Source organism: Niallia laureatilytica, assembly GCF_046613985.1.
Taxonomy (GTDB): Bacteria; Bacillota; Bacilli; order Bacillales; family Cytobacillaceae; genus Niallia.
On the sequence record NZ_JBKKHP010000020.1, the window covers coordinates 1 to 45,801 of the forward strand.

40 protein-coding genes, 1 tRNA gene and 2 riboswitches are annotated in these 45,801 nt (G+C 39.1%); of the genes, 6 read left to right on the forward strand and 35 right to left on the reverse strand.

From position 1 onward, the window contains the following. Positions 1-222: 222 nt before the first annotated feature. The 9 genes from ptsG to ACLIJJ_RS25460 form a co-directional block, all read right to left on the reverse strand. Positions 223-2,286 (reverse strand): glucose-specific PTS transporter subunit IIBC, encoded by a 2,064-nt coding sequence (gene ptsG, locus ACLIJJ_RS25420; protein WP_411411876.1) that lies wholly within the window; start codon positions 2,284-2,286, stop codon positions 223-225. 191 nt (positions 2,287-2,477) lie between these two features. Then, complete coding sequence (glcT, locus tag ACLIJJ_RS25425) at positions 2,478-3,320, reverse strand: glucose PTS transporter transcription antiterminator GlcT (protein WP_233318965.1); 843 nt, start codon at positions 3,318-3,320, stop codon at positions 2,478-2,480. A 119-nt stretch (positions 3,321-3,439) separates the two neighbouring features. Continuing rightward, on the reverse strand, positions 3,440-4,768 hold the full coding sequence (locus ACLIJJ_RS25430; RefSeq protein WP_233318967.1) for an NCS2 family permease: 1,329 nt from the start codon (positions 4,766-4,768) through the stop codon (positions 3,440-3,442). A 131-nt stretch (positions 4,769-4,899) separates the two neighbouring features. Further along, positions 4,900-5,002: riboswitch (purine riboswitch) on the reverse strand. A 180-nt stretch (positions 5,003-5,182) separates the two neighbouring features. Next, on the reverse strand, positions 5,183-6,733 hold the full coding sequence (gene guaA, locus ACLIJJ_RS25435; protein WP_233318968.1) for a glutamine-hydrolyzing GMP synthase: 1,551 nt from the start codon (positions 6,731-6,733) through the stop codon (positions 5,183-5,185). Positions 6,734-6,965: 232 nt separating this feature from the next. Next, positions 6,966-7,067, reverse strand: a riboswitch (purine riboswitch). A gap of 217 nt (positions 7,068-7,284) precedes the next feature. Further along, a complete protein-coding gene (locus ACLIJJ_RS25440) occupies positions 7,285-9,516 on the reverse strand; it encodes a transglutaminaseTgpA domain-containing protein (RefSeq protein ID WP_411411877.1) in 2,232 nt (743 codons plus the stop codon). After that, positions 9,513-10,721: a DUF58 domain-containing protein gene (locus ACLIJJ_RS25445; protein ID WP_411411885.1), complete on the reverse strand. Its 1,209-nt coding sequence runs from the start codon at positions 10,719-10,721 to the stop codon at positions 9,513-9,515. Before ACLIJJ_RS25445 ends, ACLIJJ_RS25440 begins: the two co-directional genes overlap by 4 nt. Continuing rightward, positions 10,721-11,680, reverse strand: a complete 960-nt coding sequence (locus tag ACLIJJ_RS25450) for an AAA family ATPase (RefSeq protein ID WP_233318972.1) — start codon at positions 11,678-11,680, stop codon at positions 10,721-10,723. The genes ACLIJJ_RS25445 and ACLIJJ_RS25450 overlap by 1 nt, the downstream gene beginning before the upstream one ends. A gap of 76 nt (positions 11,681-11,756) precedes the next feature. Next, on the reverse strand, positions 11,757-13,184 hold the full coding sequence (locus tag ACLIJJ_RS25455) for a TerD family protein (RefSeq protein WP_233318974.1): 1,428 nt from the start codon (positions 13,182-13,184) through the stop codon (positions 11,757-11,759). 201 nt (positions 13,185-13,385) lie between these two features. Continuing rightward, positions 13,386-15,290, reverse strand: a complete 1,905-nt coding sequence (locus tag ACLIJJ_RS25460) for a putative bifunctional diguanylate cyclase/phosphodiesterase (protein ID WP_237940609.1) — start codon at positions 15,288-15,290, stop codon at positions 13,386-13,388. Positions 15,291-15,550: 260 nt separating this feature from the next. Here ACLIJJ_RS25460 and ACLIJJ_RS25465 point away from each other — a divergent pair, with 260 nt between their 5' ends. Both ACLIJJ_RS25465 and ACLIJJ_RS25470 read left to right on the forward strand, forming a co-directional pair. Then, complete coding sequence (locus ACLIJJ_RS25465; RefSeq protein WP_233318978.1) at positions 15,551-15,730, forward strand: hypothetical protein; 180 nt, start codon at positions 15,551-15,553, stop codon at positions 15,728-15,730. Between the two features lie 109 nt (positions 15,731-15,839). Next, complete coding sequence (locus ACLIJJ_RS25470; protein ID WP_233318980.1) at positions 15,840-16,679, forward strand: manganese catalase; 840 nt, start codon at positions 15,840-15,842, stop codon at positions 16,677-16,679. A gap of 42 nt (positions 16,680-16,721) precedes the next feature. Here the strand turns inward: ACLIJJ_RS25470 and ACLIJJ_RS25475 are convergent, their stop codons facing one another. From ACLIJJ_RS25475 to ACLIJJ_RS25505, 7 genes are all read right to left on the reverse strand, one after another. Further along, positions 16,722-17,570 carry an STAS domain-containing protein gene (locus ACLIJJ_RS25475; protein ID WP_233318981.1) on the reverse strand — a complete coding sequence of 283 codons (849 nt, stop codon included), beginning with the start codon at positions 17,568-17,570 and terminating at the stop codon, positions 16,722-16,724. 139 nt (positions 17,571-17,709) lie between these two features. Continuing rightward, a complete protein-coding gene (locus ACLIJJ_RS25480; RefSeq protein WP_233318983.1) occupies positions 17,710-17,868 on the reverse strand; it encodes a hypothetical protein in 159 nt (52 codons plus the stop codon). Between the two features lie 39 nt (positions 17,869-17,907). Next, complete coding sequence (locus ACLIJJ_RS25485) at positions 17,908-18,906, reverse strand: 5-oxoprolinase subunit C family protein (protein ID WP_233318985.1); 999 nt, start codon at positions 18,904-18,906, stop codon at positions 17,908-17,910. Continuing rightward, entirely contained in the window at positions 18,903-19,658 is a 756-nt protein-coding gene (gene pxpB, locus ACLIJJ_RS25490) for a 5-oxoprolinase subunit PxpB (RefSeq protein ID WP_251648023.1), read from the reverse strand. The genes ACLIJJ_RS25485 and pxpB overlap by 4 nt, the downstream gene beginning before the upstream one ends. Before the next feature lie 175 nt (positions 19,659-19,833). Then, a complete protein-coding gene (pcp, locus tag ACLIJJ_RS25495) occupies positions 19,834-20,481 on the reverse strand; it encodes a pyroglutamyl-peptidase I (protein WP_237940603.1) in 648 nt (215 codons plus the stop codon). A 35-nt stretch (positions 20,482-20,516) separates the two neighbouring features. Beyond that, the gene (locus ACLIJJ_RS25500; protein ID WP_233318991.1) at positions 20,517-21,479 is read right to left on the reverse strand and encodes a DUF979 domain-containing protein; all 963 of its coding nucleotides are present in this window, start codon (positions 21,477-21,479) and stop codon (positions 20,517-20,519) included. Then, the gene (locus ACLIJJ_RS25505) at positions 21,479-22,198 is read right to left on the reverse strand and encodes a DUF969 domain-containing protein (RefSeq protein WP_233318994.1); all 720 of its coding nucleotides are present in this window, start codon (positions 22,196-22,198) and stop codon (positions 21,479-21,481) included. Before ACLIJJ_RS25505 ends, ACLIJJ_RS25500 begins: the two co-directional genes overlap by 1 nt. A 309-nt stretch (positions 22,199-22,507) precedes the next feature. Between ACLIJJ_RS25505 and pxpA the strand changes: the two genes are divergently transcribed. Next, positions 22,508-23,269, forward strand: coding sequence for a 5-oxoprolinase subunit PxpA (gene pxpA / locus ACLIJJ_RS25510; RefSeq protein WP_237940601.1), 762 nt, complete (start codon positions 22,508-22,510; stop codon positions 23,267-23,269). 45 nt (positions 23,270-23,314) lie between these two features. Here the strand turns inward: pxpA and ACLIJJ_RS25515 are convergent, their stop codons facing one another. The 12 genes from ACLIJJ_RS25515 to groES form a co-directional block, all read right to left on the reverse strand. Further along, positions 23,315-24,070, reverse strand: a complete 756-nt coding sequence (locus tag ACLIJJ_RS25515) for an IclR family transcriptional regulator (RefSeq protein ID WP_233318998.1) — start codon at positions 24,068-24,070, stop codon at positions 23,315-23,317. 150 nt (positions 24,071-24,220) lie between these two features. Continuing rightward, complete coding sequence (locus tag ACLIJJ_RS25520) at positions 24,221-26,707, reverse strand: FtsX-like permease family protein (RefSeq protein WP_237940599.1); 2,487 nt, start codon at positions 26,705-26,707, stop codon at positions 24,221-24,223. Then, positions 26,704-27,462, reverse strand: coding sequence for an ABC transporter ATP-binding protein (locus ACLIJJ_RS25525; protein ID WP_411411878.1), 759 nt, complete (start codon positions 27,460-27,462; stop codon positions 26,704-26,706). The genes ACLIJJ_RS25520 and ACLIJJ_RS25525 overlap by 4 nt, the downstream gene beginning before the upstream one ends. 184 nt (positions 27,463-27,646) lie before the next feature. Beyond that, entirely contained in the window at positions 27,647-28,183 is a 537-nt protein-coding gene (locus tag ACLIJJ_RS25530; protein WP_237940596.1) for a hypothetical protein, read from the reverse strand. A 75-nt stretch (positions 28,184-28,258) separates the two neighbouring features. Then, entirely contained in the window at positions 28,259-29,659 is a 1,401-nt protein-coding gene (locus ACLIJJ_RS25535) for a sensor histidine kinase (protein WP_411411879.1), read from the reverse strand. After that, positions 29,656-30,333, reverse strand: a complete 678-nt coding sequence (locus tag ACLIJJ_RS25540; protein ID WP_411411880.1) for a response regulator transcription factor — start codon at positions 30,331-30,333, stop codon at positions 29,656-29,658. The genes ACLIJJ_RS25535 and ACLIJJ_RS25540 overlap by 4 nt, the downstream gene beginning before the upstream one ends. Before the next feature lie 174 nt (positions 30,334-30,507). Then, on the reverse strand, positions 30,508-32,214 hold the full coding sequence (locus ACLIJJ_RS25545) for an NAD-dependent malic enzyme (RefSeq protein WP_411411881.1): 1,707 nt from the start codon (positions 32,212-32,214) through the stop codon (positions 30,508-30,510). Between the two features lie 42 nt (positions 32,215-32,256). After that, positions 32,257-33,225, reverse strand: coding sequence for a 2-keto-3-deoxygluconate permease (locus ACLIJJ_RS25550; protein ID WP_233319013.1), 969 nt, complete (start codon positions 33,223-33,225; stop codon positions 32,257-32,259). Between the two features lie 193 nt (positions 33,226-33,418). Next, positions 33,419-34,126, reverse strand: a complete 708-nt coding sequence (locus ACLIJJ_RS25555; protein ID WP_233319015.1) for a response regulator — start codon at positions 34,124-34,126, stop codon at positions 33,419-33,421. After that, a complete protein-coding gene (dcuS, locus tag ACLIJJ_RS25560) occupies positions 34,123-35,724 on the reverse strand; it encodes a DcuS/MalK family sensor histidine kinase (protein WP_411411882.1) in 1,602 nt (533 codons plus the stop codon). Before dcuS ends, ACLIJJ_RS25555 begins: the two co-directional genes overlap by 4 nt. Before the next feature lie 317 nt (positions 35,725-36,041). Beyond that, a complete protein-coding gene (gene groL / locus ACLIJJ_RS25565) occupies positions 36,042-37,673 on the reverse strand; it encodes a chaperonin GroEL (protein ID WP_233319021.1) in 1,632 nt (543 codons plus the stop codon). A gap of 52 nt (positions 37,674-37,725) precedes the next feature. After that, the gene (groES, locus tag ACLIJJ_RS25570; RefSeq protein WP_127742660.1) at positions 37,726-38,010 is read right to left on the reverse strand and encodes a co-chaperone GroES; all 285 of its coding nucleotides are present in this window, start codon (positions 38,008-38,010) and stop codon (positions 37,726-37,728) included. A gap of 382 nt (positions 38,011-38,392) precedes the next feature. Here groES and ACLIJJ_RS25575 point away from each other — a divergent pair, with 382 nt between their 5' ends. Together ACLIJJ_RS25575 and ACLIJJ_RS25580 are read left to right on the forward strand one after the other, a co-directional pair. Beyond that, positions 38,393-39,121: a CPBP family intramembrane glutamic endopeptidase gene (locus ACLIJJ_RS25575; RefSeq protein WP_411411883.1), complete on the forward strand. Its 729-nt coding sequence runs from the start codon at positions 38,393-38,395 to the stop codon at positions 39,119-39,121. After that, a complete protein-coding gene (locus ACLIJJ_RS25580; RefSeq protein WP_233319025.1) occupies positions 39,118-39,333 on the forward strand; it encodes a YdiK family protein in 216 nt (71 codons plus the stop codon). The genes ACLIJJ_RS25575 and ACLIJJ_RS25580 overlap by 4 nt, the downstream gene beginning before the upstream one ends. Before the next feature lie 62 nt (positions 39,334-39,395). On the opposite strand, the gene ACLIJJ_RS25585 is transcribed toward ACLIJJ_RS25580, so the two are convergent. After that, positions 39,396-40,058: a redox-sensing transcriptional repressor Rex gene (locus tag ACLIJJ_RS25585; RefSeq protein ID WP_233319027.1), complete on the reverse strand. Its 663-nt coding sequence runs from the start codon at positions 40,056-40,058 to the stop codon at positions 39,396-39,398. A gap of 50 nt (positions 40,059-40,108) precedes the next feature. After that, positions 40,109-40,600 (reverse strand): cyclic pyranopterin monophosphate synthase MoaC, encoded by a 492-nt coding sequence (moaC, locus tag ACLIJJ_RS25590; protein WP_233319030.1) that lies wholly within the window; start codon positions 40,598-40,600, stop codon positions 40,109-40,111. A gap of 146 nt (positions 40,601-40,746) precedes the next feature. Between moaC and ACLIJJ_RS25595 the strand changes: the two genes are divergently transcribed. Then, positions 40,747-42,672 carry an ABC-F family ATP-binding cassette domain-containing protein gene (locus tag ACLIJJ_RS25595; RefSeq protein WP_411411884.1) on the forward strand — a complete coding sequence of 642 codons (1,926 nt, stop codon included), beginning with the start codon at positions 40,747-40,749 and terminating at the stop codon, positions 42,670-42,672. Between the two features lie 211 nt (positions 42,673-42,883). On the opposite strand, the gene tsaD is transcribed toward ACLIJJ_RS25595, so the two are convergent. From tsaD to ACLIJJ_RS25620, 5 genes are all read right to left on the reverse strand, one after another. Then, positions 42,884-43,903 carry a tRNA (adenosine(37)-N6)-threonylcarbamoyltransferase complex transferase subunit TsaD gene (tsaD, locus tag ACLIJJ_RS25600; RefSeq protein WP_237940588.1) on the reverse strand — a complete coding sequence of 340 codons (1,020 nt, stop codon included), beginning with the start codon at positions 43,901-43,903 and terminating at the stop codon, positions 42,884-42,886. After that, on the reverse strand, positions 43,903-44,349 hold the full coding sequence (gene rimI, locus ACLIJJ_RS25605; RefSeq protein WP_233319037.1) for a ribosomal protein S18-alanine N-acetyltransferase: 447 nt from the start codon (positions 44,347-44,349) through the stop codon (positions 43,903-43,905). The genes tsaD and rimI overlap by 1 nt, the downstream gene beginning before the upstream one ends. A 20-nt stretch (positions 44,350-44,369) precedes the next feature. Beyond that, positions 44,370-45,068, reverse strand: a complete 699-nt coding sequence (gene tsaB / locus ACLIJJ_RS25610) for a tRNA (adenosine(37)-N6)-threonylcarbamoyltransferase complex dimerization subunit type 1 TsaB (protein WP_237940586.1) — start codon at positions 45,066-45,068, stop codon at positions 44,370-44,372. Then, complete coding sequence (gene tsaE, locus ACLIJJ_RS25615; RefSeq protein WP_233319042.1) at positions 45,065-45,520, reverse strand: tRNA (adenosine(37)-N6)-threonylcarbamoyltransferase complex ATPase subunit type 1 TsaE; 456 nt, start codon at positions 45,518-45,520, stop codon at positions 45,065-45,067. Before tsaE ends, tsaB begins: the two co-directional genes overlap by 4 nt. Positions 45,521-45,661: 141 nt before the next feature. Next, positions 45,662-45,735 (reverse strand) — tRNA-Met (locus tag ACLIJJ_RS25620). Positions 45,736-45,801: the final 66 nt, after the last annotated feature.

A 45,801-nucleotide genomic window follows, 5' to 3' on the forward strand; every position in this document is an offset into this window, starting at 1 on the left:
AAATCACTGTTAGAAGTGACTTTTTAAATAATACCAGCATTTTTCTTCAAAGTCAACAGCTTATTTTTTTACAAGATGTTCCTCAAAGACGCTGTTTTCATATAATATCACCATCTAACCCAATAGTCAACATAACTTTTTAAAAAAATCATTCATAAAACACTTTCTTCTATTATATATATAAAAAAGAACCCAGCAATAACAGCCGGGTTCTCAAAAAGTTTATTTCACGATAGAAATAATATCTTCTTCATTCACATCAACATCGCCTGGTTTATTAATCTGTACAGATTCACCTTCAGCTAAATTAGTGAAGATAATTGGCGTTGTTGTTGATGTTGCATTTTCTTTAATGAAGTCCAGGTCTACTTTCAATAGAGGCTGACCTTTTTTAACTTCGTCATTTTCCCCTACTAGAGTTTCGAATCCTTCCCCTTTCAGTTTCACTGTATCGATACCGAAGTGGATTAAGATTTCACGGCCTGAATCTGCCATAATACCAATTGCGTGTTTTGTCGGGAACAAGTTTACAATTTTCCCGTCAACAGGAGATACAACAGTACCTTCAGATGGAATGATTGCAAAGCCATCACCCATCATTTTACCAGCGAACACTGGATCTGGAACTTCTGTAATTGGCACCAACTGACCTTTAATTGGTGATACAAGTGAATCGTCACCGTCAACATCACCTTTAAGAGCATTTGGATTTACCTCTTCAATTTGCTGCTTCACTTCTTTATCCATTGAAGCATTTGCAGCTGGACGCGGTCTTTTACCGCTCATAATATCTCTCATTTGACCTTTAATTGTTTCAGAACGAGGACCGAATATTGCTTGAATGTTATTGCCGACTTCAAGTACCCCAGCAGCACCAAGCTTTTTCAAACGATCTTTATCAACATCTTTAATGTCATTAACTGACACACGAAGTCTTGTGATACATGCATCAAGGTGAGCGATATTTTCTTGTCCACCCATTGCTTCTAGTACTTCATATGGAAGGTCGCTAGTAGTGCCGCCTGCAGTTTCTTCTTCTTCAGTTTCATCTTCACGTCCTGGAGTTTTCAAGTTAAACTTGCGGATTGCGAAACGGAAACCAAAGTAATAAATAACAGCGAACACTAAACCAACCGGAATGATAATCCAAGCATTTGTTTGTGGGTTAATTAATCCAAATAGAATATAGTCAATTAAACCACCAGAGAAAGTCATACCAACCTTAACATCCAACAGTTGCATTGTCATAAATGATAGACCTGCAAATACTGCATGGATACCGAATAGAACTGGTGCTACGAATAAGAATGAGAATTCTAAAGGCTCAGTAATACCTGTTAAGAAAGAAGTTAATGCAGCAGAAGCCATCAAACCACCAACAACTGCTTTTCTTTCTGGACGTGCCTCATGATAAATAGCAAGAGCTGCAGCTGGCAATCCGAACATCATGAACGGGAATTTACCTGTCATGAATGTACCAGCAGTCAAGTTTTGTACACCATCTTTAATTTCAGCCATGAAGATACGTTGGTCACCACGTACTACATCACCAGCAGCAGTAGTGTATTGTCCAAACTCATACCAGAATGGAGAGTAGAAGATATGGTGCAATCCGAATGGAATCAATGAACGTTCAATGATACCAAAAATCAATGCTGAAATAGTCAAGTTTGCATTAACCATGTTTTGAGAGAATGCATTTAGACCAGTTTGGATTGGAGGCCAGATTAATACCATTAACAAACCTAAGATAACAGCACTTCCTGCCGTAATAATCGGCACAAAACGCTTTCCAGCAAAGAACCCTAAATATGATGGCAATTCTATTTCATAGAACTTGTTATAAAGCATAGAAGCAAGTATACCTACGATGATACCGCCGAACACCCCTGTTTGAAGCGTTGGAATACCAAGTACGTTAGCAATATCGATACCGTTAACAGATTCAGCTGTATAGCCTTTAACAGTACCCATTGTTACGTTCATAATTAAGTAACCAATAATTGCAGCAAGACCAGCAACACCCTCACCGCCAGATAAACCTACTGCAACACCAACTGCAAACAACAGCGGCAAGTTGCTGAATACGATATTACCCGCGTTTTCCATTACGGACGCTACCATCGATACTCCACTATTATCTAAGAATGGAGCAAGATCTAGCAATGCTTCATTGTGAAGCGCATTACCTAGCGCAAGCAAAATACCAGCAGCTGGCAATAATGCAACCGGAAGCATAAGTGCTTTTCCGACTTTTTGCAAAACACCGAAAATCTTTTTAAACATTCGTTTTTCCTCCTACTTTATTAAAAAAATTCTTCTAGCCCATAAAGCGTTATCAAAAGGCAAAACAAAAAGGCATGAGTAAAAAGTAACTGAAAAAAGCTGTTCAGGGATATATTGCCCTAAATAACTCCGTTCAATCATCTTTTTCACTCATGCCTGATCGAATCAGTAACACGTTTATAAGATAATAACTATTTAACCTTTTTTTGAAGTCGCTGAAGATGCATTGTTAAATACACAGCTTCCGCATCAAATACAGGTTTCTTTAATGATTGTTGCATCACTTTAATGAGCTTCCATGAGAGATTATAGCACAGCGGATATTCATCTTTCAATAGAGAAGTTATTTTTTCTGGCTCATCCACTTTTTCCCCATTATGAACTCTTTCAATCGTAAAACGAAGATGACGCACTAGTCTCATATAATCAATGCTGTCTTTATCAATTTCGATTTCCAGCTGTTCTTCAATTAAATTGACAAGATGTGTCACTAATTGAGAATGCTGGTTAACCTCAGAAAGATTTCTATTCATCATTGCGCTGTGGATATGAAGAGCGATGAAACCGATTTCACCTACAGGCAAATTAATTTTTGTCTGTTCACTAATTAGCTTTACTACATCCTCAGCAATCTTATATTCAAAAGGATATAGAGCCTTCGTTTCGATCAAAAAGGGATTATTTAGCACAAGCCCATTTGATAATCTCGAAGCTGCAAACATGATGTGATCTGTTAACGCAACATGAATATGCTCATTGAGCATCGCATTTGTTTTGCTTTTAATAAGCTCTATAGAAGAAATAATAACATCTAGCAAATCGTTGTCTACTTGAGGAAGGAGTTTCAGGTAGTTTATCTGTTCTTTTTCATTGCGAAGAACAAAAAGTTTCTCAACTACATCCGCGTCAATAGAGTCACCATTCTTTCTGTTAAACCCTATTCCTTTTCCAATTAGCACAACTTCTCCATATGAAGGATGCTCACCAATAAGCACATTATTATTAAGCGCTTTTTTCACTAGTAAATTTGGCATGATTTTTTCCTCACTTCGACAGACTTCTAGGTAATTTAATGTTATTAAAGTCGAACTTGTAAGTCAACGAAAAAATAACAAAAGGCTGCTAAAAATAGCAGCCTTTAAAATCTTATTCCTTATTGAAGGAAAACAAAGTATAGTGCAAAGATGGCAAAGAAAATATACATGATTGGATTGATTTCTTTTCTGCGGCCGCTTAACAGCATTGTAATCGGGTAGAAAATGAATCCAACAGCAATACCTGTTGCAATACTGTATGTTAAAGGCATTGACACGATTACCAAGAAAGAAGGCACTGCAATTTCAAACTTAGTCCAATCAATTTTCCCTAGAGACGATACCATCAATATTCCGACAACAACTAGCGCCGGTGTAGTAACAGCAGATGTAACTACTTCCAATAGCGGGAAGAAGAACAGGGAAAGCAAGAAAAATCCTGCTGTTACAACTGATGCAAAACCTGAGCGAGCTCCTGCTGCAACACCAGCAGATGATTCAACGAAAGAAGTCGTTGTTGAAGTTCCGAAGATAGAACCTACCATTGAAGCAATAGAATCTGCAAACAATGCTTTACCTGCTCTTGGCAATTTATTGTCTTTCATTAATCCTGCTTGGTTCGCTACAGCAACCAATGTTCCAGCATTATCAAAGAAATCTACGAATAAGAATGTAAGAATAACAACAAGCATGCTTTGTGTATAGAATGCTCCGTCTCCGAAAGCGGAGAACAATTTACCGAAAGTCGGCTCTATACTTGGCACTGCTGATACAACACCTGATGGCGTATTAATAACACCAAAAATCATTCCGACCACAGCTGTAATTATCATTCCGTAGAATACGCCGCCATGAATTTTTTTAACCATTAAAATGATTGTTACGAAAATCCCGAAGATTGCCAGCAGTGTGCTAGGCTTTGACAAATCACCGATATGAACTAATGTTGCAGGATTGTCGACGATGATTTCAGCATTTTGCAAGCCGATGAATGTAATGAATAAACCTATTCCCGCTCCAACTGCAAGCTTTAACTCAACTGGTATTGCATTTATTAATTTTTCACGAAGACCGGTAATCGTCAACAGCAGGAAGAAGAAACTTGAAATAAATACTGCTGCCAAAGCGTATTCCCATGGCTCACCTTGTGTTAAAACAACTGTATATGCAAAAAACGCATTTAAACCCAAACCTGGTGCAAGTGCAATTGGATAATTAGCAAACAATCCCATGATAAGAGATCCAACTGCTGCAGCTAATGCCGTTGCCACAAACACTGCACCGTAATCCATACGAAGCGCATCCGGCAAGTCTGCTACATCGCCTAGTGTTAATGTAAATGGGTTAACCGCCAATATATATGCCATTGCTAGGAACGTTGTAAAACCACCAACAAACTCTTTACGGTAATTCGTTCCCAGTTCCTCAAATTTGAAAAACTTTTTCATTCTTTTTTTCCCCTTTCATGTTCCAATTCAATAAGAACAAAAAAACACTCCATTATCGTAGGAGCGTTGACTAGGGTTTGTGAAATATAGCAGGGATTAGATAATAAAGAATAAAAGTTCTAATACGTATCCCTTTATATACACAACCTCGTAGTCAAGCTATTTACGGTAGCTCGGTAGAAACTTTTGGGCCATATCCCCCATAATTATACGAGTATTTCTTTAGTTGCAAATTTAGTTTATCAGCATGTTTTCTTTTCGTCAATACGAAAAACGAACATTAAGAGGATATTTTTTTGTAAACGTTCGCTTACTTTTTACCTCTTAATGTTCGTGTTTGGATATTTCTATTAGATTAATTTGGAAATTATTATACCAAATTACCTAAGGGACCGTTCCCTTAGGCAACCTTTATTATTCCCACTCAATAGTAGCAGGTGGCTTACTTGTAATATCATAAACGACGCGGTTAACATGATCCACTTCGTTAACAATTCTTGTTGAAATAACTTCAAGCACTTCCCATGGAATACGTGCCCAGTCAGATGTCATACCATCGATAGATGTAACTGCACGGATTCCGATTGTGTAATCGTATGTGCGCGCATCACCCATTACACCAACACTGCGGATGTCAGGCAGAACTGTGAAGTATTGCCAGATATCACGGTCTAAGCCTGCTTTTTTAATTTCTTCACGCAGGATGTAGTCAGACTCACGAACGATTTCCAGCTTATCTTCGCTGATTGCGCCCAATACACGGATACCAAGACCCGGTCCTGGGAATGGTTGTCTCCAAACGATTTCATCAGCTATTCCTAGCTCTGTACCTAATGCTCTTACTTCATCCTTGAACAATGTATTTAATGGCTCGATTAGTTCGAACTGCATATCTTCTGGCAGTCCGCCAACATTATGGTGGGACTTAATCGTTTGTGCAGTTGCTGTACCACTTTCGATAATATCTGTGTAAAGCGTTCCTTGTGCAAGGAAGTCAATTCCTTCAAGCTTGCTTGCTTCATCATCAAATACGTAGATGAACTCGTTACCGATAATTTTACGTTTTTTCTCTGGATCGCTGACACCTTCCAATTTAGACATGAAACGTTCTTTAGCATCCACTTTGATTACGTTCATATGGAAGCCTTCTGTGAAAGTCTTCATAACACTTTCTGCTTCGCCTTTACGCAATAGACCATGGTCAACGAAGATACATGTCAACTGATCGCCGATTGCTTTATGGATAAGAACAGCAACAACAGAGGAGTCTACCCCGCCGCTAAGTGCGCAAAGAACTTTTCTGTCTCCAACTGTTTGACGGATTTTCTCCATTTCGATTTCAATGAAGTTTTCCATTGACCAGTCGCCTTTACATCCACATACACCGAAAACAAAGTTTTTCAACAGTTCATTTCCGTATACGGAATGGCGCACTTCAGGATGGAATTGAACAGCATAAAGACCTTTTTCCTCGTTGCTCATAGAAGCAATTGGGCAAGAAGGATTAATTGCGTCTACTGTAAATCCTTCAGGCTGCTCGACTACAAGATCTCCGTGGCTCATCCACACGATTTGCTCACTTGGCAGATCAGAGAAAAGCTTTGTGCTGTTTTCGATTTTGATTTCAGCTTTTCCATATTCACGGTGCTTCGCTTTTTCAACTTTACCGCCGAAATGCTTTGTCATCAGCTGCATGCCGTAGCAAATACCGAAGATTGGCAGCCCTAAATCAAAGATTCGCTCGTCACAGCCGAATGCATTCTCATCATAAACACTATTAGGTCCGCCAGAGAAGATAATCCCCGCTGGATTTAGCGCTTTGATTTCTTCTGCTGTAATTGTATGTGGGTGAAGCTCACTATAAACGCCAAATTCCCTAATTCTTCTTGTGATTAATTGATTGTACTGACTGCCGAAATCAAGAACGACAATCATTTGTTGGTCTTGAATGCTTGTTTTCCCCATGTTATTCACCTCATTAATCTATTAAAAAGCTCATTGTTACTATTTTTTCACATTTTTGCTTATTCATGCTATAAAACGAAAAGCCATAGCAAAAAACATTGAAAAAGACTATTTTATAGCAGCAAAAAAGGTATTTCTTCATATAAAAAAGACTAGAATTCGGCCTCAAATAAAAACGAAGGCAGAATTCTAGTCTTTTACTATTACAATGGTTTACACACACCATATAAAAATAAGACCCATCTGCCTTCATAGTCGGATCCTTTAAGGTGACCCGGTAGAGACTCTCGAACCATATCATCGAGGATATATGAAGGAAATTTATTAGTTTAGAACATTGTAACAACATGTCGAATTGCTGGTCAAGGTGTTGTTGTTTTGATTAAATTTTCACACAATTCACCAAGTCATTCTATTCATACTTTTGTAGTTTGCTTTCATTTAATAACTTCCTCTATTTGGCAGATCCTTTTATCATTCTAATCTGATAAATGCTATAAAAAAAGGAATCCAACACCCCAATAAAAATGTGTTGAATTCCTTTCAACAGGTCAAGCTGCTGTCTTTCTAATCAGCCTTTCCCACATTTCCTTCCATTCCGTCCAATTATTGTCCTGACTATTCCCTTTATACAAGAGCTCCTCATATTTGGCAGTCAAAACAGCCATTTCATTCGTTTTTAAAACATGGTCAATGTATTTGGCATATTCCCGCAATGTCATGTTGTCTTGTTTGCCCCAACCTGAGAGCTTGAGCATTTTGAGCAAGGTTAAATAGGCTTTTTCAAAGTCATTGCCTTTTTTCCCGCGCTTGTATTTCCATATATAAAATATAGGCAGCCACTTATGTCTCTTCCAGAACAGTATCCAGCTCATGGCTATGATTAGAACAGCTCCGCCAACCAGCCACTGCCATCTTTCAGCAGCAAAGTTTGCAATTGTATTCCACCACTTTCCGAATGATTTCTCTTCAGACTGATCTGATGCTACTGTCTCTTCTTCTGGTACTTGTTGCTCTTCCCGCTGCTGTTGTGCTTCCTGCTCGGTTTGTTCATTTTCTTCTGTGTTTGTGTCCGCTTCGTTTCGAACATCATTCACATACGTATTTTCATTGGAGAATCCTTGTGTCGGTTCAAAGGTTACCCAGCCAGCTCCAGGAAAATATGCTTCTACCCAGGAATGAGCATTGTTATTGGTTACTTCATATTGGCTTCTATTGTTTTCCTGTTTGATGAGTTCACCTTCAGTAAATCCTTTAACCCATCTTGCAGGAATGCCGAGAGATCGCAGCATCACAACCATTGAAGTTGAATAATTATCACAATAACCTATTTTTGTTTCAAAAAGAAACTGATCGACATAATCTTCATCATCTGCTGGTATGGCCACATCGCTTTGGCTGTATACAAAACCATTTCCGGAAAAGTAGTTTTCAATTGCTCTTGCCTTTGCAAAAACATTATCCTCATCCTTCGTGATTTCAGCTGCTAAATCAAGGACTCTCTGCGGCAAATTTTGCGGTAGCTGCGTATATCTTGCTGCTATCTCCGGATTTTCTCTTAAATAGCCGCTCATGTCAGCACTCGTCAATGTACTTAAACTGTATTCAGGCTTTTCATAACTCACACTATAGGAATCTGTTGGAAAATCGAAGGAAATCCGTTCACTTCCTGTTTCTACAATCATCGTCGTATCCATACTTGAAGCTGCTTCTGTCACTCCTAAAGGATATAAGAGATAATCAAAAGGCTGTGCAAAGTTAACCGTACTTTCCTGTGCTTCTGTCTTTACACTGTCGCCTTCCTCAAAAGATACGAACGGGATATCACCAGCTCCTTCTAATCTCTGAAAGTCTTGTCCATTCATTGTGACTGCTTCTTCCGATTGAACCCAGCCCTTACCTGTATACGTATCCTTCGTCTCTACCTTCCAATAATGAGAGGATTCAACTTCAGTCTGAAACATTAATGTATCATCCGGCTCAAAGTCTCCGCCAAGCCTCGAATCATCCACACTGTAGCCTACTCGATGGGGTCCGTTGCCATTACCTTCGCCTTCACCACCATTGTCACCAATTGTCTGGATAAACGGCACAGGATCTGGCCAGATTGGATTTGCTTTCGGCGCTGCATATGCTATTGCCGCACTAGCAAAAACAAAGAAAAGCAATGGAGCCATCCACTTTAATGCTAAGAATCTTCGGTCAGTTATATTTTCCTTATCCTTCATCCGATAGAAGGTCAGCATGCCCATTGCTGTAAAGCCTATGATAGTTGTCCTTATGATGGCTATTGATGCATCATATGGAGTAAATGTATCAAGAACCGTTATATAAACCATCGTTAATAGAAAGAAGGTAAATATTCTTCTGCGTTTAATCAGCCAGTAATCAATCAGATATGACATTAACCAAAGCAAAATAAAGAAAAGCAGACTTTTGAACATATTGGTTAATTCAGGCCAATTCGTATCAAATAAAATCGCAAAATTATCCATTACTTCTGTTGTAAAGGCACCAATCCAGTTGAATGTAAAAAAGGAATTTCCATAGTACAAATATTGTAAAACAAATAGGATATAGCCAATTTTAATAATACCGCTTAAAGTAGGATGAAAACGCAGATAGGCCATAACAAGTGAGAGAAGCAAAAACAGGATAAACACGACAACATTTCCTGTATTAGTTAGTTGCTCCATCGGCCGCAGCCATTCCCATATAAGAAAAAAACCTAGCACATACAGCAAAAAATTAGAAATAGCCGTATGAATTCCTATAGATCTCAACTAGTTGCCACCTCCAAAAATGCATCCTTGAATCTTCCCTTAGACACAGGTATAACCATAATTCCCCTCGAAGAAGCCGCAGCTTTTAAGCTTCTTTCTTCCTGAGTCAAGCTCTCATTTGCCTCCTTCACAAGAAAAACAGCTACCTGATAGCGTTTATTAGCGAGATAGCTAGTCTTTTCAACAAGCTGCTTCGTCAAGTTTGTTGTAGTGATTAACAAGGTGGCTTGTTGCTGCAATAAGGACATTTCATTATCAAGCACATTTGCCAAGGAAAGCGGAGATGCATCCTCACACTTAGCTAGGTGATGGAATAGAAGAATGCGCTGGCCTTCCCCGCCTCTTATCGGAAAGGTTGTCCGCTCCTTTTCGACCGTAAGCAAACCTGCTTGTGCGCCTTTACGAATAATCCCTCTAATTAAAGAAGCAGTAAACGAAACAAGCGTCTCGAATTTTTCGCTTTTTTCACAGTCAAGTACAACTAAAATGTCATGTGACTGTTTCTGTTCGAATTCCTTTGTCATAAAAGAATCCCTTTTAGCACTCGCCTTCCAGTTAATCCACGAAAATCTGTCACCAGTCTGATATTCTCGAATACCGACTGCCATCGTTGTATCACGTTGGACCCGTTCCTTCGATACTGTCGCCCCTTGATCATAATGTGTCATAAACGGTTTGTAGGAAAGCTCCTCATATACTGGATAAACAATAATCTGGTCTGGCAAAGCAAGCTTTAATTCCTTTTCCATTAAGCCAAGCGGATCACCTGTTTTAACAGCTACCTCTGTAAACAGATGCTCTCCTCTTGGTACGGCATCTATATGATAAGAAAGAACAATTCGCCTTTTAAAACCAGGAAAGACTAATACTTTTCCTGAAGCCTGCTCTTTCAAGCTGGTGCTGAACACATCCTCTACCACCAAGTAAAAAAGGGGAAACACGGACGATCTTGTCAGCTCCAACTCCACTGTCATTTTCTCCATCGCAGTGTATTCATGCTTCGTAATTTTCCTTACTGCTTTCCAAGCCTTTAACGGATACATAGCAAGCAAAGCTCCGTATATGGCAAATGGCAAAAAGCTGTAAAACAAAAACCAGCTGACAAACCCACCTTGAAACATTGCATACGCAAAAGCTGCACCTGCCAACAGAAACAAAACAAGTAACTTCCAGATGCGAAGCAATCTTCTAAGTATCCTGTTCATCACGTACCTAGCCTTCTGACAGGAACTTGAACAGCTGCCAGAATCTCGCCCATTATATCCTCTGCAGAGATACCGTCAAACTTAGCCTCTGACTTTAAGATAATTCTATGGGAAAATACAGCCTTGGCAAGATATTGAACATCATCAGGAATAACATAATCTCTGCCTTGAACAAATGCATAACTTTGAACAGCTCTCATCAAGGCAATTGATCCACGGGGACTGACACCTAAATAAACATTGCGATGTGCTCTCGATTCTGTTGCAAGATCGACAATGTACTTCTTAATCGTAGCATCAACATAAACCTTCTTCACTTCTGCCTGCAGCATAAGCAGCTCTTCTAATGAAACAACACTTTCCAATTCTTCAATAGGAGCTGACGTTTGGACTCTTGTCAGTACCTCCATCTCCTCTTCATGTGTTGGATAACCCATTTTCATCTTCAAAAGAAATCTGTCCAGCTGAGCCTCTGGCAAAGGATATGTCCCTTCATATTCAATCGGGTTTTGAGTGGCCATAACAAAAAAGGGCTTATTCAGCTTATGTGTCACACCATCTATGGTGACACTGCTTTCTTCCATTGCCTCTAATAATGCGGATTGGGTTTTAGGGGAAGTTCTGTTAATCTCATCTGCGAGAATTATATTGCCAAGTATTGGTCCAGGAAGAAACTGAAACTCCATTTCCTTTGGATTATAGATAGACACACCAGTTACGTCAGATGGAAGCAAGTCTGGAGTAAATTGAATTCTGCGGAAATTTGCGCCGACCGATTTAGCCAATGAACGAACCATCATTGTCTTTCCTACGCCTGGAACATCTTCGAGGAGCACATGACCTTGTGCCAACAGAGCAATCAAACTTAGCTCTGCCACTTCCCGCTTGCCAATCATTACCTTCTCTATATTTTCAATTATTCTGTTCACTTTGCCATTAGCTTCTTGTGTGATTGTCATGCTTCTCCTCCTATATAAAAGTACCTGTAAAAATTGCCGCGGAAACAAGCCATCCTTCTGCCTTTATCTATTTTTGTTAAGAAAGAAATTCATTCGGATTAAGCCCAAGCTCCTGACAGATTTCTGCAACTGTTTGCTTTTCTCTTTGGTCGAAGTTTCCGTCTGCATAACCGATAGATATACAATACCGTGCCACAAGCCGCGCAACCTCCGGCTTGGAACGAACTTTCCCAATAGCTCTAAAAGCTTCAGCCCGCCCAATTATTTGGTCATATTCCATTCTTCTTACAAAATGATTAAATTGCTGCTGCACTTTGTTTGTATCAAATACTCGCAGTTCTTCACTCTGATGGATAAACTCTATCATCTTCCGTTCTTCGGCAGGGTCCAGCCTGCCATCTGCCATGCTGACAAGGGCACAGGAGGCAACAACAGCATCAAGAACATCCGGACTTTTAAAGCGCATGAACAGCTCCTTTGCTCTCTGCTTTTGCTGTCTTCCCCACTCCGCATAATCTGTACTAGAAGGTGACCAGGTGTTTCTGCAGCTGTTGCATGTAAATTTCAATTGATTTTTGCCAATAAATCCGCCTAATAGGCCGATTGGGCCAAGAATTAAGCCGCCGATAGCTGCTTTCCCCAATCCGAAGCCCTTCTCTCCTGTTCTTACATTTGTGCTGTTACACCTCGGGCAAGCAATATGGTCACCGCCATACCCTGTTTGGCTTTGGCCAAAGCCTTGCTGCTGATTGCCGCCATGAAAAGGTGCTTGTCCATAGGATGGCTGATTGACAGGAGGATATGTTCCAGCACTGCTAGATGGGTATGTATTTGCATAGGTGTTCGAGTTCTCGTAGTATGGCTGGTTTTGCACAGGTGGAGCAAAGCTATGCGGCTGGGCATTAAAGCTATTTTGCGGTGCTGGTTCGTCATCGACCGTTACACCAAAGTTCCTGCATAAAGCACCAAGTCCTCCTTGGAAGCCGCTTCCGATTGCATTGAACTTCCACTCTCCGTTATGGCGATAAAGCTCCGCAGCCACAATTGCTGTTTCCACGGTGTAATCTCTGCCAAGATTAAAGCGAATTAACTCTGTTTGGTTTCCTTCATTAAACACACGAACATATGCATTAGATATATGGCCAAAATTCTGCCCTTTTTCATATGCATTATGTATGGTAATAGAAAAGGCAATTCGCTGAATGGACGGAGGTACCCTGTTTAAGTCAATTCTTATTTGTTCGTCGTCAAGATGCCCTGCTCCTGTCCTGTTATCTCCGCTGTACATAACAGAGCCGCCCGCTCCGCTCGGATTATTGTAAAAAATAAAATCTTGGTCGCTGAGAACCTTGCTGTTGCCCCCAAGTAAAAATGCGGAAGCATCAAGATCATAATCAGCACCTGTATGATTGATATCCCATCCTAACCCTACTATTACAGTGCTCAAACCTGGATAGGTTTTCGTTAAGTCCACCTTCTGTCCTTTGCTAAGCATTACGCCCATTACTATTCCTCCTTAGCAACTAATTCACCCTTGTGTCCAGTGCCATTGTATTATTTTTATTGTACATGAGTTCGTTATTATTTGGAATTTTCTAACCTGCCTATATACGTACAAAAATAACAAAAAGTTCCCTTTTTCCGTATCCATTCGCGAGAAAAGCAACTGATTCCTTCTTTCCAAAAACAAAAGGCTCCAACTTTGTCAGAGCCTTTCTTGTATGGAAGCAGCAATCGGCCGCCTCTTTAAGTATTCTTCCATTTCTACTGCTGTAATTGGTTTACTGAATAAGTAGCCTTGCATCTCTCTGCAATTTAAATCTCGGAGAAGCCTGCATTGCTCCACCGTCTCCACACCTTCTGCCGTTACATGCATGGAAAGCTTATGCGCCATCGATATAATCAACGCAACAATATCCTGTTCCTTCTGCAGATCTCTAATAAAGGATTGATCAATTTTCAATCGGTCAATCGGCATTTTTCTTAGTACACTCAAGGAGGAATATCCTGTGCCAAAATCATCAATAGCAATTGTAAGTCCATTCCTCTTCAGCAATTTCAGTTTGTCTATCGCCTCATCAAGATAATTAGTGAGCACACTTTCGGTAATCTCTAACTGGATATGGCTTGGTTTTACTCCTGCTTCCGAAATTGGCTCAAGAATGTTGTCTACAAAATCAGCCTGCTGAAATAATAAAGGTGATATATTGATGCAAATGGTCAGGCTGATTCCTTGTTCATTCCAGTATTTTAATTGTCTGCAAGCTTTATTAATGACCCAATTGCTTATAGCACCTATTGTCCCCATTTCCTCTGCAACAGGAATAAAGCGACTAGGAGATATTAGACCAGACACAGGATGATTCCAGCGCAGCAATGCTTCCACTCCAATTACCTTATTTAAGAACACATCAATTTTCGGCTGATACACAAGAAAGAAATGATTATCCATATCTTCTGTTGCTTTTCTAAGTTCATGCTGGAGGTGAAGCCGCTCAACCATAAACACCTTCATGCTTTTTGTAAACAACTGTGAATTATTACGCCCCTTTTCTTTCGCAAAATACATCGCAATATCCGCATTCTTTTCGAGAGTTTCTAACTCTTTTCCATGATCGGGAAAAATAGATATACCAATGCTTAATGTAATATAGAACTTCTGATTTTCAATATGAAGCGGCTCGTTAAAAAGGGAAATTAAATCTTTGGCAATCCTTTCCGCTTCCTTAGCAGACTGAAGTCCCGGAAGCATAACAGTAAACTCGTCTCCTCCATATCGAGAAACAAGTCCGCTTTTCGGGATACAACCAACAATTCTATCTGCGAGCTCCTTTAACACCTTGTCCCCCATATCGTGCCCAATGCTGTCATTGATACCTTTAAAATGATCTAAATCTATAAATAAAAGCGCAAGCTTCTCATTTGTTGTTCTTGCTTTATTCATTGCCTCATTCATTGAATTGCTAAGCATGCGGCGGTTGGCTAGGTTTGTTAATGGATCGTAGAATGCCAGTCTCTCCAATTTCCGCTGGTATTTACGCTTCTCCGTATTATCTAGAATAGAACCCATAATGGCAGGTGCATCATTATGTATCACACTTAATTTGTGAGAAAGAACCACTACATCCAACAGCGTGCCATCCTTTTTCTGAAGCTGAAGTTCAGCTCTATTGTTGTAAAGACCGACTTCTTCCCCTTCATGAAGTGGCAAAATCAAGTCTGAAAAATGCATGCAAAGCAGCTCTTTACTGTGATAGCCGCTTAATGCAAGCAAAGTAGAATTGACATACGCAAATCTTCCTTCACGAAGGATATAAATTCCTAACAAAGACTCCTCTACTAATGTTCGAAATTTAAATTCAGCTTCTGAAATTCTTTTATTCGATTGTTCATCCTTCAGTCTTTCCCTTCTTATTAGAAGGAAAAGAATAGTACTTGTAACACAGATGAAAATCCAGCCTTTCAGCATTTCATAGGATGCCAAATTTCGCAAATCGCCAGTGAAATAAGGGAGTAGATAAGATGAAAACATAACCCAGCATGCAGAAATGAGTAAATAGATAAACGGTATCTTTAAATCTGATTTATGCAGATTTTTTAGTCTTTTCATCTTCCCCCTCCTAAGGCGTCTTTTTAACAGGATTATTAGTATTAACCAAGAAGGGAAAAGAAATTTATGAAGGATGCAAAGAGTAGATATTACATCGTTATTTCTTTTATAACAAACCTTTAATGTTCATCGTCATAATGTTTTCATTCGGTAATCAAAGACGGTTTTTGTCACCTATCTGACTTGTTGTGTCACTTTTATTTAATCTTCGCTTCATTCTCTTTATTGTACAATTTATATGTAAAGGAGTTGTGTTACATATGCTTTTTGGATCGATAATTTGTTCAATCCGCAAGTACCATAAATACAGCTATTATTATAGCGGCGAGTGTATAACATGCGGAAAAATCCGTAAGGAATATGAAAAAGATAAGAACGAAAAACAAGTTATGGAAGAAACTCACAAAACAAATAACCAGGAAGAATCCATTAATAAATGATGAGCCTTGAAGGCTCATTTTTTTTGGCAATTTTTAGCACTGTGTTTATCTCTAATTTAGCAGGGGTACTTCATAAGCGTAACTGCAAAACCAAAAGGAGGAGATATATGTGTTTCGTCATCAGAAAGAATTACAATTTGAAGTAAAAGTGGACAAGCCAGATCCAATGCTGGCCCGCCAAATTCAAGAGGTTCTTGGTGGACAATTCGGAGAAATGACTGTTATGATGCAATATCTTTTTCAAGGTTTTAACTGCCGCGGGGAAGAAAAATACAAGGACATGCTGATGGACATTGGTACAGAGGAAATCGGGCATGTAGAAATGTTATGTTCCCTTATAAGCCAACTTCTAGATGGTGCATCACCAGATGATCAGGCAGAAGCAGCTAAAGATCCGACGATTGCTGCCATCATGGGTGGAGTCAATCCGCAGCATCTGCTTGTGAGCGGATTAGGAGGTCTTCCAACTAACTCTAATGGAGTGCCGTGGAATGGTTCTTATATCGTAGCAAGCGGAAACTTACTTGCAGATATGCGCTCTAACCTGCATGCAGAAAGTCAAGGCCGCCTGCAAGTTGCAAGACTGTACCATATGACAAAGGATGAGGGTGTCCGCGCTACATTTAGAAAAATGCTTGCTCGCGACAGATATCACCAATATCAATGGCTTGCAGCAATTGAGGAATTGGAAAGCAAAAACGGTGTCGTTGTACCAGCAAGCTTCCCGCCAGAAGCAGAGAAGGAATCACAGCCTGAAGCTTATGAATTCTGGAACCTCTCTGAAGGATCCGAGTCATCTGACGGCTTATGGGCAACTGGAAGCGCCCCTGATGGCACAGGAGACTTCGTCTATGTGAAAGAGCCTGTCGCAAAAGGGAATGTGCCAATAACTAAAGTACCGTCAGAATCATTGCACCATGATTTAAATACATTAAATACATTGAAATAAAAACAACAAAGAGCTGGCCATATCCGCCAGCTCTTTTCCTATTTAAATCACATTTTCTCTTTCAAGGAGAGCAAGTGCTTGTCTTAAGCTTGCCTTCGTCACTAAATTCTTAATGTCGAGACCAAGACTTACCATCGTCTGGGCTATCTCCGGCCTCACTCCAGAGAAAATTGTGCCAATCCCGAGCAGTCTTAATGCATCCATAAGTTTAAACAATTCATTAGCAACCATCGTATCTATAATGATAACCCCAGAAATATCAATGATTAAGTGACTGATTCCCATATCTCTAGTTTTAACCAATGTTTCTTCCATAAGCAGCTGTGCTCTTTCTGTATCTAAATCCCCAATTAAAGGCAGAATAGCGATATTTTCTGTAATCGGCACAACTGGAACAGACAGCTCCAAAAACGCTTTTCTTGAATTATTGAGTGTATTCGCATAGGAATCCACATAAGACAGGCTGAAATTGTACAACGCATAATCCAGTAAAGGATCAATAATATCCTTCACCTCAAAAGCCTCATCGATGGAATAATCCTTTTCTTTCATCTCTGTCTTTAAAACTTCCCAAATTGCTGTTCTGTAGAATGACACATCCTTTAATGCCTCATCTAACGGTACTCCTTCGGAGGATAAATTCGCACCAGTGCTGATTCCCCAATCGGTAAATAAAGAACGAGCTCCTTTTAAATCTGGATAGTTTAACAGGCTTTTACCGAATAAGGAAACAAAATGAGCGCGCAGCTGAAGAATTTCTCCTTCAACAGAGCTGATTTGCGCTAATTTTTCAGAGCTTTCTCCCTCTATTCTCCGCTTATGCACAGTCAGCGCAATTTCTTGTGAATTTTGCAACAGCAAATTCCCTAAATGCTTTATATTTTCACTCATTAACCTGCTCCTCCAATTGATATTCAATAGCTTGTACTACCTATTATAGCAATTTCAGTTGCTACTTTCATAGAATCCTATTGTCTAGAATCTATTGAATTGTAAGGGTGCATAACTAGAGCTTAAAGGAAAAGCTGTCTTAAGCTGTTGCTAAGATAATCTCATCATTAAAGTAAATAACCTCTGTGAGAATCTTGCAGCCTTGCAATTGCTCAAATGCTTCCCGAGCTTCTTGTTCTGTAGTGAATTCAAATTGCGCAATATCATTTTCTGGTGAATAGACGGTTATAACCCACATCCGTTTTTTGCATCTCCTTTTTTATCTTTATTTCCTAATTTACGCTGTTTCATCAACTTTCAATGATAGGCCGGCCTTTAGTTTTTCTAATTGCAGTTCTTGCCTTAAATAAAGCTGTTCGGCCTCTGCTAACGATATTTCTTTAAAGCGGACAATTTCCCCCGGCTTCTTTTGAGCTAGCAGCGGTAGGTCCACCGTTGCGACTTGTGCGATTTTCGGGTAGCCTCCCGTCGTCTGCCGATCTGCCAGCAAGATAATGGGGTTTCCATCCTTCGGCACTTGAATCGTCCCATTTGTTACAGGTTCAGATAGGAGTTCAAATGAATCGGTCATTTCCAAGGGAGTGCCTTCCATTCTGTATCCCATCCGATCTGAATTCGGTGTAATACGAAAATCCTCCTTAAAGAAACGGTCTCTGCTTGATTCAGTAAAATAATCGAATTCTCCGCCTCTTATTACACGTATCACTGTTTCCTTCAGATTAATAAACGGTTCTGGATTAACATGCCAAGCAGTGGCAGCAAAGGATATTGCCCCAGCGCTGCTTTTTAAGTGCTGAAAACGGTGGGCAGCCCCGCCGCAAGTCAGTTTGTCACCTGCTGAAAGAGCCCGCCCTTTCAGCCCGCCGAGTTCTCCTCGCAAATAAGTGCTTTTGCTTCCAAGCACCTCCTGCACATCAAAACCGCCAGCAACAGCCATATACGTTCTGCAGCCTGAACGGGAAGCTCGGAACCGAAGCAGACTTCCCTTTTTTATCCACACTGGCCTCCATAGCGGGATTGACTCTTCTTCTATAACCGGAGCCAAATCTCCGCCTGTAACAGCAATAAGCAAGTCTTCTTCAACAAGGAATGACCCGCCCATTAACGTCATCTCCAGCCCTGCCTCATTCTCCTTATTGCCGACGAGCAAATTAGCAATACGCAAAGAGATAGAATCCATTGCTCCGCTGACAACTACTCCATATTTTTGATAACCGTATCTGCCCAGATCCTGCAAACTTGTCAGCATACCAGGGCGCTCCACTCTTAAGCTCATAGCACTGTCTCCTTATATTCCTTATACTCTTCTATTGAAATCGGCTTAAATCGGACAATATCACCAGATGTTAATAGAGTTGGCGGATTCTTGTCTGGATAAAAGAGGTTAATTGGTGTTCGTCCAATGATCTGCCAGCCCCCTGGGGTGGAAATCGGATAAACACCAGTTTGCATGCCAGCAATACCGACAGAACCTGCTGGTATTGATAATCTTGGAGAAGAATGGCGCGGTGTGGCAATCTGTTCAGACATTCCTCCTAAATAGGGAAAGCCAGGAGCAAAGCCAATCATATAAACGAGATATTCTGCTTGTGAATGGATATCTATTACTTCTGCCGGTGTTAATTGATGATATTTTGCCACTGCCTCTAAATCAGGGCCAAGCTCTCCCCCATAGCACACAGGAATATCAACCACTCTTTTTTCCCTTCTTTTTGACGTATGAAGACTCTTTAATCTTTCCTGCAGAATAGATTGGACAATACTATATGGTGACAAATCCTCTGGCTTGCCTTTCCCTTTATACATTTGAAAGACGAGTAAAGGACTATAAAAGATGGTCACACTAGTAAAAGCTGGCACACATTCTATAAAGCCGGGAAAAGAATTTGCTTCTATACAGTCTGTAAATGCCTTTACCTCTTCATGTACATCGGGACTTATTTCTGTGCCGAATTGGAGAAGTATCCCTGAGTCTCCGAGTGGTTTCATTTGAGTATCTGGTTTGTCACCGACAATATTTTCTCCCATATTATCCCCCCTTCTTAAATTCCGATTTTCGGAATTACAGTTCCGTATATTAGATTATAAAACTATTATAATTATCAGAAATTTAAAACGCAACTTCTCTGAATAGAAAAGTGACATGAGCAACCATTACTCATGTCACTTTTATCTATTCTTTAGACAGCACTATATTTCCTGTTTAATGAGTCTGTCCGCCTATTTCCTGAATGTCCTTTTCAGTAACAACCGCTGCTTCAACTGCTGTCTTCAGCCCTTTAACTATCGTATCAAGTGCCATGCTTGGCTGACCTGGATGTGCTGTCGCCTGCTCAGGAAGGAATGGAATATGAATAAAGCCGCCTTTTATCTTGTTACCCATTTGCTCTAATACATTCATTAGACCATAGAAAATATGGTTGCAGACAAATGTGCCTGCAGTCTGGGAAACAGAGGCTGGCACTCCCTCCTTTCGCATTGCTTTCACGATGGCCTTGATGGGAAGTGTAGACCAATAGGCTGCTGGACCTCCTTCTACAACGGCTGTATCAATCGGCTGCTGTCCTTGATTGTCTGCAATCCGTGCATCATTGACATTAATCGCAATCCGCTCAATCGTAACATCAGGACGGCCGCCTGCTTGACCAACACAAATAACCAGCGCTGGCTTTATTTCCTTTATATATTCTTTTAATCTCGCTATTGATTCATCAAAAACAGTTGGAACTTCTCGTGCTTCTATTAAATAATCTCCAATTTTAACACCATCAAGCTTTTTAACAGATTCTAAAGCTGGGTTAGTTGCTTCTCCTCCAAATGGATCAAATCCTGTCAGCAAAATCTTCTGCATTTCATATCCCTCCTAATTGTTTGGTTAATACGAAATCAAAAATGGTATACAAGGAAATACATCAGCAGCATATTAATAATAAACACTGGTATAGCCACAGGTATTTGTGCTTTAATGACTGCATTTTTATCCTTTAAATTCAAAAGCATTGCTGGAACAATATTAAAATTAGCAGCCATCGGCGTCATCAATGTTCCACAATAGCCTGCAAACATACCAAGTGCTGCCATGATAGCAGGATTGCCGCCATGGAGCTGAACAATCAAAGGAAGCCCGATTCCTCCTGTTATTACAGCAAAAGCAGCAAAAGCATTTCCCATAATCATCGTGAACAGCAACATTCCGATACAATAAGCAGCTACAGCTACAAAAGCATAATTTGTCGGCAGGAAATCTCCGACAATTCCTGATACAACATCACCGACGCCTGCCTTAGAGAATATTCCGCCTAATGCTGCGAGCATCTGCGGCAAAATAACTGCCCAGCCTACAGCTTGAAGGAGACGGCTCCCTTCATTAATAGGAACTGTTGCCTTTGCCTTTGTGATTAGCTGTGCCGCTATAAAGGCGATAATTGTTGCAAGCCCAAGAGCAATCAATGTAACATTCTCCGGATTTACAAGCTGGACAGAACCAAACTTGATTTTTCCAAGAGTCAGTGTTCCTACAATGGTGAGAACTGGAATCAAGATAGCTGGAAGGAATATTTTATTTCTAAGTCTTTCTGCATGCCCTTCTCTTTCAGCAGAATCTGATTCTTCCTCTTTTGACTTTGTCACCTTTCCAATTGAAGCAACTATCACCATCACTAATACAAGGTATCCAACATAAAGCGGCGGGATTTGTTTGCCAACCAGGAAAGTTATCGCAAAAATCCCCCAGAAAATAGTGGATCCCCACCGGGTTGGATGATTCTTATCCAATGCAACACGAACTGCAACGAAGGCAACGATAATACCTAATAAGTAATAAAGTGTATCAAGCGTTATTAAGTGCATTACATTACCTCCTCATCTTTGTTCGTTTTTGCCAAGTTGTTTAAACTGCCGTTTTTTCCTGCCGCTTTGGCAATACGTCTATCAAGTCTGTTAAAACGGAACCAGCTTACAATCAATGCAGTAATGGCAGTAGGAATGCCCCATAATGCCATATCCCAAACCTCTACATGAATGCCGACTGAATCAAAGAAACCCTTCATCAGCAGGATTGCACCTGTTGCGATAAAGATATCCTCTCCGAAAAACCAGCCTGTATTTTCGGCAGCAGCAGAATGTGCCTTTATATCATTTTTTGTTTTTTCCGACAGATCGCCATATCGTGCAGCCGCCGCTCCTTCAGCCATTGGTGCAACAAGAGGCCGGACCGTTTGAGCATGTCCGCCGATATTAAGGCCTATTGCCGCAGAACCTTCGCGGATAAACAAGTAAGTCAACAACACACGTCCTGTTGTTGCATTTTTTGCTTTTTTAATTAAAGATTCTGCTCGCTCTTTCAGACCATAACGCTCGAGCACCCCAATCACCGGCAATGTCAGGATAATTGGTAAAGACATATAGCGGTTATCGATAAAGAATTGCCCAAATAAAGTTAGTATTTCATTAAAAGAATAGCCTGACACAAGGCCTGTTACAATACCTGCAACGGTAACAACCAGCAATGTGTTAAAACGAAATGCAAAGCCAATTGCCACAACAAGAATTCCTATTAGTTTAATCATCTATAAGATTACTCCCTTCTATGTATCTATTACTTTAAGTATGACGACATCCATTTCTAACAGTTCCGATTTTCGGAACTGAAGTTCTGAATTATTAGATTTATCTGTTATATTATACTAGTAAGAATAAAAATACAATATAATTTATTATTTCAAACTAACATTATCGAAAAGACCCTACATGTAGAGGTTTAAATCAACTAATTTAAATATTATAAAAATTTGATGATATGCATAAATACTGTTTTATGCTACGATATTCGAAACAATAGTTCCTTAAATCGGAATATTAAGTTGGGAGGCATTTTTTTGTATAAAGTTGATTTGAACTGTGATTTAGGTGAAAGTTTCGGAGCATATAAGATAGGAATGGATGAAGAGATTCTTCGCTTCGTTACATCAGCAAATATTGCCTGTGGTTTTCATGCTGGCGACCCATCAGTGATGAGGAATACGGTAAAGCTTGCACTCAATAATAACGTTAAAATCGGTGCACATCCAGGCCTTCCCGATTTAGCTGGGTTCGGACGACGAAACATGAATATCTCGCCACAAGAAGCACATGATATTGTCATTTACCAGATTGGCGCTTTGTCTGGCTTCGTCAAAGCAGAAGGTGCAAAGATGCAGCATGTTAAGCCCCATGGAGCGTTATACAATATGGCTGCCAAAAACAGCCTTCTTGCAACTGCAATCGCAGAAGCAGTCTATAAAGTTGACCCAGAATTAATACTATTCGGTTTAGCTGGCAGTGAACTAGTCACTGCTGGTGAAAGAATCGGTCTGCAAACAGCAAATGAAGTATTTGCCGATCGCACATACGATAGCGGCGGTACGTTAACACCGCGAACAGAGCCAGATGCCCTTATCCATGACAAGAACCAAGCGGTCGGCCAAGTAATCCGCATGGTTAAGGAAGGAAAAGTCACTACTAGACAAGGAGCAGATATATCTGTCAAAGCTGATACTATTTGCATTCATGGCGACGGCTCTGAAGCTCTCACTTTTGCCCAGCAAATCAAGGAAACCCTTGAAAAATCAAGGATTGAGATTACCCCTTTCCGCTCTTAAGGACATATAAAAAGGACATGAGATTATACATCCATGTCCTTTATCTTATTCTATATATCCCAATTTGCGGGAAATCTCCAATGCAGCTGCCTTCACTTTCTCAGAAAGCGGCCCCAGCTTGTCCTGCTTATAATTAACATCAAGCCCAGCAACGCTAATGCCTGCTACGATTTCTCCTTTAAAGTTAAAAACCGGTGCAGCAAGAGCAGCCGAATAATCCTCTAGCTCTGAATAACTGACAGAGAAACCATTTTCCCTTGATTCCGTAATCAGCTGACGCAGTTTTTCTCTGTCTGTGATTGTACCTGACGCAATTGGCTGTAATTCTGTTTCATCAATATATTTCTCCCGCTCCATATACGGCAGGAAAGCAAGAATAACACGAGAGCAAGCACCCGCATAAAGAGGTGTCCTTCTCCCAATTGCCGTATAAAGCCTCACAGGCTGTTTCGTGTCCAGCTTTTCAATATAAATGGCCTCATTTCCATCGCGGACAATCAAGTTAACTGCTTCGCCAACCTCCTGGTGAAGCATATGCATTACAGGCAAAGCTAACTGCCTAATATCAAGCCTCTCTGACACCAAATGGCCGAACTGAAGAAACAAAAGCCCAAGCGAATATTTCCCATCCACATCCTTATCAAGTAAACCCATTTCCTCGAGCGACAGCACCATCCTGTACACAGACGTCTTTGGAATACCTGAAAACTGAACAATCTCATTAAAGCTCAGCTTTGAATGGTGAAGGAAAAGATTAAGAATGTCCATTGACTTTACTACCGTTTTATTTTTGCTTTGCAAGAGCATTCCTCCTTTTTGAGCATGGTATTTCCGTTTTCTTTCTGCCACTATTATACCTTATTGAGAGGATTGGAAGAATGCGTATTCCAGAAAAGATAAGGCCATCCATCAGTCATAAACAGATGAATGGCCTTATCTTTTAAGAAAAATTTATTTATTATCCTCCGTAAGCTCTAAGGATATCTTCTTTTTCCCTATCTTACTTGCAATAGGAAGAAACACACTATTTCCAACTAACAATAGCGCTGCTGTAATTCCGATGATCAATGAGTAATAAATCGAAATTTGCCCAGAATCTATTAGCAAAATCACGGCGGTAAAAAGTAAACCTGCTATTATTCCAAGCAGCAGCCCTATTATTATATACAGATTGACTTGGGTTAAAATGACCTTTTTTATCCCCTTCCGATCAACAGAAATAGTCCTTAATATTGCAAACTCTTTTCTTTTGGAATAAATATTGTTACCTAGTGTAGTAACTACACCCAACATCACACACACCAAGATGACAACCATAACCACAATAAAAACAGACCATCTTTGCAAGAACAACTCATTAGCTTTTTCAACAGACTGCTGATATACATTAACTTGAAGTTCTGGGTACTGCTGTTTTAGTGCTTCTAATTCTTGAACAGTTTGTTTTTCATCGTTAGAAGTGATGTACATTGCGCTAAATTTCGTAAATTCCTCTTTGAATGATGTATTTTCCCAATCGATATACGCATCAGCATTAGGTAGATTTTTTACTGCAGCTCCCACAATAAATGTATCCAAAAATACAGGACTTTGCTTTTCTTCCGAGTATAAGCCCAAGTCGATAGAATCACCTACTTTAAGTCCATGCTTTTCTAAAAATGCCTCAGATACAACAATTAATTTACTATCATCCTCCATTTTTGGAATGATTCCTTGTTGCTCCATCCCTTTTATATCGGCTAATGTATACTCCAAATTAGGATCATCATCGTTTCCGATTATCACTGCCCCAGAAGTAGTGCTTTGAGAGCTTACTTTCTGAACTCCGCTAATTTCTTTTACGTTTTTCTCCAAATCCTTTGGTTCAATCATTGAATCATATACTAGACGACTATTCAGCACAATGGAGGTTGGAAATTGTTCTTTTAAATAGTTTATTTCATTTTGCTGGATTGTCTTTAACATAACAGACCCAAATACAGCGATAATCATCATCGCGCTGATTGTTAACATCACGAATGTATTTTTTCTGACTTGAGGCACTAAGTTTTTAATTGCGATATAAGAAACATTTCCAAACAGCTTTTTTATTATTGGCAGAACCCCTATTAAAGCAGCTGATAGATAGACAGGAAAAAGAAGATAAATGCTGCTTAGTAAAAACAACGCAGCTATAAAGATACACAAAACTCCCGTCCCTTCTGTTTTGGGCATTACTTTACCAATACAAATCAATAACAGGGCAATAAAGATCAAACCAAACCCAATATTTCTGCGAGTTTTCCTATAACTGAAATCATTCTTTTCATTTTCCTGCATGATTTTAAGCGGTAATAATTTTGAACTTTTATAAGCTGGAATCAGCATAAATATTTGTATAATCATACCGCTTGCTAGTGCAATCATTAAACTTTCCTTATAGTTATAACCCGCTGCTGTTGGTAAATGGAAAGAAAATATCGCTTCAAGCCCTGGTTGAATATATTGATGACTAACGATAGCTAATAGGAAGCCGCCTATTGTGCCCGCTATTGTAATAAGACTGCTTTGAATGAGTATTATGTTAGATAATTGTTTGGTTGTGGCGCCAATGGAACGCAAAATCGCAAATTGATTTTTATACTTATATAAAAATAATTCAAAATTGGCAACAATCAATAACGCTGTAATGATTAACATTAGAAAAGCTAAAGAGTAGATGAAAATTTTCAGAGACTGTACATTCCTTTTTAGAAATTCATCTTCTTCAGCAATATCAATCCTTACACCGGCATCATATTTCTTAATATCATTGGCAAGCAAAAGTGGATCAACATTCTTTTTCGCTTTGACTAGCACATAAGTAGCCTCTACATGTTGACCGGATCTATGCTTTACTAATTCTTTGGCTGTTGGTTTAGAAACAATGAGCATATCGGGAGTAAGCCCACTTGCGTTTAAATCCTCTAATATCTCTGTTACCGTAAACTCCCTGCCTTCAATACCTACCTTTTGACCAGCTTTTACTTGTAAGCTTTCAGCCAAACTTTCATTCATCATAACTTCATTTTCATTTATATCCTCTTTTAAATGATATCTGCTCTTTGCTAGATAATCATTTTCTAGACCAACTGAATAAATGTCTGCTTGCAATTTATCTACCTTTAGCTGGTTAATGATGACTGGAGATATCTTTTGAATATCTTTGTTTGTCTGCAAAGCAGAAATAAAGTCTCGATCGACGTTTTTACTCAGTTCCGCATTATAGCCGACAGATAAATCCATCTCTCCATACATTTTTTGCACTTCTTCTCTTAACGAGCGCTCCGCATTTGTTGCGAAAGCTACCATAACAACCACTAAAAAGACCGATAAAAGTACACTAATAACAGAGGAAAATGTTATAAATTTATTTTTTTGAAAGAAGCGCAAGGCTAGTCCTTGTATTGTTTTCATCATACCTTGAACTCCAACAGCTTCCCAAAATGCTCTAAAATATCATCCATCGCTTGATTCCCAGAACAATCATATTCATTCACAATCTGTCCATCATGAAAAAACAGCACACGATCAGCAAAAGCTGCAACATGTGGATCATGTGTAACAACTATAATTGCTTGGTTCAACGTCTCTTTCATCTTTACTAAAACCTGAAGAATTTCATTTGAAGTATTATAATCCAAGTTCCCTGTGAGTTCATCCGCCAACACAATTGGCGGTGCAGTTATCAATGCCCTGCCGATTGCAACCCGCTGCTGTTGTCCGCCTGATAATTGAACTGGTCTTTGTTTCCTCCAGCCCAAGAGCCCGACAAACTGTAACATCTCATCTACTTTCTCATCTATATAAGACTTTTTCTCTCCCTTTAGAATAAGTGGCAAAGCAATATTCTCTTCCACTGTTAAATCTTTCAAAAGATGAAAAGCTTGAAAGATAAAGCCAATTTTATCTCGCCGATAATGAGTAGCATTTGGTTCTGTAAACATTTCTGTTTGTTTTTGGCCATATAATTGAATTTCCCCTTTATCTGGCTCATCCAATGCTGCCAACACGTTAAGCAACGTACTTTTTCCCGAACCGCTTGTCCCCATTATGGCAATCAGTTCCCCTTCATATAACTCAAATGAAACATCCTTTAATGCTTGCACCTCATGACCGACACCTTTATAAACTTTTGATAGATTTCTTACAGATAAAACAGATTTATTAACCACAACAAGTCACCTCAAAATTATATAAGTGCATGTTTCTTCCAATGATTTTCTGATTATATTTTTTCATAGTTTCAATAATTTTCCAAGTAATAACTAAGATATATTGGAAAATAAAAAAGTATCCTTACCAATCAGTTAGAGGGTAAGAATACTTTTTTAACTTCATAAGGGATATATTCCTTGTTTATTCGTTATTGTAGATAGAAAATATCTCTTTATAATACTCGTTATAAAGTTTTTCCTTTTCCTCTCTGGCTTTTTCCATATCTTTAGAGAAAACTTCTTTAACTCCTGAAAATTGCTCAAGAGTAATAATTGTACCGGAAAAGGGATTTATAGTAGCCATATATCCATCGTTATTATCATAAAATGTAACAAACCACTTGATTGGATCTACTGGAATATCCTCCTGGACAATTTTAATATCATAAGTTAGGTTGCTGACATCCTTTGTTTCTTTAAATGCGTTAATAGCTATTAATAGCGCTTCTTTTTCTGAAATGCCATCTTTGATTCCATATTGAGATAATTCATTTGATGAATCTTTTATTTGCTCAGTTTTCTGATTTTCTTCAAGATTAGCAGCCTCAACGGTTTTAACCTTTGAATTTTCTGTTGTTGCAGCTAGAACAGAAGGAAAAGCAAAGCTATTGACTAAAAGCCCAGCGCAAAAAGTGAATCCTGTAATGTATGCCCCGACTATATATTTCCCTTTTTTCATTTAAGCCCCCTATATACAGAATGTAATATCCCTTATATGAAGCAAGGATACACTCATGATATTTTTAAGTTGCTATTAAGTTGTTAGAGTCTTGTTAAAGATTATCCTTATTGTCGTACCTTTTTGTGATTGAATGTCCAAATCAGCATTATGATATTTAGCTATTTGAGCAACAATACTTAGACCTAAGCCGAAACCTCCAAATTCACGAGAACGAGATTTATCAACACGATAAAAGGGTTCAGTTATTTTTTTTATTTCTTCTTTATCTAAACCAATACCATAATCTTTTACTTCAACTATAAACTCTTCCTTCTCATCAACATATGACCTTACAGCTATTAAGTCATTATCCTTAGAGGCTCTTGCTGAATTCTCTACCAAGTTAATTAATAGCGACAGTAACAGTGTTTCATCACCTAACAAGGACTTTACCTCTGCTCTTGTCTCTAGATGAATATTTTTCTTTTTTAAAATTGGATTCATGAACCTATATAAAGCAGCAAACAACCCCTCCATATTAACCTCTTTAAAATCTTTATTTTTGGTACGCATTGATGTTAAATCAAGAAGTTTAATGGACAATTTTTGCAGTCTTTCTGCTGCTTCATTGAGATGTTGAGTTGCGATGAGACGTTGTTTCTCCTTATACTTTGCCTTTTGCAAGTATTCTGAATAACCTAAAATAGAAGTAAGCGGCGTCTTCATTTCATGAGCAAGATTATCAATAAACTGCTGTTTATTTTGTGATTCCTTTGTTAATTGACCAACTTTATCTTCTATTGAATCAGCCATCATATTAAACGTACTCCCCAGAGTGCCAAGCTCATCCCTTCGTTTAATATGAACTCTTTTATGAAAAGCTCCATTTGCTATCTCACTTGTAATAGAAATCATTTTATTTAGTGGACCAGTTAATCGTTTTAAAAATATGAAATTTAAAATACCCAGTACAATACATACTAGAATACTAACTATTACGAATACACGGCTCATTGAAGAAAGAAAGACATCAAGTTGACTAATATTTCGAGCATAAACAAGGGAGTAATTTGGATTTGAAGGTAATGGTGAAGATACAAGTAAATATCTCTTGCCACCCAATTTTTTCGTTTGTATCTTCCTCGTTTCTTTCTCTTGAATACCTAGTAGCTTACTATCTAAGATTGGAGTATTTGAATATACTTTCGTGTTTTCATTGTATAATGCAAGGTAAACATTTTGATTCTCATAGTAATTTGCAAGTGGTTTTATAAGAGAGGTTAGTTGCTCTTTGTTGTAAGAAGCAGACTGAAGGAATTGACTTATACTATTTTCTATGGATTTTAAAATAATCGATTGTTCCCGTATACTATTTTCTTCTTCTCTTTGAAGACTGAAATGGTAAGAAGAAGATATTAGTACAAAAGCTGCTATGTCAAATAACGTAATAAAAATGAAAAATGTACTCAAAAAAATCTTTTGCCAGAAGTTCATTTTTGAAACTCCAGTCGATACCCAAACTTGTATACTGTCTGTATATATGACTCTAATTGTAACTTTTTTCGCAATTTAGTAATATGAACATCTACAGTCCTAGCATCCCCAAAATAATCCTGACCCCAAGCCAAATTAAGTAATTGCTCCCTAGATAAGGCTAAATTACAATTGTTAATTAATGCTTCTAAAAGCACAAACTCTTGGTTAGTCAGACTTACAGGTTCATTTTTTACAATAGTTATATGCTCATCCAGATCAATAATAGTACTGCCGATACTATATCTCCTTTTAACTGGTTTTGTACGTCGTAGTACTGCTTCTATTCTCGCAAGCAATTCAATTGATTCAAACGGTTTTACAATATAATCATCAGCACCTAGTTGTAACCCCTTAACCTTAAAAGAAATATTATCTTTTGCAGTAACAAATATAACCGGAATAGTACTAAACTTGTTTTGTTCTATAAGTGTAAACCCATCTACATATGGAATCATCACATCTAGCAAAATTAAATCTGGTTGCCAACTATATATAACTTCACTAGCCTCTTTTCCGTCAAACACCTGTTTACAATCATAGCCAACTAAATCCAAATTCATAAAGATTAAATTGTTAATTGCCTGATCATCTTCAATTATTAATATTTTTGCCATAACAATACCTACTTTCATTTAAGTTTCTGTTAATTAGCAGCAACCAGAATGTGAAATAATACACATACATTATATCGACAGTTATATTATGGAACAAGCATTAAAATAGTCGCATCCTAGGTATCAACAAAAAAGACTACCCCAATTCAGGAGTAGTCCATCTTTATAAAATTAATTATTATCTGTTTATGGTTAAACTCTCGTCCAAATCCCAACACTCTTAATTTCCTTATACTCAGGCTGCCAAACAGCATCAACAACAGCTTTTGGTACGTCATTGGAAATATCTGCTTTTGCGATACCTTCCTCTAGTGCAGCCTTAGCTACTTCAACAGCCACATAGATTGATACATCATGTAGTTTCTCAATTGACGGCAGCAATGACGAGCCTGGCTCAGTATTGTCGCACATCTCTGCTACAGCATTTGCAGCTGCTGCGAACATTCCTTTTGAGATTACTTGGGCTTTTGCAACAATCGCTCCAAGCCCTAGACCTGGAAATACAAATGCGTTATTAGACTGTCCGATTTCATAGGAAACACCGTTATATTCTACATTATCAAATGGGCTTCCTGTCGCAATTAACGCTTTGCCGTCTGTCCATTTAATTAAATCTTTTGGTATGGCTTCTGCAAGATGAGTCGGATTAGACATAGGCATGATGATTGGACGTTCAACATGCTTTGCCATCTCCCTCACTATTTCCTCTGTGAAGGCGCCAGCTTGACCGGAAGTACCGATAAGGATGGTAGGTTTTACTCTCTTCACTACTTCCATTAATGGAATGATTCCTTCCTCGTTTCTCTCCCAGCCCTCTACTTCCTCTCCTTCTCTTACGTAAGGAAGTTGGAATTTCAGGACATCCGGTGTTTCATCTGTCAGTAATCCTCGATAATCAATTGCCCAGAAACGGTCGTATGCTTCTTCTTCTGTCAATCCTTCAAGGACCATTGCATCTGCCATTTGGTCTGCGTTCCCGATCCCCGCAGCACCTGGTCCAAAGACAACAATACGCTGATCTTTCAGAGAAGTTTCTGTGACCTTTAATGCAGACATAACCGCTGCAAGCGTAACAGCACCTGTTCCTTGGATATCATCATTAAATGTAAGGATTTTGTCACCGTATTTTTCTAAAATATTTCGAGCATTTACATTGCCAAGATCCTCCCAATGGATAAGCACTTCTGGGAAGAATTTTCTGGCAGTCTGTACAAATAAATCAATGAATTTATCATAACGTTCACCGCGGACACGGGCGAACTTGTTACCAATATAGATAGGGTCGTCAATTAAAGATTGATTGTTTGTGCCAACATCCAATACGATTGGCAGGACGCGGCTTGGATCAATCCCAGCTGCCGCTGTATAAACAGCCAGTTTACCGATTGCAATATTAATACCGCCTACCCCTTGATCCCCGATTCCAAGGATACTTTCAGAGTCAGTGACAACGATTAAGTCTATGTCATTTTTTGAGACCCCAAGATTAGCAAATCCTTTTTCAACACCTTCAGGATGATCAATGGAAAGATATAATCCACCTGGGCGATGATAGCTATGAGAGTATGTCTGAATCGCTTCTCCGACAGTAGGTGTATAGATGATTGGAAGCATCTCTGCTAAATGATCTTTTAAAAGTCGGTAAAAAAGGACAACATTCCGGTTATATAAATCATAAAGCAAACCGTTTTTGAAAAGATTTGTAGTCCGCATGGAATATTGCTCATAGGCTCTGTTAGCCTGTTCATCAAGGGTAAGCACGTGAGGCGGCAACAGGCCGTCAAGTCCAAGCTCTTCCCTTTCCTCTCTAGTAAATGCTGTTCCCTTATTGATAAAAGGATTAGACAGAACTTCTTTTCCTTTTAATGTTGTAATAATTACATTATCAGGCACGCTCATTATGGAAATCCTTCTTTCTATAGAAATTTAATATATTTTTTATCATGCAGCCTTTGTTATAAGCTTTTTAGCTTTTTTCTTTTCTGACCGTTTATATACATAGCTGACAATAATCGGACAAACAATTGCAGAAACAACACATGCTGCTGCAACTTGCGCAGTAGCTGCTGGTGCTATTGCAGAAAGTGTTGGATCTGCTGCCGCAACTACAGCTGGTGTCGCTACAGCGTTACCTGCAGTTGACCCTGTTGCTAAACCGACGATAGGATTTTCTTTGAATAATTTCAAAAGCAAGAAAGCACCAATTCCTGTAAATGAAGCGATTAATCCTAGTAGTAAGCCTGGACCACCCGCTTCTACAATTGTATTCAGATTCATGCCTGCCCCTAATGGGAAAGAGAAAAATGGGATTAATAATAACTTACTGCTTCCAAGAAACTTTCTCATATCCGGATCGATATTTCCTAAAATCATCCCAATTACGATAGGAATTAAAACGCCTACAAGTGCTTGAAAAGGAATAGAAGCAAGGCCGGATGCACCTAAAGCAACTAATGTGAAAAATGGACCATCTTTTAAAGAAAATAATGCGTATGCCCCTACATCTGTTTCGTCACCATAAGATGAAGCTAGTGAAGCATATAACCCACCGTTAGCGTTTAACAATGCTGCAAGGATAGCTAGTGGTGACAATCCTAGAATACCAGCCGGTCCAAAAACCATCGCTATAAAGATACCTAGACCTGCACCTACTATAAATTTACCAGATAATAAAATTGCACCTTTTTTAATCGCTTTTGGTGCTAGTTTAAAGTTAATTTGTGAACCAATTAAAAACATAAAACAAGCTAAAATAGTTGATGATGCCTCTTTACTGAATAATGCCGTTGTAAAATGCCCTATTTCTAAAAACTGTGGAAAAAAAGTGTTTGTTAGTACCCCTAAAAATAACGGAACTACCATCATTCCGCCTGGAATTTTATCGAGCGTTTTCTTAATTGGAATTTGCATATTTAATCCCCCTTGTCATTTTTATCATCATGTAAAAAATCCAAATTCCCTTTGCAATCGCGATAGTGTGATTGCAAATATTACTCCCCTTTGTTACGTGTACATCATATTCCCCTGTAAACCGTTTTCATAGTTTAATAAAGTTTAATAATTCTTTTTGTAAATAAAAAAAGTAAGCAGCTTTCCTAACTGCTTACAAAAAATTTTTAATTAAGTGTTCTTTAAATTGATTATATTCGTGCTGATACACAGGCCTTCCGACTGCTCCATAGATAACCTTAACCTCCAGGATTCCTGTATCCTTAAGAAAATTAAGATACTTTCTGGCAGAAACTCTTGAGATGCCTACAATATTTACAATGTCATCAGTCGAAAAAGGGTCTGCCTTTAATCGCTGAATGGCATCCCATACTTGCTTTAACGTATCCTTCGCTAACCCCTTTGGCAGCTCCTCTGCGATGACATGTTCATCTCTGTGCAAAAGTAAGGAATCCAGCTCCTGCTGACTTACTGAATCTTGCTTATCAATTAACCGAGTTTGTTCAAGATAGGTAGTAAGTGCCGTGTTAAACCGGTCAAACTCAAACGGCTTGATTAAATAGTCGACAATCCCATATCTTAATGCCCTCTTTATTCGATCAAGATCGGATGCAGCAGAAATGATGATCACATCAATTTCAAGTTCATTTTTCCGCAGATGTGCTAATAATTCAATCCCAAGCTTTCCCGGCATAAAAATATCCAAAAGGATAAGCTGGATTTCTTCTGTATTTAGTAATTGTATAGCTTCATCAACTGATGTAGCTGTTGCCGCTAATCGGAACCCTTCAATTTTGGCAAGATATCGTTTATTAATTTGTGCTACCATCGGGTCATCTTCAACGATCATTACATTAATCAATTCTCTTTATCCTCCTCTTGATATGATATATACACAGCAAAACTCGTTCCCTTCCCTGGCTTGGACGAAATAATCAGTTCTCCTTCCAGCCTTTCAATTGCTTGCGCCAAAAGGTATAATCCGTATCCGCGGTTATTTCCTTTAGTAGAAAAGCCTTTATCTAGGATTTTGTTTTGGAGTGAATTCGTCATTCCCATTCCTGTGTCTTTAACCTCGATTGTTAAAATATCTTCTGCATAATCCAGTTTAAGATGGACCTTTTTATTTATACTGTTTGCAATAGCCTCTATTGCATTATCCAAAAGATTTCCAATAATCGTAATCAGCTCATGTGTAATTTCCGAGTTTGCCGGCTTCGGCAGCTTATTGGCACAATCAAATGAAAAGGAAACTCCTGATTCTCTTGCAAAGCTTAGCTTCCCAATCAGAAAACCAGCAAGCACAGGATCTTGGACTTTCCTTGTCACAAAGTCCATTTCCGTTTCCCGATGATTAACCGTTTCACTTACATAATCAGCAAGTGTATCATATTGTTCCGTTCTGACAAGACCTAAGATAACATGGAGCTTATTCATAAATTCATGAGCTTGAGCACGGAGAGCATCCGCATAATTACGGACACCTGTCAGCTGTTCAGCCAGATGCTGGACCTCTGTTTTATCCCGAAATGTAGCGATGGCTCCTACAGCCTGATTTCCAACAACGACCGGTACCCGGTTTACTAAAATAGTAACCCCCTGCAGGTTCTGTTCTTGATCGAGCTCTGTTTCACCTGATTTGATAATGCGAGTTAACCGGGTTTCTGGCAAGTAATCCTCAATATTTATCCCCATTGGCTCTTCCTCAAGACCTGCCTTTTTAAAAAGCTTACTCGCTGCCTTGTTAACAAGGGTGATTTTTCCTTCCTGGTCAATGGCTATAATGCCCTCACGTACAGACTGAAGCATAGAACTGCGCTCTTCAAGCAGCTTCGCAATAACAAACGGCTCAAGTCCTAAAAGGATTTTTTTAATATACCTTGCTAGAACGACCGCACCAATTATTCCAATCATAAGTCCGATTAACGTCCCCAAAACAATTCCCATCCGTCCTTTATCAACAGCCTCTGTAACACTTTTCAAAGAAATCCCGACAGCAACCGCTCCAATTTTTTTGCCCTGTGCATCCTTTATTGGGGTAAATGCCCTCATAGATTTACCGAGCGTTCCTTTTGAAATGGAAACATACTCCTCCCCTTTAAGAACAGGGCCTTCATCTCCCCCAAAGAAATGCTTACCCACCTTACTAGACTCCGGGTGAGACAGCCGAATTCCCTTCATATTCATAACAACAACAAAGTTCACATTCGTTTTGTCTTTTATTACATTAGCAAATTCCTGTAATTCCGCTTGATTAGCTTGTCCTTCAAGAGTCTTGATTACAGCTGGAGTAACCGCCATTGTCCTTGCAACATCCAGCGCCTTTTCTTTTTGTGTCTCTTCTACACTGGAAGTAATACTTTTACTTATAAGCAAGTCGGTTATCCCAAGTGATAACGCAACCACAATACATACAAAAATAATTATGATAGCTTGTAAACTAAGTTTGCCCTTTTTCATAAATTCCTCCAAGTTTATCGAAGTTTCAACATGTATCCAAAAAGCAAAGACTGCTAAACACCTATTACTTAATTAATCATCTTAGCTATATCAGTAAATATGTTTGATTGATATTTATTAAACGCTTTCATTCAAATAGTTTATAATTATCCCATTTTATTATAGTACTTGAAACAAGCAGGGCGATTTATGTAATTAAAAAAAGTATACATTGGGATAGTAACGCAAAAAAACCCCACTTCTTTAAAAAAAGAAGTGGGGTTTAGTATTAGGTAAAATAGTTGCAACTATTTATCAGATGTTAGGCGTAAACGGCCTTACATCATGCCGCCCATTCCGCCCATGCCGCCCATATCAGGCATTGCAGCGCTACCTGCTGGTTCTGGCTTGTCAGCAACTACTGCTTCTGTTGTTAAGAACATAGCAGCAACGCTTCCTGCGTTTTGAAGTGCAGAACGAGTAACTTTAGTTGGATCAACGATACCAGCTTCGATCATGTTAACCCATTGACCGTTAGCAGCGTTGAATCCTGTTCCAACTGCTTCGTTTTTAAGGCGCTCAACGATAACTGATCCTTCAAGACCTGCGTTGTGAGCAATTTGACGAACCGGCTCTTCGATTGCGCGAAGAACGATGTTGATACCAGTAGCTTCGTCGCCTTCTGCTTCAATAGAAGCAACTTTGTTGTATACGTTTAGAAGTGCAGTACCACCACCAGCTACAATACCTTCTTCAACTGCAGCACGAGTAGAGTTCAATGCATCTTCAATGCGCAATTTGCGCTCTTTTAATTCTGTTTCAGTCGCAGCGCCGACTTTTACGACAGCAACTCCGCCTGCAAGTTTAGCAAGACGCTCTTGCAATTTCTCACGGTCGAATTCAGAAGTAGTTTCTTCTAATTGAGCGCGGATTTGGTTGATGCGTGATGCGATGTTTGCTGAATCTCCAGCACCTTCTACAATTGTTGTGTTTTCTTTCGTAACAACAACTTTCGCAGCGCGGCCTAATGATTCGATTGTTGCAGATTTAAGATCTAAGCCAAGATCTTCTGTAATAACCTCTCCGCCAGTCAATACAGCGATATCTTCTAGCATTGCTTTGCGGCGATCACCAAAGCCTGGTGCTTTAACAGCAACAGCTGTGAAAGTTCCGCGAAGTTTGTTCACTACCAATGTAGCGTTTGCTTCACCTTCTACATCTTCAGCTACGATCAATAATGGCTTGCCTTGTTGAACTACTTGCTCAAGCACTGGCAGGATTTCTTGAATGTTAGAAATCTTTTTGTCAGTGATTAAGATGTATGGGTTATCAAGAACAGCTTCCATTTTATCTGAATCAGTTACCATGTAAGGAGATACGTATCCGCGGTCGAATTGCATACCTTCTACTACATCTAATTCAGTTGTGAAGCCTTTAGATTCTTCAATTGTGATTACACCGTCGTTGCCAACGCGTTCCATAGCTTCTGCGATCAATTGGCCAACTTCTTCGTCAGCAGCAGAGATAGCAGCTACTTGTGCGATAGAAGCTTTGCCTTCGATTGGTTTTGAGATAGCCTTCAACTCTTCAATAGCAGTTGAAATCGCTTTGTCCATCCCTTTGCGGATACCCATTGGGTTTGCACCAGCAGTTACGTTTTTAAGTCCTTCACGGATCATCGCTTGTGCCAATACTGTAGCAGTTGTTGTACCGTCCCCAGCAACATCGTTTGTTTTGCTTGCAACTTCAGCTACAAGTTTAGCACCCATATTTTCAAATGCATCTTCCAACTCGATTTCTTTTGCGATAGTAACACCGTCATTTGTAATTAGCGGTGAACCGTATTTTTTTTCAAGCACGACATTGCGTCCTTTAGGTCCAAGTGTTACTTTAACTGCATCAGCAAGTGCATCTACACCACGAAGCATAGAGCGGCGCGCTTCTTCACTAAATTTAATATCTTTAGCCATTTTAAAAAACCTCCTCAAGAATTTATGTTATTTCTTATATATTAATTTCAAATTATTGTACGATTGCCAAAATGTCGCTTTCGCGAAGGATTAAATATTCTTTCCCTTCATATTTAACTTCAGTTCCAGAATATTTTGAGAAGATAATTACATCATCAACAGATACATCAAGTGCAGCACGCTCTCCGTTGTCTAGAACACGGCCGTTACCAACTGCTACTACTTTGCCTTCTTGCGGCTTTTCCTTAGCAGAGTCAGGTAGCACGATGCCACTTGCAGTTTTTTCTTCTGTTTCAACAAGCTCAATAACAATACGATCTCCTAATGGCTTTAACAAGTGAAACAACCTCCTCAAATAATATGTAAATTTATTATTATTAGCACTCATCACTCTTGAGTGCTAACACAATTATTATATTAATTAATCTTTTTATAATTTGCAAGAGACAAGCCTTAGATTTTACAAAAAATTATACTGCCCTGTACACGCCTTTAAGAAGTATACACTCTTTCTTCGACTTTATTCATAAAATCTCCTCTTTTTTAATGTGTTCTATTTGAGTAAGCACGCACTTATTAGTAGAATAAATAGTATGTGTATTACTAATTCTAATCATGTTTGTGCAAAAGACAGCATTTGCTGAATGCGAAGAATACTAATGCTCAAAAGTTTATATGATTAATTTATATATTAGAATATCGAAAAGGAGTACGATATCTTGAAAAAAGAATATTGGATTATTGTAATATCGTATATTGCTATGCAATTATCTACCTTAATTGGCGTTCCGATTGTCATGTTTTTCGGCAACCTTATGGGATATGATTCTGCAGAGCTTGGCATGGCTTCTGTCGTTATTTGGCTGATTTTCAGCTTCCTTGTCACATTGCTCGTTGTTCTTTTCCTGCTTCGCCATGAGATGAGGAATCCGCTCCGCGAAAATCCCGCAAGCATCCCTGCAAGCATTGGCTGGGCAGTGGCAGGTATCTTTCTTTCCTTAATTGCTCAATCAATAGCCGGTTCAATCGAAATGGCATTAGGAATTGAACAAGAATCAGAAAATACACAGCAGCTTATGACCTTTGTTGAGTATTCTCCGCTTGTGATTATAGTTATCAGCGTTGTCGGTCCAATCTTAGAAGAAATCATTTTTCGGAAAATCATATTCGGGGTACTCTATAAACGACTAGGCTTTTTCCTGTCTGCATTGATCAGTTCTCTAGTCTTTGCAGCAGCACACATGGAATTTGTACATATCTTGCTGTACGCCAGCATGGGTTTCACCTTTGCTTTCCTTTATGTAAGAACAAAAAGAATCTGGGTTCCTATTTTTGCTCATGTGTCAATGAACACACTGGTCGTCATCATCCAGTTTAATCTGGATGCCATCCAGGAATGGCAGCGAAATATGGAGAACATTTCACAATTTATTGGAGGATTTTTATGAGGAAATCAGCATTACTCTCTGGAATACTTTATTTAATACTTGGTGCTTTATTTACCTATTTTGCTGTTCAATCAGTCCGTGATCATGGAGGATGGGGCTTCTTCTCCTATATACTTGTCATACTGGCGACATTTGATATAGGCACTGGAATCCGGCTCATTTCCTTCCATTTTATGATTAAAAAGGCTACCCGCAAAAATCAGGAGAGATAATGCCATATATAATAAAAAAAGCAATTATAAATGGAAGCATTTATAATTGCTTTTTTTGTGGCTCATTCCTCTTCCGCTTCATCTGCTGGAGTCGGATAGTGTTTAAGGAAGTAGACTAGAGATTGAAGTTCAACAGCCAAGTCAATATGATGAATTCGTACACTAGCAGGCACAGTCAGCCGAGCTGGTGTAAAGTTCAGAATGCCTTTAATAGAGCAGTCTATTAAACGATCAGTAATCGTTTGGGCAACTGCTGCCGGAACAGTTAAGATGGCAACCTGGATATCATGCTCTAAAATGACCTTCTCCAAATCATCCATATGATGGATATCTACCTCTCCAATTGACGTTCCTGTCTTATCTTCTGCAATATCAAATGCCACTTCTATTTTTGTATTGTTGTTTTTCAAGAAGTTATAGTTTAAGAAGGCAACCCCTAAATTACCCACACCAATCAGGGCAACCTTCGTCAGCTCATCTTGGTCCAATGTCTTCCGGAAAAAGGAAAGCAGGTAGTTTACATTATATCCGTAACCCTTTTTCCCTAATGCTCCAAAATACGAGAAGTCCCTTCTGATGGTAGCTGAATCTACCTTAACTGCCTCACTTAATTCGGCAGATGAAACCCTTTGTTTCCCTGAAGAATGTAAATTTTTTAAGAAGCGATAATATAAAGGCAACCGCTTAGCAGTAGCTTGCGGTATCTTCATTATCTCATTGCTCATTGTAATCCCCTACCTGTAATTAATAATACATCTATCTTTCCTGATAAACTTTAAACCCTCTTGTATGGACCATTGATACCGCCTGATTTTTCAAGCAAGTAAGTTTCGCCGATGACCATTCCTTTATCAATGCTTTTACACATATCATAAATCGTTAATGCCGTGACGGATGCTGCAGTCAGTGCTTCCATTTCCACGCCGGTGCTCCCAATCGTCTTTGCTGATACTTCTATTACTAAACGGTAAGCTTCTTGTTCTTGTCCTTCTTCTTCCCAACGAAAAGAAATATCGACCCCTTTCAAAGAGATGGGATGGCACATCGGTATTAAGTCAGATGTTTTCTTTGCTGCCATGATGCCTGCTACTTGGGCGACAGCCAAAACATCTCCTTTTTTTATCGTATTATGGATGATGCTGTCGTATATATATTTATTTACTATAATGCTTGAGTGGGCAACTGCTATGCGAGCGGTTTCGCTTTTTTCGCTTATATCAACCATTTTCGCTCGGCCCTCATCATTAAAGTGTGTAAAACTCTTCATTTTTAACACCTCTAAGCAAATCATACACTATTTTCCTTCTAAAGTGTATCATTAAAGAATTTTCACTGCCTGCGATTGCCTTTATTGCGGTTTCCCACGTATATAAGTTACACTTGATATACATACATTCTGAGGTGAATTACGCAATGATACTATTACAAGTGAATCAACTTTCCAAATACTTTGGAGCTGAAATTATCTTATCCAATATAAAATTAGAAGTGCAAACAAGAGATAGAATCGCGTTAGTAGGCCGAAACGGTGCTGGAAAATCGACATTGCTAAAGATGATCGCTGGCCACCTTTCATATGATACTGGGGAAATCATTAAACCAAAAAATGTAGAAATAGGTTATCTTGCTCAGAATACAGGGCTCGAATCTAATCTGTCCATTTGGGATGAGATGTTGACCGTATTTAAAGGCCTTCAGCAGCAGGAAGCTGAGCTAAGAAAGCTGGAACAGCAGATGGCAGACCCTGACATAAGCAGCCAACCGGAAAGATTCGAAAAGATATTGAAGGAATATGATACTCTTCAATATAACTTTAAGGAAAATGGCGGTTATCAGTATGAAGCTGATATTCGTTCTGTACTTCATGGTTTGAACTTCGGTTCCTTTGATTACAGCACAAAAATATCTACATTAAGCGGCGGACAAAAGACAAGACTTGCCTTAGCAAAGCTTTTGCTGACAACCCCTGAAATTTTAATTTTGGATGAGCCGACTAACCATTTGGATATTGAGACCCTATCATGGCTGGAACAATATTTGCAAGGCTACGATGGTGCTGTCTTAATTGTTTCCCATGACCGCTACTTCCTTGATAAAGTTGTAACCCAAATATATGAACTTTCCAGAACCAATATCCAAAAGTTCAATGGTAACTACAGCTCTTACCTTCAGCAAAAAGCTGAGAATTACGAAAGAGATATGAAGGTATATGAAAAGCAGCAAGAAGAGATTGCTAAGCTAGAAACATTTATTCAAAAGAATCTTGCTAGAGCATCGACAACAAAAAGAGCTCAAAGCAGAAGAAAAACACTGGATCGAATGGACCGTCTTGAGCGTCCTGATGGTGATGAAAAGTCAGCTTCTTTCGGATTCCAAATTGAGAAGCAATCCGGCAATGATGTGTTAAAGGTGCAGGATCTTGCGATTGGTTACGAGGGAAACACTGTTTCTGAACATATCTCTTTCCAATTAACCAGAGGAGACAGTGTTGCTTTAGTGGGACCTAACGGTGTCGGTAAATCAACATTACTAAAAACAATTATCTCAAAAATAGACAAGCATGCAGGCGCAACAGCTTGGGGAACAAATGTCATGGTTGGTTATTATGACCAAGAGCAAGCAGAACTCCATTCGAACAAGAGAGTATTAAATGAATTGTGGGATGAGTTCCCACTAAGACCTGAAAAAGAAATTAGAACCGTTCTAGGTAATTTTCTCTTCTCAGGAGACGATGTACTAAAGATTGTCAATTCACTGAGCGGCGGGGAAAAGGCTAGACTTGCTCTTGCAAAGCTTATGATGGAAAAGCCAAATGTGCTGATTTTAGATGAGCCAACAAACCATCTTGATCTAGACAGCAAAGAAGTGCTTGAAAATGCTTTAATTGATTATCCTGGTACTCTATTATTCGTTTCCCATGACCGTTATTTCATTAACCGAATTGCTACAAAAGTAATTGAGCTTCAACAGGAAGGTTCAACGGAATATCTTGGAGACTATGACTATTATGTAGAGAAGAAACTCGAACAAGAAGAGTTGCTGGCAATGGAAACAGCCGTTTCCAATTCTGCTCCTGCTGTTGATAATACTGAAAAAACATCTTATCAACAAGATAAGGAAGCTAAGAAAGCAGAACGGCAGCGCATGCGCAGAATTGAAGAAATTGAAAAAACAATCGAAAGCTTGGAACAAAAGGTAGCAGATCATGAGGAAAAGCTCTGTGAGCCTGACATCTTCCAAGACCATGAAAAGGTATTTGCACTGAACAAAGAACTAGAAGAATTTAAAAGCGAAATCGACAACCTTATGGATGAGTGGACTGAATTGTCAGATAAGTAAAAAGTACTGGGCAGTGATTTGCCCAGTACTTTTTTTCCACATATTTATCCACATAAAAATAGTTATTAAACTAGCTTTCCACAGATTTATTCACATTATCCACAATTTCTATTGATTTTACTCACATTATCCACAGTGTTGTGGACATTTCTGTTTATATCCTAAAATAAAACCCCTGTTTTTCAACAGGGATTTAGACCTATACCTATTTCTAGTTGTGGATAGTAATATCCAACCCAGGATTTCCATTTAAATCAGAGAAAGCTCTTTGTCCCTTCTCATAGAAAACTGTTCCTGCAGCAGCAATCATCGCAGCATTATCTGTACATAAAGATAATGGCGGTATTGTCAGTCTGACATCATTAAGGCTTGAAAATTTCTTTTCCAACGCAGACCTTAATCCTTTATTTGCAGCTACTCCGCCTGCTAGGACTACTTGTTTTACTTTATACTCTTTTGCTGCGTCAAAGGCTTTTGTTGTCAGCACATCAATGACACTTTCCTGGAAACTTGCCGCCAAATCTTCTGGCTTTATGGTTTCCCCTCGCTGTTCAGCATTATGAACCGTGTTGATAACTGCTGATTTCAGCCCGCTGAAACTAAAGTCATAACTGCCTTCTAGCCATGCACGCGGCAACTTAATTGATGGCTTTCCTTCTGCGGCAAGCCTGTCAATATGAGGTCCTCCTGGATACGGCAGATTTAGCGTTCTTGCTACTTTATCATATGCTTCTCCTGCTGCATCATCCCTTGTCTCACCAATTACTTCAAAATGACCATGCTCCTTCATATAGACAAGCTCTGTATGTCCCCCTGAGACTACTAGAGATAACAGCGGGAATTCTAACTTATCCACAAGCTGATTCGCATAAATATGGCCAGCAATATGATGAACACCAACAAGAGGAATGCCATGTGCAAAGCTGATTGCCTTAGCAGCATTAACACCAACAAGCAAAGCACCGACAAGTCCAGGTCCTTCTGTGACAGCAATTGCATCTAAATTTTCGTAAGAAACATCAGCAGTGCGCAGTGCTTCTTCAATGACCAATGTTATTTGTTCAACATGATGCCTAGAAGCAATCTCTGGGACAACACCGCCAAATCTTTTATGGCTTTCGATTTGTGAAGCAACAACATTCGATAAGATTTCCGTTCCATTTTTAACGATGGATACAGCTGTTTCATCACAGCTTGTTTCCATTCCCATTATTAATACATCTTTTATCATTATATTTTCACCCACATTACTAAAGCATCTTCTTGATTATCGGTATAATAATTCTTTCTGATAGCGCCGCTTTGGAAACCAAGCTTTTTGTACAAGTTTTGAGCAACTATATTTGTCACCCTTACTTCCAATGTCATAGACTTAGCTTCCTGCTTTTTCGCTTCTTCCATCATTGCTCTTAATAGTTTTTCTCCAAGCTTTTGCCCCCGGAAATCAGGCAATATGGCAATATTAGTTATATGAACCTCATCTATAACAATCCATGCTCCAATATAACCAACCAACTGTTCGCCATGTTCTATAACTATATACTTGGCAAACCGATTCTTTGTCAGCTCATTAAAAAAGGCCTCTTTACTCCATGGTGTGCTAAAAGAAAGTGTTTCAACCATGTGTACCTTATCTATATCCCCAATCGTCATATCCCGAAAAAGATAATCCTCCATGATACCTACTCTCTTCCTTTTTACTCTTTATTATTTGCCTTAAGCCAATTCGCTTCTGCCTCAGCCAAACGAATATAATTTGGAGTAAACGGATGAACCTCTTCTGCTTCCCTCGTTTGCCCCAATCTCGCCAGCACTGCCGGTCTTGGATTAAAGTCAGCATAATCAGCAAATACAGCAATATCTTTTAGTTCAGCTTCAAGCAGCTCTTTATGGATAGACAGATCATTACCTGTAAATAAAACCTTGCCTTGCTCATCTCGTAACCGGCTAACCCAATCCTTTGCCAGAATAAGCTGGTCTTTTTCCAGCTGTTCTACTGCTCCATCTGAAAACTTGTACAGCCCTGTATAAATTTGCCCCCTTCTTGCATCAAACAACGGACTTACACTGCCAGGAAAATATCGGCCTGCACTTGCTGCCAATACCTCAAGGCTCGAAACACCAACAAGAGGAATATTTAATGTCCAAGCAAGAGTCTTCGCAATTGTGACTCCTATTCGGACACCTGTGTAAGAACCAGGACCTTTAGCAACCACTATCTTTGTTAAATCAGCTGGTTTCACGTCACATTCCTTCATCAGCATCTCTACTGCCGGCATTGCCCTGACAGAATGATTCTTTTTTAAATTCGTAATATATTCTCCAATTACTTTATCTTGATCCATAATGGCAATTCCCAATACAAGATTGGAAGTATCAATTGCTAGTATTTTCATTTCATTAACTCCTTACATACTTGCACATATCTAGACCCATAGGGGGTTAGCACAATTTCTCTTCCTGTTTCATTTTTATAATGAATACTTATGTTTAAATACTCTTCAGGCAGCTGTTCCCCTATTAAGTGTGCCCATTCTACCACTGTAACTCCATTGCCATGAAAATACTCATCAAAACCAAGGTCCTCAAAGGCATCCTCGACACGATAAACATCCATATGATAAAGCGGAAGCCTGCCCGCATACTCCTTAATAATTGTAAAGGTTGGGCTGTTTACTGTTTTTGTAATGCCTAGCCCTTTAGCAAGTCCCTTTGTGAAGGTTGTTTTTCCTGCACCTAAGTCTCCTTCTAATGTCAGTACATCACCTTGATCCAAAAGCTCAGCAAGTCTTTCAGCAAAAGCCATTGTCTCATCAGCATTATTTGTTGTCCACATATATTTATCCATAAAACTCACCCAGTTTGTCCTATATTATTTTTAGCCTATCTTCATTATATAGATAGTGCTAGAACTTTCCTAATAAATACAGCATGTTTCTTTTTCTAAAAAAAAATCCTTAGGTTAGACCCTAAGGATTTTCTGCTTTGATTGCGGGGACAGGATTTGAACCTGCGACCTTCGGGTTATGAGCCCGACGAGCTACCAGACTGCTCCACCCCGCGACGGTAATATTAAATATGCCTGGCGACGTCCTACTCTCACAGGGGGAGAGCCCCCAACTACCATCG

Coding starts and splice junctions, on each gene's coding strand:
- ACLIJJ_RS25485 (WP_233318985.1), bottom strand. CDS start 18,906: ATGAGCTTAAGAGTGGAGCGCCCTGGTATGCTGACAAGTTTGCAGGAT.
- pxpB (WP_251648023.1), bottom strand. CDS start 19,658: ATGGGAGAAAATATTGTCGGTGACAAACCAGATACTCAAATGAAACCA.
- moaC (WP_233319030.1), bottom strand. CDS start 40,600: ATGAAGAGTTTTACACACTTTAATGATGAGGGCCGAGCGAAAATGGTT.
- tsaD (WP_237940588.1), bottom strand. CDS start 43,903: ATGATAAAAGATGTATTAATAATGGGAATGGAAACAAGCTGTGATGAA.
- ACLIJJ_RS25445 (WP_411411885.1), bottom strand. CDS start 10,721: ATGAACAGGATACTTAGAAGATTGCTTCGCATCTGGAAGTTACTTGTT.
- ACLIJJ_RS25520 (WP_237940599.1), bottom strand. CDS start 26,707: ATGATGAAAACAATACAAGGACTAGCCTTGCGCTTCTTTCAAAAAAAT.
- ptsG (WP_411411876.1), bottom strand. CDS start 2,286: ATGTTTAAAAAGATTTTCGGTGTTTTGCAAAAAGTCGGAAAAGCACTT.
- ACLIJJ_RS25595 (WP_411411884.1), top strand. CDS start 40,747: ATGATACTATTACAAGTGAATCAACTTTCCAAATACTTTGGAGCTGAA.
- tsaB (WP_237940586.1), bottom strand. CDS start 45,068: ATGAAAATACTAGCAATTGATACTTCCAATCTTGTATTGGGAATTGCC.
- ACLIJJ_RS25580 (WP_233319025.1), top strand. CDS start 39,118: ATGAGGAAATCAGCATTACTCTCTGGAATACTTTATTTAATACTTGGT.
- groL (WP_233319021.1), bottom strand. CDS start 37,673: ATGGCTAAAGATATTAAATTTAGTGAAGAAGCGCGCCGCTCTATGCTT.
- ACLIJJ_RS25505 (WP_233318994.1), bottom strand. CDS start 22,198: ATGATTAAACTAATAGGAATTCTTGTTGTGGCAATTGGCTTTGCATTT.
- ACLIJJ_RS25500 (WP_233318991.1), bottom strand. CDS start 21,479: ATGCACTTAATAACGCTTGATACACTTTATTACTTATTAGGTATTATC.
- ACLIJJ_RS25475 (WP_233318981.1), bottom strand. CDS start 17,570: ATGAGTGAAAATATAAAGCATTTAGGGAATTTGCTGTTGCAAAATTCA.
- ACLIJJ_RS25450 (WP_233318972.1), bottom strand. CDS start 11,680: ATGACAATCACACAAGAAGCTAATGGCAAAGTGAACAGAATAATTGAA.
- glcT (WP_233318965.1), bottom strand. CDS start 3,320: ATGCCAAATTTACTAGTGAAAAAAGCGCTTAATAATAATGTGCTTATT.
- rimI (WP_233319037.1), bottom strand. CDS start 44,349: ATGGAGGATTATCTTTTTCGGGATATGACGATTGGGGATATAGATAAG.
- dcuS (WP_411411882.1), bottom strand. CDS start 35,724: ATGAAAAAGGGCAAACTTAGTTTACAAGCTATCATAATTATTTTTGTA.
- ACLIJJ_RS25530 (WP_237940596.1), bottom strand. CDS start 28,183: ATGAAAAAAGGGAAATATATAGTCGGGGCATACATTACAGGATTCACT.
- guaA (WP_233318968.1), bottom strand. CDS start 6,733: ATGGGGAAAACAAGCATTCAAGACCAACAAATGATTGTCGTTCTTGAT.
- ACLIJJ_RS25535 (WP_411411879.1), bottom strand. CDS start 29,659: ATGAACTTCTGGCAAAAGATTTTTTTGAGTACATTTTTCATTTTTATT.
- tsaE (WP_233319042.1), bottom strand. CDS start 45,520: ATGGATAAATATATGTGGACAACAAATAATGCTGATGAGACAATGGCT.
- ACLIJJ_RS25585 (WP_233319027.1), bottom strand. CDS start 40,058: ATGAGCAATGAGATAATGAAGATACCGCAAGCTACTGCTAAGCGGTTG.
- ACLIJJ_RS25465 (WP_233318978.1), top strand. CDS start 15,551: ATGCTTTTTGGATCGATAATTTGTTCAATCCGCAAGTACCATAAATAC.
- ACLIJJ_RS25545 (WP_411411881.1), bottom strand. CDS start 32,214: ATGAGCGTGCCTGATAATGTAATTATTACAACATTAAAAGGAAAAGAA.
- pcp (WP_237940603.1), bottom strand. CDS start 20,481: ATGCAGAAGATTTTGCTGACAGGATTTGATCCATTTGGAGGAGAAGCA.
- ACLIJJ_RS25550 (WP_233319013.1), bottom strand. CDS start 33,225: ATGCAAATTCCAATTAAGAAAACGCTCGATAAAATTCCAGGCGGAATG.
- ACLIJJ_RS25540 (WP_411411880.1), bottom strand. CDS start 30,333: ATGAAAGTAGGTATTGTTATGGCAAAAATATTAATAATTGAAGATGAT.
- ACLIJJ_RS25480 (WP_233318983.1), bottom strand. CDS start 17,868: ATGTGGGTTATAACCGTCTATTCACCAGAAAATGATATTGCGCAATTT.
- ACLIJJ_RS25460 (WP_237940609.1), bottom strand. CDS start 15,290: ATGAAAAGACTAAAAAATCTGCATAAATCAGATTTAAAGATACCGTTT.
- ACLIJJ_RS25430 (WP_233318967.1), bottom strand. CDS start 4,768: ATGAAAAAGTTTTTCAAATTTGAGGAACTGGGAACGAATTACCGTAAA.
- ACLIJJ_RS25455 (WP_233318974.1), bottom strand. CDS start 13,184: ATGGGCGTAATGCTTAGCAAAGGACAGAAGGTGGACTTAACGAAAACC.